46 protein-coding genes are annotated in these 57,671 nt (G+C 27.1%); 4 read left to right on the forward strand and 42 right to left on the reverse strand.

Translation table 11 applies throughout. The features are described 5' to 3' along the window. Positions 1-219: 219 nt before the first annotated feature. From galU to I2A75_RS13720, 15 genes are all read right to left on the reverse strand, one after another. Positions 220-1,110: a UTP--glucose-1-phosphate uridylyltransferase GalU gene (gene galU / locus I2A75_RS13650; protein ID WP_195265424.1), complete on the reverse strand. Its 891-nt coding sequence runs from the start codon at positions 1,108-1,110 to the stop codon at positions 220-222. A gap of 36 nt (positions 1,111-1,146) precedes the next feature. Next, entirely contained in the window at positions 1,147-2,583 is a 1,437-nt protein-coding gene (locus tag I2A75_RS13655; protein ID WP_195265426.1) for an oligosaccharide flippase family protein, read from the reverse strand. Between the two features lie 6 nt (positions 2,584-2,589). After that, a complete protein-coding gene (gene glf / locus I2A75_RS13660) occupies positions 2,590-3,690 on the reverse strand; it encodes a UDP-galactopyranose mutase (protein WP_195265520.1) in 1,101 nt (366 codons plus the stop codon). 42 nt (positions 3,691-3,732) lie between these two features. Continuing rightward, positions 3,733-4,584, reverse strand: coding sequence for an ATP-grasp fold amidoligase family protein (locus tag I2A75_RS13665; RefSeq protein WP_195265428.1), 852 nt, complete (start codon positions 4,582-4,584; stop codon positions 3,733-3,735). Further along, positions 4,574-5,608, reverse strand: coding sequence for a glycosyltransferase (locus I2A75_RS13670; protein WP_195265429.1), 1,035 nt, complete (start codon positions 5,606-5,608; stop codon positions 4,574-4,576). Before I2A75_RS13670 ends, I2A75_RS13665 begins: the two co-directional genes overlap by 11 nt. Before the next feature lie 293 nt (positions 5,609-5,901). Next, the gene (locus I2A75_RS13675; protein ID WP_195265431.1) at positions 5,902-6,783 is read right to left on the reverse strand and encodes a glycosyltransferase family 2 protein; all 882 of its coding nucleotides are present in this window, start codon (positions 6,781-6,783) and stop codon (positions 5,902-5,904) included. Then, positions 6,784-7,920, reverse strand: coding sequence for a glycosyltransferase (locus I2A75_RS13680; protein WP_195265433.1), 1,137 nt, complete (start codon positions 7,918-7,920; stop codon positions 6,784-6,786). Then, on the reverse strand, positions 7,917-8,756 hold the full coding sequence (locus tag I2A75_RS13685; protein WP_195265435.1) for an O-antigen ligase family protein: 840 nt from the start codon (positions 8,754-8,756) through the stop codon (positions 7,917-7,919). Before I2A75_RS13685 ends, I2A75_RS13680 begins: the two co-directional genes overlap by 4 nt. Positions 8,757-9,277: 521 nt before the next feature. After that, the gene (locus I2A75_RS13690; protein ID WP_243242177.1) at positions 9,278-10,072 is read right to left on the reverse strand and encodes a glycosyltransferase; all 795 of its coding nucleotides are present in this window, start codon (positions 10,070-10,072) and stop codon (positions 9,278-9,280) included. 19 nt (positions 10,073-10,091) lie between these two features. Then, on the reverse strand, positions 10,092-11,441 hold the full coding sequence (locus I2A75_RS13695; RefSeq protein ID WP_195265437.1) for a UDP-glucose/GDP-mannose dehydrogenase family protein: 1,350 nt from the start codon (positions 11,439-11,441) through the stop codon (positions 10,092-10,094). A 29-nt stretch (positions 11,442-11,470) separates the two neighbouring features. Next, a complete protein-coding gene (locus I2A75_RS13700; protein ID WP_195265439.1) occupies positions 11,471-12,130 on the reverse strand; it encodes a sugar transferase in 660 nt (219 codons plus the stop codon). Between the two features lie 38 nt (positions 12,131-12,168). Beyond that, positions 12,169-12,942 (reverse strand): CpsB/CapC family capsule biosynthesis tyrosine phosphatase, encoded by a 774-nt coding sequence (locus I2A75_RS13705; RefSeq protein WP_195265441.1) that lies wholly within the window; start codon positions 12,940-12,942, stop codon positions 12,169-12,171. Positions 12,943-13,008: 66 nt separating this feature from the next. After that, on the reverse strand, positions 13,009-13,662 hold the full coding sequence (locus I2A75_RS13710; protein WP_195265443.1) for a CpsD/CapB family tyrosine-protein kinase: 654 nt from the start codon (positions 13,660-13,662) through the stop codon (positions 13,009-13,011). A gap of 9 nt (positions 13,663-13,671) precedes the next feature. Continuing rightward, positions 13,672-14,349, reverse strand: coding sequence for a Wzz/FepE/Etk N-terminal domain-containing protein (locus I2A75_RS13715; RefSeq protein ID WP_195265445.1), 678 nt, complete (start codon positions 14,347-14,349; stop codon positions 13,672-13,674). A gap of 688 nt (positions 14,350-15,037) precedes the next feature. Further along, the gene (locus I2A75_RS13720) at positions 15,038-15,760 is read right to left on the reverse strand and encodes a CpsB/CapC family capsule biosynthesis tyrosine phosphatase (protein ID WP_195265447.1); all 723 of its coding nucleotides are present in this window, start codon (positions 15,758-15,760) and stop codon (positions 15,038-15,040) included. Positions 15,761-16,096: 336 nt separating this feature from the next. Here I2A75_RS13720 and I2A75_RS13725 point away from each other — a divergent pair, with 336 nt between their 5' ends. Beyond that, the gene (locus tag I2A75_RS13725) at positions 16,097-16,669 is read left to right on the forward strand and encodes a sigma-70 family RNA polymerase sigma factor (RefSeq protein ID WP_243242179.1); all 573 of its coding nucleotides are present in this window, start codon (positions 16,097-16,099) and stop codon (positions 16,667-16,669) included. Between the two features lie 406 nt (positions 16,670-17,075). Here the strand turns inward: I2A75_RS13725 and I2A75_RS13730 are convergent, their stop codons facing one another. Continuing rightward, the gene (locus tag I2A75_RS13730; RefSeq protein WP_195265451.1) at positions 17,076-17,642 is read right to left on the reverse strand and encodes a sigma-70 family RNA polymerase sigma factor; all 567 of its coding nucleotides are present in this window, start codon (positions 17,640-17,642) and stop codon (positions 17,076-17,078) included. 188 nt (positions 17,643-17,830) lie between these two features. Between I2A75_RS13730 and I2A75_RS13735 the strand changes: the two genes are divergently transcribed. Next, a complete protein-coding gene (locus I2A75_RS13735) occupies positions 17,831-18,673 on the forward strand; it encodes a Cof-type HAD-IIB family hydrolase (protein ID WP_195265453.1) in 843 nt (280 codons plus the stop codon). A 57-nt stretch (positions 18,674-18,730) separates the two neighbouring features. Here I2A75_RS13735 and I2A75_RS13740 read toward each other — a convergent pair whose 3' ends face one another. After that, entirely contained in the window at positions 18,731-20,047 is a 1,317-nt protein-coding gene (locus I2A75_RS13740) for a nucleotide sugar dehydrogenase (RefSeq protein ID WP_195265455.1), read from the reverse strand. Between the two features lie 321 nt (positions 20,048-20,368). Further along, positions 20,369-21,547 carry a DegT/DnrJ/EryC1/StrS family aminotransferase gene (locus I2A75_RS13745; protein WP_195265457.1) on the reverse strand — a complete coding sequence of 393 codons (1,179 nt, stop codon included), beginning with the start codon at positions 21,545-21,547 and terminating at the stop codon, positions 20,369-20,371. 162 nt (positions 21,548-21,709) lie between these two features. Between I2A75_RS13745 and I2A75_RS13750 the strand changes: the two genes are divergently transcribed. Then, complete coding sequence (locus I2A75_RS13750) at positions 21,710-22,927, forward strand: O-antigen ligase family protein (RefSeq protein ID WP_195265459.1); 1,218 nt, start codon at positions 21,710-21,712, stop codon at positions 22,925-22,927. A gap of 381 nt (positions 22,928-23,308) precedes the next feature. Here the strand turns inward: I2A75_RS13750 and I2A75_RS13755 are convergent, their stop codons facing one another. From I2A75_RS13755 to I2A75_RS13790, 8 genes are all read right to left on the reverse strand, one after another. Next, complete coding sequence (locus I2A75_RS13755) at positions 23,309-24,490, reverse strand: DegT/DnrJ/EryC1/StrS aminotransferase family protein (protein ID WP_195265524.1); 1,182 nt, start codon at positions 24,488-24,490, stop codon at positions 23,309-23,311. Positions 24,491-25,020: 530 nt separating this feature from the next. After that, positions 25,021-27,984 carry a cell wall-binding repeat-containing protein gene (locus tag I2A75_RS13760; RefSeq protein ID WP_195265461.1) on the reverse strand — a complete coding sequence of 988 codons (2,964 nt, stop codon included), beginning with the start codon at positions 27,982-27,984 and terminating at the stop codon, positions 25,021-25,023. 236 nt (positions 27,985-28,220) lie between these two features. Next, positions 28,221-29,816, reverse strand: coding sequence for a peptide chain release factor 3 (locus tag I2A75_RS13765; protein WP_195265463.1), 1,596 nt, complete (start codon positions 29,814-29,816; stop codon positions 28,221-28,223). A 1,446-nt stretch (positions 29,817-31,262) separates the two neighbouring features. Then, positions 31,263-32,849 (reverse strand): MFS transporter, encoded by a 1,587-nt coding sequence (locus I2A75_RS13770; RefSeq protein ID WP_195265465.1) that lies wholly within the window; start codon positions 32,847-32,849, stop codon positions 31,263-31,265. After that, positions 32,839-33,639, reverse strand: coding sequence for an ABC transporter ATP-binding protein (locus tag I2A75_RS13775; protein ID WP_195265467.1), 801 nt, complete (start codon positions 33,637-33,639; stop codon positions 32,839-32,841). The genes I2A75_RS13770 and I2A75_RS13775 overlap by 11 nt, the downstream gene beginning before the upstream one ends. Positions 33,640-33,641: 2 nt before the next feature. Then, positions 33,642-34,649 carry an iron ABC transporter permease gene (locus tag I2A75_RS13780; protein ID WP_195265469.1) on the reverse strand — a complete coding sequence of 336 codons (1,008 nt, stop codon included), beginning with the start codon at positions 34,647-34,649 and terminating at the stop codon, positions 33,642-33,644. Then, the gene (locus I2A75_RS13785; protein WP_195265471.1) at positions 34,649-35,641 is read right to left on the reverse strand and encodes an iron ABC transporter permease; all 993 of its coding nucleotides are present in this window, start codon (positions 35,639-35,641) and stop codon (positions 34,649-34,651) included. Before I2A75_RS13785 ends, I2A75_RS13780 begins: the two co-directional genes overlap by 1 nt. Continuing rightward, positions 35,628-36,575 (reverse strand): iron-hydroxamate ABC transporter substrate-binding protein, encoded by a 948-nt coding sequence (locus I2A75_RS13790; RefSeq protein WP_195265473.1) that lies wholly within the window; start codon positions 36,573-36,575, stop codon positions 35,628-35,630. The genes I2A75_RS13785 and I2A75_RS13790 overlap by 14 nt, the downstream gene beginning before the upstream one ends. A 548-nt stretch (positions 36,576-37,123) precedes the next feature. Here I2A75_RS13790 and I2A75_RS13795 point away from each other — a divergent pair. Beyond that, positions 37,124-38,134, forward strand: a complete 1,011-nt coding sequence (locus tag I2A75_RS13795) for an AraC family transcriptional regulator (protein WP_195265475.1) — start codon at positions 37,124-37,126, stop codon at positions 38,132-38,134. Here I2A75_RS13795 and I2A75_RS13800 read toward each other — a convergent pair. From I2A75_RS13800 to I2A75_RS13875, 16 genes are all read right to left on the reverse strand, one after another. Further along, positions 38,109-38,381 carry a hypothetical protein gene (locus tag I2A75_RS13800; protein ID WP_195265476.1) on the reverse strand — a complete coding sequence of 91 codons (273 nt, stop codon included), beginning with the start codon at positions 38,379-38,381 and terminating at the stop codon, positions 38,109-38,111. The genes I2A75_RS13795 and I2A75_RS13800 overlap by 26 nt on opposite strands. 44 nt (positions 38,382-38,425) lie before the next feature. Then, entirely contained in the window at positions 38,426-38,884 is a 459-nt protein-coding gene (locus tag I2A75_RS13805; RefSeq protein ID WP_195265478.1) for a hypothetical protein, read from the reverse strand. Continuing rightward, positions 38,865-39,287, reverse strand: a complete 423-nt coding sequence (locus tag I2A75_RS13810) for a nucleotidyltransferase domain-containing protein (protein ID WP_195265480.1) — start codon at positions 39,285-39,287, stop codon at positions 38,865-38,867. The genes I2A75_RS13805 and I2A75_RS13810 overlap by 20 nt, the downstream gene beginning before the upstream one ends. A gap of 704 nt (positions 39,288-39,991) precedes the next feature. After that, positions 39,992-40,633, reverse strand: coding sequence for a histidine phosphatase family protein (locus I2A75_RS13815; RefSeq protein ID WP_195265482.1), 642 nt, complete (start codon positions 40,631-40,633; stop codon positions 39,992-39,994). 842 nt (positions 40,634-41,475) lie between these two features. Continuing rightward, the gene (locus I2A75_RS13820) at positions 41,476-42,057 is read right to left on the reverse strand and encodes an ATP-binding protein (protein ID WP_195265484.1); all 582 of its coding nucleotides are present in this window, start codon (positions 42,055-42,057) and stop codon (positions 41,476-41,478) included. Between the two features lie 351 nt (positions 42,058-42,408). Further along, a complete protein-coding gene (locus tag I2A75_RS13825; protein WP_195265486.1) occupies positions 42,409-43,992 on the reverse strand; it encodes a glycine betaine ABC transporter substrate-binding protein in 1,584 nt (527 codons plus the stop codon). Beyond that, on the reverse strand, positions 43,992-45,119 hold the full coding sequence (locus I2A75_RS13830) for an ABC transporter ATP-binding protein (protein WP_195265488.1): 1,128 nt from the start codon (positions 45,117-45,119) through the stop codon (positions 43,992-43,994). Before I2A75_RS13830 ends, I2A75_RS13825 begins: the two co-directional genes overlap by 1 nt. A 374-nt stretch (positions 45,120-45,493) precedes the next feature. Further along, positions 45,494-46,405, reverse strand: coding sequence for a Gfo/Idh/MocA family oxidoreductase (locus tag I2A75_RS13835; RefSeq protein ID WP_195265490.1), 912 nt, complete (start codon positions 46,403-46,405; stop codon positions 45,494-45,496). 170 nt (positions 46,406-46,575) lie between these two features. Beyond that, the gene (locus tag I2A75_RS13840) at positions 46,576-47,376 is read right to left on the reverse strand and encodes an HAD family hydrolase (protein ID WP_195265492.1); all 801 of its coding nucleotides are present in this window, start codon (positions 47,374-47,376) and stop codon (positions 46,576-46,578) included. Positions 47,377-47,940: 564 nt separating this feature from the next. Then, positions 47,941-48,852 (reverse strand): EAL domain-containing protein, encoded by a 912-nt coding sequence (locus I2A75_RS13845; RefSeq protein ID WP_195265494.1) that lies wholly within the window; start codon positions 48,850-48,852, stop codon positions 47,941-47,943. 229 nt (positions 48,853-49,081) lie between these two features. Then, positions 49,082-50,758, reverse strand: a complete 1,677-nt coding sequence (locus I2A75_RS13850) for an ABC transporter substrate-binding protein (protein WP_195265496.1) — start codon at positions 50,756-50,758, stop codon at positions 49,082-49,084. Between the two features lie 260 nt (positions 50,759-51,018). Then, complete coding sequence (locus I2A75_RS13855; protein WP_195265498.1) at positions 51,019-51,909, reverse strand: carbohydrate ABC transporter permease; 891 nt, start codon at positions 51,907-51,909, stop codon at positions 51,019-51,021. Between the two features lie 28 nt (positions 51,910-51,937). Next, entirely contained in the window at positions 51,938-52,912 is a 975-nt protein-coding gene (locus I2A75_RS13860; RefSeq protein ID WP_195265500.1) for an ABC transporter permease subunit, read from the reverse strand. Positions 52,913-53,370: 458 nt separating this feature from the next. Continuing rightward, positions 53,371-54,057 (reverse strand): DUF624 domain-containing protein, encoded by a 687-nt coding sequence (locus I2A75_RS13865; protein ID WP_195265502.1) that lies wholly within the window; start codon positions 54,055-54,057, stop codon positions 53,371-53,373. Between the two features lie 18 nt (positions 54,058-54,075). Further along, complete coding sequence (locus tag I2A75_RS13870) at positions 54,076-55,599, reverse strand: response regulator (protein WP_195265504.1); 1,524 nt, start codon at positions 55,597-55,599, stop codon at positions 54,076-54,078. 98 nt (positions 55,600-55,697) lie between these two features. Continuing rightward, positions 55,698-57,521, reverse strand: a complete 1,824-nt coding sequence (locus tag I2A75_RS13875) for a histidine kinase (RefSeq protein ID WP_207733833.1) — start codon at positions 57,519-57,521, stop codon at positions 55,698-55,700. Between the last annotated feature and the right edge of the window lie 150 nt (positions 57,522-57,671).

A 57,671-nucleotide genomic window follows, 5' to 3' on the forward strand; every position in this document is an offset into this window, starting at 1 on the left:
TTATATTTAAAAACTGACTTTACTCTTGCAGTTACAATAGCTTACGCTAAAACGGAAGTTACTTTTTCATTCAACGAAATTTTTATATAACTTTATTTCAACTTATTTCTATGATTACAATAAAAAAGTTCAAGGACGTCGCGAAACGCGACGTCCTTGAACTTTTAAGCAGCTTTCTTTTATAAGCACAGTACTATTTCACCTAAAACTCAGAAATTTTTATAAAGCTAATGCTCTTAGATATTCCATAACCCCATCTCTTAAATCATCATTTCTTAATGCATATTCAATATTTGCTTCTAAAAAGCCTTGCTTATCTCCAACATCATATCTTCTACCTTCAAAGTTATAAGCATATATGGCTTCTTCTTCTAAAAGCTTTAGTAATGCATCAGTTAATTGAATTTCTCCACCTTTACCTGGCTCAGTTTCTTCTAATATTTCAAATATTCTAGGAGTTATAATGTATCTACCTAATATAGCAATATTTGATGGCGCTTTATCTATACTCGGTTTTTCTACTAATTCCTTAACCTTATAAATTCTATCTTCTATGTTAATTCCACCCATTATTCCATACTTTGATACATTTTCCTTGCTAACTTCTTGTACACCTAATACAGATGTTTTGTACTCGTTATAACAATTAATAAGTTGACCTAAACAAGGATTATCATCATTATAAACTATATCATCACCTAGTAAGACAGCAAAAGGCTCATTGCCAACAAAAGTTTTAGCACAGTGAATAGCATGTCCTAATCCTTTAGGCTCCTTTTGTCTTATAAAGTGTATATTTACCATATCAGAAATTTCTCTAACCATCTCAAGCATTTCTTGCTTTCCATTGCTTTCAAGCTCTAATTCAAGCTCTACAGATTTATCAAAATGATCCTCTATACACTTTTTATTTCTTCCAGTTATAATTAAAATTTCTTCTATCCCAGATTGAACACATTCCTCTATTATGTACTGAATAGTTGGCTTATCAACTATAGGTAACATTTCCTTTGGTTGTGCTTTAGTTGCAGGTAAAAATCTTGTTCCTAGACCTGCTGCTGGGATTACTGCTTTTTTGATTTTAGTTCCTAAACTAAAACTTCTGTTCATTATTATTCCCCTCTCATCATAATATAAAAAAATTATCTAGCCCTTTATCATTTTCCTTAAGTAAAATATTATATTCTGTCTATAAAGAACTTTAAAAAGCATAAATACAAATAATAAATAAAATAGCCCTCCAACGGAAACTTGTATTATTGTTGTTAATATTTTAGCTCCCATACTTATTCCAATAAATCTAACTACTATAAACATTATTATTCCAGCTGGGAAAAATATAAGTACTGATTTAATTAACTTAGGTATATCTAAGAACTTTTTAAGAAAATAAAATTGAGTAGCTGTAACAGTTATTTCTGCAATAACTGTAGTTATACAAGCACCTAAACTTCCCAGCTTTTTTAGTAAAACTAAATTTAATAGCAAATTAACTATTGCTCCTATGGTTACTGACATTGTAAACTGCTTTATTTTGTTTAATGGTACCAATAATTGCGTTCCTAAAACATTTGACCAACTAATAGCTAAAATAATTATTGAACTAACTATTACCAAGCTATCTATTCCAACAAATTCTTTACCAAAAAACCATGGTGATAATTCTTTTGCTATTCCTAATAATCCAAAGGTTAATGGGATTGATATTGCACTCATAAAAAAGAATGAGTTTGAAATATAGTACTTAACTTTTTTCATATCTCCTGATGCAACAGTGTTTGCAATCTTTGGCATCATGACAGTACCAATAGCAGTTGCAATTGTAAGAGCCATTTTCACTAACTTTTGTGAGTTTTCATAATATCCTACTTGCACGGTATCTGTAAAAACACCAAGTAATGTTCTACTAAGTAAAACATATACTTGTATAGCTATTTGTGGAATAAATAAAGCTATTGATGCTTTTAAATGTCTTAATAAGCCTTTTACCTTAATATTCTTAAATCCTATTGTCTTGGGAATATATAGCCAGAATGTTAAATTTCCAAACAAATTAGATAAAGCTAATATCAATGTATAAATTACTAAGTCATTACTATCTTTAACAAATATAAAAATACTAGCAAGTGATACTAACTTTACTATAGTATTTCTTATAACTGTTTTTTTGAATTGCTCAAGTCCTATAAAAAGCCATGAAATATCTACTAGGGAAGCTAATACATTTATACCTTGAACTAAATACAGTGTTCTATATAAATTCTCATTAAAAGTAAAAGAAAAGATTATAAATATTATACTAGATAATATCATTGTAGACACTTGTACTAGGTATATAGAATAAAAAGTACTTCTTAATTTTTCTTTATTATCTCTAACGTAAGCTATTTGCCTATTTCCATATAAAGTTATTCCAACCATACCAAATAAAACAAAATATTGAGTATTAGCAAAAGTAAAGGAGTAGTCTCCTACCCCCTTAGCTCCTAAAACATTTGATACATATGGTACTGTAATTAGAGGCAAAATCAAAACAAGTATTTGATATGATAAATTATATAAAAAATTCTTTACAACTTGCATTGACTTCTACCTTCCAAATTCTTCTTTAACTATCTTTAAAGCTCTTTCAACTACATTATGCATATCATAATATTTATATTCTGCTAACCTTCCACCAAAGATAATATTTTTTTCATTATTAGCTAAGTTTTTATACTTTTCATAAATCTTATTATTCTTATCATCATTTATTGGATAATATGGGTCGTCCCCGTTCTTCCAACTTGCAGGGTACTCTTTTGTAATTACTGTCTTTTCTTGTTTTCCATATTCGAAGTGCTTATGTTCAATGATTCTTGTATATGGCACTTCATATTCAGTATAATTAACTACTGCATTTCCTTGATAATTTTCTTCATCTAATAATTCACTTTCAAACCTTAAACTTCTATAATTAAGCTCACCAAACTTATAATCATAGAATTCATCTATCATTCCTGTAAATACTATTTTTTCTGCAATATTTTCAAAATACTTTCTATCACTAAAGAAATCAGTATTTAACTTTATATCTATTCCATCAAGCATCTTTTCTATAATTTTATTATATCCACCAATTGGAATACCTTGATATTTATCATTAAAATAATTATTATCAAATGTTAATCTAACAGGTAATCTTTTTATTATGAAAGATGGTAATTCAGTAGCTCTCATTCCCCATTGCTTTTCAGTATATCCTTTTATTAATTTTTCATATATATCTTTTCCTACTAATTTTATAGCCTGTTCTTCCAAATTCTTAGGCTCATTTATATTAGCTTCTTTAACCTGCTCTTGAATTTTTGCTAATGCCTCTTTCGGTGTTTTTACCTTCCATAATTGATAAAATGTATTCATATTAAATGGTAGATTATATAATTCTCCCTTATAATTAGCAACCGGAGAATTTGTATATCTATTAAATTCTACAAAGCTATTCACATAATCCCAAACCTCTTTGTTGCTTGTATGGAATATATGCGCTCCATATTTATGAACATTTATACCTTCTACATTTTCACAATAAATGTTCCCACCTATATGGTTTCTTTTATCTATAATTAAACATCTTTTTCCTCTTTTCTTTGCTTCATAAGCGAAAATTGAACCAAATAGTCCCGATCCTACTATTAAATAATCATATATTTGCATAACTTTTCCCCTTATATACTATAAAAAAATTTTTCACTAATACTTTCTAATATCTATTAAATTTCCAACTACAGTATTAATTTCTTTTGGTTCATACAATTCTACACCAGCACCTGGAGTGAATGTTAGTTCTCCAAAATAAACCTTCTCCCCTACTGAATATAAATCAACTCTCACAAACTGAAAGTCTTGACATAACTTAGATGCTACTTCTATCATTTTCTCTAAATTTTTAGGTTTATCTATCTTGTATTCAATATTATCATGAACGCATTTCCACGGTAATTTACTCCAACTTAAATCATAAAAATTTCTTTTATGTCCTCTAAATCTATCAATATCTAGCTGAATAAATTGCGGCTTTCCTTCTGAACAGAAAAACTTATAATCCATCAAATTTCCTGAAACATCTTCTAAATATTCTTCACACATTATTATAGGTTCAATGTTCTTATATTGAACTTCTCTAAGTTTATAATAAAAATTTTCTTTCATCCATTTAGATATCATTTTTTTATACTCATTAATATTTGATTTATTTTTATCTTTACAAATTATATTTTGCCCTGAGCTATGATTGGCTTTTAAAACAAATTTATTTGGTAACTTTTCAAAATCAATTTCATCAGACGATTTAAAACAATCAATTAGCGGTATCAAGTATTCATTTCCAATTTTTCTTTCAACATAACATCTGACTTTATATTTATCAACAAATTCACTATATTTGTTTAAATCACAATTAATCTTTATATATTGAATCTTTTCATAAAATGTTTTCGGTGATTTTAAATTAGGCTTTAATTTTGTTTTAATGTATCCAGTTAGTAATATATATAGTTTATCGCTCATAATATACGCAAATAATTTAGATATTTTATAGTTCATTTAAATTACTCTCCTTCAATAATTCCATTTCAAAATCTTTTATAACTTCTTCTATTAAAAATTTTTTTGCATTATCATATGAATTTTTTTTAAAAACATTAATAATATCTTTATTTTTAATCATTAATTCCATCTTTAGACATAATGAATCATAATCTTTATATCTATGAATAAATCCTACAACATTATCTTCAACATATTGATGAGCATATTTCCATTCAGATACTAATATAGCAAGCCCTGATATATATGCATCTATAAGTGCACCTGGTAATCCTTCTCCAGTATGATAAGTCGGTAAAATAAAAACATCATATTTTGACAATACTTTATATTCATCAGAATTATTTGGCTCGATAATTCCCTTATAATTAACCCCTTCAACAAAGAATCCCTTTAAATGTTCTAAATAATCACTATCAACTTGTCCATAAATATCAAAACTAATATTTTCATATCTTAATTTTAAATCTGCAAAAGCGTTTATTGCCTCTTCTATACCTTTTTCTTTTATAACTCTAGAAAAAAATACAAATTTAACTGTTTTGTCTATATTCCTTAACATCGGTCTATAGTTTACTTTTCTAAAATTATTTTGTTGCTCTACATTATGGAATCCCATTTCTTTCATCTCATTTACCATATCTATGGGTTCAATATATATTTTCCTTATTTTTTTATATATTTTACTATCGAATTCACCTTTTTTTATCATTGTTGATAGCATGCCTCCAGCAACAAAATAATAAATAGGCTTTTTACACTTTATATAATACAAAAACTTCAAAAATATATAAGCCCCATTTGAAGATGAACTTATTATAATCCCATTACTACGTCTATAGTTTATTAGTATTTTAGATATAATTTGCAAAAAGTTAGTTCTCCAAGAATCCACATCCACAGTATTCAAATCAATATACTTTTTTTCCTTTAACCATTCTTCTAAAACTCTACTCTTTATTGTTACACCATCTAATCTATTTCTTCTTTTTGATAAACTACCAATATAAAGTATTCTCATTTCAACCTCTTCTTAATATAATTATATTTATCAAATATTTTTCATTAATATAATAGTGCTATTATCAATCATCTTTCTTTATTAAACATCTAAACTATTACTATGTTTTTTATTATAATTTTAAATACTACAACATTCACTCAAATTACAATATTATTTATATTACGATATTTAAATAATTTTTACTTTATATAACTAAACACTAGTTATAATAATCTATTGCTAATTCCATTTGAAATAAATTTACAATTTAAAATTTCTTTACATTTAATATATTTCTCTACATAAATATGTTAAAAACTTAAATAATCAACATTAGGATTAAACCTAACCCCTTTATAGAATCCACTTAATAGTATTCTTATCCTAATAACTTTTTTATTTTCAGACCTTAGTAATATTTTTATAATTGATTTAATTATATATCTATAATAAATCATCATATTTTTATTTTTTTTCAAAATATAGTATTTATTTCTAAACTCCAATTTACATCTCTCTAATCTCATCCCTTCTTCGTACACTATGTCTGGTCCCTTATTCTCCCCCATCTTATGTGTTACTGTACTATTTACTGACATATAACAATTAAAATTCTTAGATACTCTCAGTGTATACTCCAAATCATCTCCCCAAATAAAAAACTCCTTAATAGGTAATCCACATTTTTCTATAGCTTCATTATTTAATAATAAAGAAACAAAAGATGCTGAATCTACTTTTATCAATCCTTTGCTAATTTTATCTGACCATTGCTTATTTAAAGTTGGAATATTCATTACACACGGAGTATTATCTTTATATAAAACATGACTACAAACAAATCCATACTTTTCCCCTTCTACACTTTTCAACATATTTACTAATGTATCTTTTCTAACTATTGTGTCATCATCCATTATCCAATAATTGTCAAAGTTCATTTTGTAAGCAAATTTTATTCCCTCGTAAAATCCTCCTGCTCCACCTATATTATTTTCTAACATTATAGGAACTATTAGTTCATTGTACTCTTTTTGTATTTTTAACAGATATTCATTAGTTCCATCAGTACTAGCATTATTTACAACTATTATTTTTGAAAGTTTATAGTCTTGATTTATTAACGCCTCTATGCTTTCTCTCAATAACTCTAATCTATTAAAAGTAACTATAATAGCACAAATTTTTTTCATTTATTCCACCTTCTTTATATTGATTAAAGACATATATATTTCTATATGCTTTTTAACTGATCTATTAATATCAAACTTATTTATATCATTCTTTGAACTTTCATAAAACATATATCTCTTTTTTTTATCTATTATTAGGCTCATCACCGCATTTGCTAACTTTTCTTCATCTTTTGGAGGTATAACTATTCCATTTATATTATTTTTAATAATTTCTGTATTACTTCCAACATCAGTGCATACTATGGAAATTCCTGATACTAACGCCTCTATCAATGATATTGAAAGTCCTTCATATATTGAACTCATTATATATACATCATTTTTTAATAATTGCTTCGATATATCACTTACAACGCCATTAAAACATACTTCTTCTAAATTATTTTCATTTGCATATTCTATTAATTCTTTCTTTTTTTCACCATCACCAAATATATTCAAATTTGGCACTTTCAAATTATTAATTTGACATTCATCTTTTAAAATTTTAAATGCCTTTAATAAAGTCAAATGGTCTTTCTGCTGAGTTAATCTTCCCACAGAAATAAGATTATTTATAGTTTTTAAATCACGCTTACAAATAAATTTTTTAATATTTATTCCGTTTACTATTTCTATAACATTATTTTTTTTAATACCAACCTCATTTGTTAAAATTGTTGTTACTTTTTTTGATATTGAGATAATTTTTTTAACTTTTAAACTAAGAAAATACTTATGCAATCTAGGATATACAATTTTAGTATTATGTATAGTTTCTACAATATTGACATTATTAAAGAGTAAGCTTGAAACTACATGCATAGTTACTGTCTCCAAATGACAATGAATAATATTGGGATTAAAATCGAAATAAAGTTGCCTTATTCTCTTTATCATTCTAACTTTATTCATTAGTCCTTTTCTTTTATTAATAAATTTAACTTCAATATTATTCTTATTCATTTCACTTATATATTCATTTTCAAATTTGATTGCCTTTTCATTTCCTTTTGAAAGAACTTCTGCTTTATAAACAACCCATATTTGTAATGAAATATCTGGAAATACTTCTCTAATTCCAGTTAATAAATTTTTTACTAGCATTTCTGCTCCACCTGCTGAGCAGCAATGTATAACATGTACAATTCTCATTTTTTCCCTTCCCTATCTATCTCTAACTTTGAATATCTTACGTCCAATACTAAAAACAGGCAAAAATAGAAATAATTACTTCCTATACCATGTAAAACAACACCTGTGGAAAGTAATGCAATTAATGGCAAAAAAATTATTGATTCATTTTCCTTCCTCATTTTCATTATTATATTTATAAGTCCTAAAATCATTATTGATGATAAAATTACTCCAAATAAAACTATATGCTCTAAATACAGACTATGAGCTTGCGTTCCCGAAATACCAACAGATAATTCCCATCTAGAATTATATTTCTCGAATCCTATTCCAAATAAAATGTATTTTAAAGAACTAGCTATTATATCAATAAAATGTTGATATACTCCTCCTCTTCCAGTAGATATATCCTCAACTGAAAATCTAATCAGATAATTTTGTACCATACTATTTTGCAATATTTTATTAATATTACTCACCAATAAAATTATTAATAATATAGTGATTACTAACATAACATATATAACCTTTATTTTTTTTCTCTTAACTACATACTCATACAATATGTAAAATATTGTAACAAACATTACTATTCCCACTCCAAGAATAAACATTTTTGAGTATGTTTCGAAACAAAACATAGTTATTATTATAATAATTAAAAGATTTATAATTGCGTATTTTTTTTCTTTCTTTTGAAACATTAATACTATTAATAAAGATATTAATAGTAACCCTACTTGAGCATAGCTATTTGTCTCTCCCATTAATCCAACAAATCTCAATGTAATTTTCCCAGAATTCCATACAAACCCTGTTCCCCAAGCAAAAAATTTCATTATCTCTTTATTCATTGCATATTGACCCAGAAAGGAAGATATTATAAATGATATGGAATATAGGTAAATTAATTTATTTATATTAAGCTTTTTTATATCATAATTCAAAACAAATACAGTAAACATTAAAAACCATGATATATAGGCTAATAAATCGTTACCAAAAACATTGTAACTTGTTAAAATGAAAGTTATTAAAAGATAAATATATCTATATTTAATTTTATTAAAACTCGCTCTATTATTTATGTATAATAGATATTTAATAATATAAATTAACAGAAAAATATTAAAATAACTAGTTGTACCTATTTTTAAAGTTAATATATTGAAAAATGGAAGACATACAAAGATTAAGCCCAATACAACTTCTATACTTGAAAAAATTATAATTAATAGTATTATTGAAAAAGAAAAAATTATGAACATATCGTTTGATACTACATGTGAAATAAAAATATTTATTAACATAATAATGGTTATTATATATTTATATTGCTCTTTAAATCTAATACTTTTACCTAACATATTTACTCCTAGTATTTTATCTTTAAATTTAATATCTTATTAAAATATATACGTTTCTTGCAAGCATTCCATGCATATCCTATAAAAACATAAATTGTTTTTACTATATTTAATCTTTCAATTTCTCTATATACATACCATGTTCCTTTAACTGCTTTAATTTTATTTGATGAAAGAGAATTTTGAGCTCTCCTATACTTTGCCAAAGTTTCTTGAACAGATATAGCTACAATGCCTTTTTTTAAAATACTAAGCCAACATGCGAAGTCTTGTCGTCTTCTTATTAGAGGCATATTTACTTGTTCTATATACTTTCTATCTATCATTACAGTAACTGTTTGAATTATAGTATTTCTTAGATATTCTTCATATGATAAGCTTTTAGGCATTCTAATTATTTTATTTAAGCTCTCCCCTTGATTATCTATTAGTTCATAATCACTAAATGAAAATTCTATATTATTATTTATCATAAAATTTAATTGATATTCTAGCTTATTCTTATACCATAAGTCATCTGAATCTAAAAAAGCTAAAAATCTTCCTTTTGATAATAAAATAGCTTCATTTCTTGCTTCTGCCGCTCCCTTATTTTCCTCAAACCTGATATACTTTATATTAGAATGTATTGACAAATACTCTTTTACTACCTCTTCCGTATTATCAGTTGAATTGTCATCTACTATAATAAGTTCCCAATTCTCATAAGTTTGTGATATAACAGATTTTATGCTTTCTGAAATATAATTATCACTATTATATGTTGGCATTACTATTGATACTAAAGATTCATCATATTGCAATATTATACCCCTTTCCTATTTAAGAAATTGTAAATGCTACTTCTTCAATTTCTTTTTCTTTTATATTTAAAATTTCTTTTCTTCCTATTGAATAATATTCAACTTGATTTTTTTCAAAATTATATAAACTATAACAGTTCCTACCATCAAAAATTATAGGAGTATTCATCATATTTTCATAACATTCTATATTAATTTCTTTTATTTCCTTCCATTCTGTGAATATAAATGCCATATCTGCATCTTTTATTGCTTCATAAGGATTGTCTGTATATTTTATTTGTGTTGGATATATTCTTTTAAAATTATCTATTCCAACTGGATCATATGCTATTACATCTGCTCCTTCATCTAAAAGCCTTCTTACATTTGGTATTGATGGAGCTTCTCTTAAATCATCTGTTCCTGGCTTAAAGGTTAAACCTAATACTGCTACCTTTTTACCCTTTAATGATCCAAAGCGTTCTTTTGCTTTTCTAAAAAGCTTAAATTTTTGATTCTCATTAACCTCGATTGCAGCTTTTACTGTTTTTATTTCATATCCGTTATCATTTGCTAGCCAATGCAATGCTTTAGTATCCTTAGGAAAACATGATCCACCATATCCAATTCCAGCATTTAAGAACTTATCTCCAATTCTCTTATCATAGCTCATTCCTTTTGCTACATCTTCTATATTTGCGCCAACTATTTCGCAAACATTTGCCATTTCATTCATAAAGCTTATTTTTAATGCTAAAAAATCATTTGAAGCATATTTTATCATTTCTGCGCTTCGTCTATTTGTGCAAACTATCGGTTGGTTAAATGGATTATATATTTCTCTTAATATATTTTCTGAGTTTTTTGATTCAACACCTATTACAATTCTACTTGCATTTAAAGTATCTACTACTGCTGTTCCTTGTGCCAAAAATTCAGGATTAGAAGCAACTTCTATGTTTACATCAGTAGCTAGATTTTCCTTTAGGAATTCCTCAACCTTATCATTTGTTCCAATTGGTACTGTTGATTTAACTACTACTAAGCAATCTTTTTTTATATTTTGTGCAATTTGTTTGCACACATTAAATACATAATCTAAATTTGCTGATCCATCTTCTCGTTCTGGAGTGCCAACACCTATAAAAACTACATCAGCATCTTTATAAGCACTTTTATAATCTGTTGTAAAATTTAACCTGTCTTCATCAAAATTTCTTTTTAATAATTCATCTAATCCTGGCTCATATATAGGTGATATACCTTTTTTCATTATTTCAACTTTATTTTCATCAATATCTACGCAAGTTACGCTATGCCCAACTTCTGAAAGACATGCTCCTGTTACTAAACCTACATACCCTGTTCCTGCAACTACAATTTTCATTTTCTCTACTCCCCTCAACCCTTAAATTTTTAACATGCATTCTTATCTCCAAACAACACTGCTACTGTCTTAAAAATTAATTTTATATCCAGACAAAAATTCATATCATTTACATATTTTAAATCAAGCTTCATCCACTCTTCAAAATCTATATTGTTTCTTCCTGAAACTTGCCAGTAGCATGTAAGTCCTGGTTTTACTTCTAGTCTTTTTAACATCCAAGGTTCAAACTTTTCTACTTCTTTTGGAAGGCTTGGCCTTGGTCCAACTAACGTCATATCACCCTTTAAAATATTTAATAATTGTGGAAGTTCATCTATACTTGTTTTCCTTATAAACTTACCTACTTTAGTAACTCTAGGATCATTTTTCATTTTAAACATTGGACCTGACATTTCATTTTGCTTAGCTAACTTTTCTTTTAACTCTTCAGCATTTTGCACCATGGATCTAAACTTGTACATTTTAAATTCTTCTCCATTTAGCCCAATTCTGCTTTGAGCAAATATTGCTGGTCCCTTTGATTCTAATTTTATTAAAATAGCCACAATTATTAAGATAGGGCTTAGAATTACTAATCCTAAAAATGAAGCTAAAACATCCAAAGCCCTTTTAGATATTTCATATAAAGTATTTTCTTTTCGTTCAATCTGAATAATTTCTTGCTCTTCAACTTGAAGTCTTTCCATTATTAAATCCCATCCTCTTAAAATTATTTACATCTAACTTAAACTTTATTAAATATACCAAACAACCCTTTTTTCTCTTTTATTAAGCTTCCATCAAATTTAATTTCTTTATTATTTAAAAGATTTTCTCCAGAATCTAGTAAATAATTTGCGTATTTTTTATCAAAATCTTCCAAGTAATCTATGATCTTTTGCATATTAGCATTTCTTTTTGTATCTCTATGTGCATCTGAACCAATAAAACTATATATATTGTTTTTCAAATATATATCTGTAGTTTTCTTAACATCTTTTCCAAAGTCTCCTGTTAAACTATCCTTATTTACCTGAAAAAGAAATCCTTCCTTTATAAATTCATTTATCAAAGAAGGATTTTTTATAAACTTTTGATATCTTTCTGGATGAGCTATAACTGGTACTATTCCTTTTAGTTGTAACTCATAAATATTTTCAATAGCTTCTTTAATAGAAAAATCCCTCATGTTAAATTCAATTAGCATATATCTTGAATTATTTATAGTTCCTATATGCTTATTAATGTAATTTTCATATATTTTGTCTGTATAATAAACCTCTTGCCCTTGATAAATATCAAGATTTATTTCTTCTCTTATAGCTAGTTTCATTATATCTTCTGTTCTTTTCTTTACTTCATCTAAGGTAGCCTCAAAATATCCTGGCATATAGTGAGGAGTAAGAACTAACTTAGTAGTTCCTCCCTCAACAGCTTGCCTTAACATATTCAAAGTCATGTCCTTAGATTTAGATCCATCATCAATTTCCCAAATTAAATGAGAATGTAAATCTACCATAAAAAAACCCCCGAAATTCAATTGATAATTGACAGTCAACTATCCATTCTCCATTGTCCATTATTCTTACTTTTCTGCGTAATAGTAATAATATTTATTTCTGCTATTGTCTATTCCATTTAGCACTGTTCCAATAATATTTGCATTTACTTTCTTTAAAAGATTAATTGCATTTTCTACTGAGTCTTTTTTTGTTTTTTCTGCTTTTACTACTAGTATTGTTCCATCTGCCTTTGTTGAAAGTACTTGAGAATCTGTAACGGCTTGTACAGGTGGAGTATCTAAAATTATATAATCAAAGTTTTCTTTAAGAGTTTCTATTAATGTTGTCATTGCCTTTGATGAAAGCATTTCAGATGGATTTGGAGGTATTTTCCCTGAAGTTAGTATTACTAAGTTTTTGTTATATCTATGAAGTGCTGAAACTAATTCCTCTTTCCCTATTATTACATCTGACAAGCCAACTAAATTTGAAACTTTAAATTTCTTATGTAGTGAAGGCTTTCTTAAATCGCAATCCATTAATATTACTTTTTTCTCCCCCTGAGCTAAGCATAAAGCAAGATTTCCTGCTGTAGTTGATTTTCCTTCGCCTGGCTCTGAACTTGTTACCATTATTACTTTATACTCTTTATCAAAAGATGAATATTGTATATTAGTTCTTAATGTTCTATAACTTTCAGCTGCAATTGACTTTGGCTCTTTTTCTACTATAAACATAATATCCTCCTAAAGTTCCTTTACTGTAGGTATTGCACCAAGTACTGGTATATCTAATTCTCTCTCTAATTGATCCTTAGTTTTAAAAGTATTGTCTAAAAACTCTAATAAGAATGCTAACCCTACACTTACCATTAATCCAAGTAAAAATGCAATTGCAATATTCATTTTTTTATTTGGACTTACTGGATTTTCTGGCAATTGAACTTCTTCTATTACTTTTATATTTCCATTTGGAACTAATTCTTTTGATGTCTTGATAAATTCATCAGATATTTCTTCAATTACGACCATTGCTTCTTTTGGATCATTACTTTTGTATTTTATTTGCAAAATTTGAGTATCTGCAACTGAAACTATAGTTAAATTACTCAAAACAGTATCTGCTCCTAAATCATAACTTGTCTTATCCAACGCTCTAGAAACTAAATCTCTTGTTTTTATAGTTTCAGAATATGTCTTCATAAGTTTCTGATACATTAATACATCATTTTGGTTATAACCTTGTGTATCACCTTCATCTTTTCCTATAAAAACCTTTGTACTTGCTTCATATTGTGGCTTAATTACAAAAAAGCTTAATATAGCTGATATAACTGTTGCTATTAATGTAATTGAAACTATCATTAACCATCGTTTTTTTAAGGCTTCAAACAATTCATCTAATCTTATTACTTGTTCTTCCAATTTAATTCCTCCTACTTAAAAATTACATTTCTAGATTATTATACCACTAAAAGATTATATGATTTACATATTTTTAGATGAACTTGAATAAAATTCGTACTTTTATTAAACTTTTTTATGTAATGCTTTCTATGCATAACTTTTTTTAATTATATAGTTTATTTTGAATAATTAATCATAATACTAAAATCTATATTTTGTTAAATTATTTTAAAATATGTTAAATTATCTTAACAGTATAAGATTATATCATACTTGTATATTTATGTTTATTTTTTTTGTCAACATATTTAGCTAAATTTCATCCCTTCTACTTTATACTACATTCTTTAATGTTGGCTTAAGATTTTTTTCACCTTTTTATTTAGTTATTTTAAATTTCACCTAAGAAATATATATTTTATTTGTATAATATTTTTTAATATTTTTAATAGTATATTATTTTTCTTGGAACTTATTTTAAATCAAATAATTTAGCTGATATTTGATTCTATCAACATAAACCCAATTGTCGTTATATGTTTAATTTCAATTTTAATGCAATTTAAACAGAAATTAAATTTATCATTTTTTGTCGTTTAATAACCTTATATTTAACAAATTACAATTTAGCATAAATATTCGTATATAATTATATTTATGCAAAATTTTATTGCTTAAAATAAGATACTCAGCACCTTCTGAATATCTATCTAAAAATCCCTACTTTTTTCTTTTTAGGACTTTTTAAAATTCTTTTTGCCCTTACACTTTCTGGATTAAGTATAAACAAGCCTTTTTTACTTATATCTTCTATTTGTTTATCTATATAGGTTTCTTCAATATTTTCTTCAAAACCAATAAAATTATATATATCTTTTTTTAATAAGGCTTTTGCTGTCTTTTGAATCTTCTTTCCATACACCCCTTTTATGCTTCCAGGATCTAATTGAAATAAGCACTCTTCCTTTATTAATTTATCTATTTTTTTATTGTCATTTATAACTTCTTCTATTTTTTCTGGGCTTACTATTATAGGTGTCAAGTTACGTATTTTGTATTCAAAAACTATTTCTAGTAATTCATCTATACCATTTGATTCCTGAACATCTAATAAAACGAATTTTGTTTCATTTATACTTCCTAATAATCCATCTATATGTTTTTTTACATTTTCATAATTATCTCTTAGTAAATTTCCTGGATATAATATTAAATCTATATTTTTTACTTTCAAATATGAATTAAGTTCTTCCACTATTGTATTAACTTCTTTTATTGTAGTCGTGCTATCTTTATCATAATATGCGGGAGCTAAAACTAGTTTTTTTATATTGCATTTTGCTGCTTCCTCTATTTTTCTAAGTAAAACTGTTGACTTAAACTCTCCTTGTATAACTAATTCCTTAAAAATTAAGTTTGCAAATACCATTTTATCCCTCATTCCATTTATTATAGTTTTAATTATAAATTCAAAAATTCATTTAAACCACACATTTTCTTCTACAGTTTTAGACAGTGTATAAGTAAATTTATTTATTATATGTAATATTATTACTTTAAATGTTAAATTAAGGATCTTGATTAGCATATTATATTTATATCTTAATAACATTTAATTGTTCTTATAATGAAATTAACTTGAATAAAATAATTCTTCTTATTTCTTGTATTTTTTTGACTAAAACTTTTTTATAAATTTTTCTCAAAATTACTTTTTTACAGATACTTACTTAGTAAAATAACTTTTAAAATGGAGGGGAAAATCATGAAAGATTTATTAGAAAAAGCCAAAAATAATGATTCTGACTCAAAAGAAGAAATTATAAAGATGTACTATCCATTAATAATAAAGGAAGCTAAAATAATTTATTTAAAAGATAAGTCCTTTGAAGATCTTATTCAAATAGGTATTATTAACTTACTTCATGCAATAGATGTTTTTGATTTATTAAAAGGTGCTGATAAATTTCCTTCTTATGCTCTTTGGTCAATAAAGAATGGTTATAAATATCTTTGCAGAAGTCAAATTAAATATAATACTGAATTTAGTTTAAATAAAGTTAACGATGATGGGTATGAATTTGGAGATAATATAGTAGATGGAAATATAAATATTGAGGATTATGTTATTAACAATACTATAGATGAAAATCTTTATTTAGCTTTAGAGAAGCTTGATAAAGAAGAAAGAGAGCTTATTGACTTTTTGTATATATCTAATAATAAGCCTAATCTTACTAGATATTGTGCATTAAAAGAAAGGGATTATTACTATTGTTGTTCCTTGAAAAAAAGGGCTTTAAAAAAGCTTAAAAATATGATGCTTGATTTTTATTAGTAATTATCTTAGAACATATTTATTATTATATTAAGTAAAAAGGACTATTGATTTTTTCTTTCAATAGTCCTTTTTATATTTTATTGTATAAGAAATTGTGAATGCTTATGTTATTCTTAAATGAATTGAGATAATAATTTAATTTATGAGTATTAACTTTTTTATTATAAATAATATTATAATTTATACTGTATTTTAAAATTTTGTCCATAACTTTACTGTACTCTCCTGTTGCTTTTTATCTTTTTAATTCTACTTCATTACATTAATGTTGATAGTTATTAATTAAATATTAATGTTATTTTTAAATTTTTATTTTATAACATTTCTGCTATTTTATTTCTTAATTTGTCTATTATTTTATTCTTCATATTATATTATTCTTTGTATTATTTTCTTCTTTATATTATTTTATTCTTAGTATATTTGAATCATTTCTTAGCTTCTCCATTATTTTATCCTTCATATATCTAAGCTTATGATATTCAATATTTGTTCTTTTAGAATACTCTTTTAAAGTTATACCTTGTACATAAATACTATTAAGTAAAGCTTTTTCATCCTCATTAAGCATCTCTATAGATTTAAATAAAATGCTACTTAATTCCTTCTTGATACATTCTTCAGAGACATCTGTATTTTGATCTATAATTTCTTCTACGTTTATTGAACTTGCAATTTCTTTATTTAACTTATTTTCGTAGTACTTATTAGTTGCTTTTTCTATTTCTTTGTACATCTTATTTTTTATGCATTTTTGTACGTAAGCAGGAAAGGAATCACTTAAATCAGTATTAAATTTTTCTAAGGATTCAATAATTGTAAGCCTCGCTATTTGCTTAATATCCTCTTGACTATACCCGTAAATATAATAGCTAATTGAAGTTTTGTAAACTAGTGGTTCAAAGTTTTTTAATATTTCTTCCATTGACTTTTTATCCCCTTGTTTAGCCCTCACTATTAATTGATTCATAAATTCATCTCCTCTAATAATTTATAATTAAATTATATCAAACGCACGTTCGTCAAGCTACAATTACTTATCGCAATTTCTGACAGTGAAATTTTATTTCAAGAAAATTTTCATTTTTTAGCATTATAGTTTATACTAAATATAAAGAGTTGTTTTTGACTTAATTTTTTTCTTGGAGGGATATACATATGAAGCAAAATATTAAATTGATTTGCATAGACATGGATGGTACTTTATTAAATAGCAAACATGAAATTAGTGAAAGAAATAAAGAAGCTTTAAGAAAAGCAAATAGCTTAGGAGTTAATATTGCTATTACTACTGGAAGACTTTTTTGCTCAGCAAGATATTATGCTGATTTAATTGGAATCGATTCACCTGTTATAGGCTCTAATGGAGCATATATTAAGCATAAATATGATGACATAGCTATTTTAGAAAATCCTATTCCTAAGGATGTAGCTATTGAAATTTATAAGATTGTTAAAAAGCATGGATTAACTATTAACTTTAATAGCTGGGATACTCTTATAAGAGAAGATGAAGTTCCTGCAACTCATGCTTATACTATAATGAACAAATATTTACCAGACGATAAAAAAGTTAAATTTATAGTTAACAGTGATGTTATTAAAACAATAAATAACTTTGATGGAAAAATTCTTAAGGGTATTGTTATTGAAGAAGCTGAAAATAAGGATAACCTATGGGCAGCTAAAGATGAGCTTAAAGAAACCTTTGGTGATAAGCTTCATGTTGTTAGTTCTGGAACAGATAACTTTGAAGTTATGGTTGGAACTACATCTAAAGGAAATGCAGTTGCACATTTAGCTGATACTCTTAATATAAATCCACAAGAAGTTATGTGTATAGGTGATTCTGAAAATGATATTTCAATGCTTAAGTTTGCTGGAATTAGTGTTGCTATGGGCAATGGTCTTCAAATTGTAAAAGATATTGCTGATTTTGTAACTGACACTAATAATAATGATGGTGTTGCTAAGGCTATTGAGATGTTTGTTTTAAAATAATTTTTTAATAAAAAAGCTATGAGATCTTGTCTCATAGCTTTTTATAAAAATTTTAAATTATAATTTATAAATCTTTTCTCTATTATTAACAACGTTCTTAGTTGCATTTCTTGTATCATAAACAACTTTAGCTCTATCAACTATTTGTTCATAGTCATAAACTGTATGACCTGTTGTTATAACTACCATATCAGATTCATCGATAACTTCTTTCCAATCTACTGAATGATAAGTTTTTCCTTTGTATTTAGCAGTATCACAGAAAGGATCGTTAACTATGACTTCTGCACCATTCTTTTCTAATAGTTCTATAACTTTAAATGATGGTGATTCTCTATAGTCATCAATATCGTTCTTATATGCTAATCCCATAACTAATACTTTTGATCCATTTAAAGCCTTTTTATGTTTGTTTAATATCTTCATGATATTTTCTAAAACGAAATCTGGCATAGAATCGTTGATGATTCCTGATGTTTCAATAAGCTTAGTATGATAATCATATTCCTTAGCTTTCCATTCTAAGTAGAAAGGATCTAGTGGGATACAGTGTCCACCAAGTCCTGGACCTGGGTAAAATGGCATAAATCCATATGGCTTAGTTTTAGCAGCATCTATAACTTCCCATACATCTATTCCCATTCTGTTACAAAGAATAGCCATTTCATTTGCTAAACCTATGTTTATATTTCTAAATGTATTTTCTAATATCTTTTCCATTTCAGCTACTGCTGGTGAAGAAACTTTATGAATTTCTCCTTCTAACACATTTTCATATAAAGCAGCTGCTATTTCTGTACACTCTTCTGTGCATCCACCAACTACTTTTGGAGTATTTTTAGTATTGTAGCTCTTATTACCTGGATCTACTCTTTCTGGAGAGAATGCTAAGAAGAAATCTTCTCCACACTTTAATCCACTTTCTTCTAATATTGGTTTAAGTACTTCTTCTGTTGTTCCTGGATAAGTAGTACTTTCTAATATTACTATCATACCTTTATGTAAATACTTTGCAACATCTTTTGTTGAATTTACAACATATGATAAATCTGGTTGCTTATATAAATCAAGTGGAGTTGGTACGCAAATACAAACTGTATCTACATCTTTTATAAAACTAAAATCTGTAGTAGCTTTTAAAAGACCTTTTTCTGTTAATTCTTTTAATTCAGCATCTACAACATCTCCAATGTAGTTTTGACCATTATTAACCATTTCTACTTTTTGATCTTGAACATCAAATCCAATTGTTTGATATCCTGCATTTGCTTTTTCAACTGCTAAAGGTAATCCAACATAACCTAGACCTACTACACCAACTTTTGCAGTTTTATTATTTATTTTTTGTAATAATTCATCTTTTAAAACTGACATTACTTTTCCTCCTAATCAATTAAAAACTTGATAATTGATAATATAAAATTGTTATTTTTTTATTTTTTTAGATTATATATGTCTCAATTAATATCTTACAAGTTAACACTAGTAAATTATTAAATAATTAACACATGCTTGTTAAGTAAAATAGTAAAAGTAAAAATATTATATAAGTTAGTTTACTTCTAAATTGGGTCAAATATCATTAACTACAATTCTAAATATAATTAAATATTTGCAATTAAACTAATTTTCCTATATTAGTTTAGCATTTATTATAGTTTAATCAAATGTTAAATATTTATTTCAACTTATATATTATTTAACTTTGCTTATTATATACTCAACTTGCTCTTTTGTTAACTCTGGATATACAGGTATAGCAAAAGTTCTATGTGATAAGTATTCAGATACAGGCATATCCCCTTCTTTGTATCCTAAATCTTTATAAACTTTTTGAAGGTGTAATGGTACTGGGTAATATACACCTGTTGCAATTCCAGCTTCTTTAAGTTTAGTTAAAACTTCTTCTCTATTTTCAGATTGTAATATATACATGTGATATACATGTTCATTGTAGTCTTTTGCTACTGGAGTTACTAAATCACTATTCTGTAAAGCTTCATCATAAAGCTCAACTATTTCTCTTCTCTTTGCATTCCAACTATCTATTTCTTTTAACTTTACACTTAAAATAGCAGCTTGAATTGCATCTAATCTTGTATTGAATCCTATTAAATAGTTATAGTATTTAAGTGGATTATAAACTGTATCGTTTGCTCCTTCAGCAGTTTTAACTTCTTCTTCTATATTATTTAAAAGGTTATATGCCTTTTGGCCATTTTCTCCACTTCCGTGAGTTCTTAATGCCCTTGCAATAGTAGCAATTTTATCATCGTTTGTTACTATCATTCCACCATCGCCAGCACACCCTAAGTTCTTTGTTGGGAAGAATGAGAAGCACGCAACATCACCTAATGTTCCTATCTTTCTTCCTTTATATTTTCCACCTACAGCTTGGCAAGCATCTTCTATTACATATAAATTATGCTTTTTAGCTATTTCATTGATTTCATCCATATCTGCTGATTGACCAAATATATGTACAGGCATTATGGCTTTTGTTTTTGAAGTTATTTTTTCTTCTATTTTTGTTACATCTATATTAAAAGTTTCCTTATTTACATCTACAAATACAGGTGTCGCTCCTACTGCTGAAATAGCTTCTGCTGTTGCAAAAAAAGTAAATGGAGTTGTTATTACTTCATCTCCTTTGCCTATTTCCATTGATTTAAGAGCTAGTACTAGCGCATCTGTTCCATTTCCTACTGATATTGCATGTTTTACTCCTATGAAGTCTGCAAATTCTTTTTCAAAATCTGTTACTGTTTTTCCCATTATGTAATTAGCTGAAGATAATACTCCTAAAGCAGCCTTATCTAATTTTTCACCTAATGAATCATATTGAGCTTTTAAATCTATTAAAGGTATATTCATTGTTATACGCTCCTTTATATTTTTCTTTAAATATAAAACTAATATTAATATTTTACCACATTTATTTATAGATACAAACTTTTTTAATTGAAATTCTTAGACTATTGTGTAAGTAAATGTTAAAATTATACTATAAAATATTAATTTTAGGAGTGTGCATTGATGATTGATATAATTACTAATAAATTCTATTTGAAATTATGTTATATATTTATAGGTATATCATTTGCAACTGTTATATCAGATTTACCGTATTTCAACATTTTTAATAAAATAGTACTACTTATAGGATTAGCATTTACAGCTTTAAATCTATTAGAAATTACATTCTTTAAAAGAAGGAAAATTTATTATTTTGAAATATGTCTTTATATCTTTTTACTATTAACCTTATTTTTAAATTTTACTCAATATAAATTAAATGAAAACTTAAAGGTTTGGTTAGTTAATTTTATGATAATGACAGTTATCTTTTCAATTGATACTTATAAAAATAAGAAAAAACTTTTAAAGGAATTAAATATAATATCTTATTTTTATGTTGGATTGACATTTGTTACTTCCTTGGTTTCATTAATAATGATTTTTATGAATAAAGTAATAACTGTAGATTTAGGAATTAAGGATGATGCCCCTTTAATTTTAACTTATAAAGGGCTTTTCAAAAATGAAAATTCTTTTGGAATAGCTGCTGTTCTTTCTCTTTTTATAGCTTTGTATTTACTTCATTGCTCTAAAAATAAATATATAAGAACTTTTTTATATTCTAATATATTGATTCAAGCTATTTCTATATTTGTTGGAGGAGCTAGAAGTGCTTATTTCCCATTTATAGCTTTAGTATTTTTATTTTTAATCTTTAAATTCAAAAATATTTATTTAAGAATTTCCTTTGTGGTAATACCCATTATTATCTCAATAGTATCTTTCTTTACTCTTCCAGATAATATACTTCATAAAATATTAACTAGTAGAGAATATTTATGGCAAACTGCTCTTAGGCTGTTAAAAGTAGTACCCTTAACAGGTGTTGGATATGTAAATAAAGCTGGAAGGTTAAAGGACTTAAGAGTTACCTATCTACAAGGATTAGATGCTGGAGGATTACATAATATATTTTTTGAAATAGCTTGTGTTAATGGAATACCTGCAACAATTATATTTATACTTTTTATTATATTCTTATTTGTTTTCTTCATAAGAAAGTTAGACAAATTGCCACCTAAATTCAAACTTAAATATGGATATGTTTTTGCTTTATGTTTAGGAATAGTCTTAATTAACCTTATGGAAAGTAGCTTAGTTTATATAATTAGTTTTATATCTATAATATTTTGGATTTATTCTGGTTATCTCGTAGCTATCTTAGAAAAAGAATAGATTATTTCTTTATTAATTTATTCCTTACTTAATATTAAGTTTTAAAGATTTAGATTTTATTAAGCATTAATTTGTTTTTTATAAAATCTAAGTCTTTTTAATATTAACTAATAATATTAACTAATAATATTAACTAATAATATTAAGAATAAAAGCTAAGTATTTATAAACTGTCAATTTTACTTCTATCAGTTATAAAAACTTAGCTTTTATTTTAGTATTTAATATTACTTTTATATTCTATACTTTTAAAACTTTTATGATTTTAATCTCTATCAATAAGCTTTCAATAATTTATCAATAACTCTACAATAATATTATTATAAATTTGTATTATTTATTTGTAATATTATTTTAAATTTACATTCTTTATCTATAATATTACATATTCATTATATTTTTAACTTCTTTGACTAACTCTATTGCAATATATTCTACATCACTTAATTCTAATGTACTATAAACAGGTAGTGAAATTTCATTTGCATATTGAGCATATGCATTTGGATAATCTTCTATTTTATAGCCTAGATTTTTATAAAGCGTGAACATTGGTAATGGCTTAAAGTGAACATTCGTTGAAATTCCCTTTTCTGCTAATCTTTGAATAAGTATATTTCTCTTTTCTTCATTAAATCCTTTTATTCTTAATGGATATAGGTGATATGAACTTTCTGTACCTTCACCATATTCTGTAACTGGAATTATTGAAAAATCTTCTTTTTCTAAGATTCTTGTATAAGTATTAAAAATTTCTTTTCTATACTTTAGCATATCTTCATATCTTGTTAATTGAACTCTACCTATAGCTGCATTTATATCCGTCATATTGCATTTAAAACCATCTGTAATTATATCGTATTCCCAAGCTCCAGCTTTCATTTTAGATAATGCATCTTTTGATTGTCCATGTAATGAAGTAAACTTAAAGTCTTGGAATAAGTTTTCTCTTCCTTTAAAGTTATTATCGTTATATGTTATTGCTCCACCTTCAGCAGTTGTAAAGTTTTTAACTGCATGGAAAGAGAATGTATGAAAATCACATTGCGCTCCAACTCTTTGACCTTTATATTTTGCTCCAAAGGCATGAGCTGAATCTACAATTATAATTATATCTTCTCTATTTTTTTCTTTTAAAACTTCTTTTATTCTATCGTAATCACAAGGTACTCCTGCAAAATCAACAGGCATTATAACCTTTGTTTTTTCTGTTATTAAATCTCCTAGTTTATCATAGTCAATAAAGAAAGAATCCTTTGCTACATCACAAAATATAGGTTTTATACCTCTATGAACTGCTACACTTGCTGTTGCTGTATATGTGTAAGGAGTTGTTATTATCTCGTCTCCTTCCTTTATATCAAAAACCTTTAATATAAGCTCCATTGCTGCTGTTGCACTATTTAATGCTACAGCTTTATTTGATTCACAATACTGTGCTAATTCTTCTTCAAACTTAGCAAGAGTTGGTCCTGATGTTATCCATCCTGATCTTAAAACTTCTACTACTGCATTAATTTCTGCTTCAGTTATATCTGGAGGAGAAAACGGTATTTTTTTCACATTATCCATTCTTTTCAATCCTTTCATTCTATATCCTATACATTGGATACTTTTATCAACTATTCTTAAGTATATCAGCTTTATTTACAATTATATATTTATATATATTAAAGTTCAAGTTTGTTAAATTTTATTATACTTAAACTATGCTAATATAAACTATAATAAATATAATATTTAATTTCCTTATTACCTTTGTTAATTATTTCAAAATATATAATTGAAAATAATTAACAAAGGGCGCGGTCTCAGAAAGCTATTTGATATAAAATTTATTAAATTTCAAGTAGTTTTATTGCCTAAAAAAAGTTAATTTCTTATTTTTATAAAGGGTCTCACGAAACGCGAGCACCTTCTAAAGCATTGATTTTTACTAACTTAAACTCATTTTTAAAGTCAAATAGAAATTTTCAGCTAATATTTATATATACTCAAAAAGGGAAGCTCTAATTAGAACTTCCCTTCTTATCAGCTAATATCAAAATTAATTTTGATACAGCCCCTTTTAATTCCTATGTCTAATATATATTTTATTGAGCTACAGCAAGCAATCTTCTAAGGTTCTCTACAGCAGCCTTAGAAACTATTCCTCCAACTTGTACAATTGTATTAGTTGTTTTCCTGTCTAATACTGATTTTTGAGTACTAGTTAATTGAGCTTCAGCTATTACTACTGGTGATTCATTAAGTGCTGCAACTGGACCTGCTGTTAATGCATCAGCTAATTCTAATCCTTCTGTAACATAAACTTTGTTTACTACATCTCCATAGAATCTTTCTATAACTTTAGCATTTGTTTCATATCTATTTGCTCCACCTAATCTATTATTAGAAATATCTTGTTTAGTCATTGAATTTACTTGACTTAATACATTATCAGTTAATACGCCAGTTCCACCAATTAAATATGCATTATTTAACTCTTCTGATCTTAACCAGCTATTTACGCTGCTTGGAATACTATTTGGTTCTACTAATATTATAGGCATCTTATCTCTACCAGATACTGGTGCTATTGACATTGAATCTGCTTCTCCATATCCATTTGCTATAACTACATTTTCTACATCATAAAGATTTTGATCGATGTATTTAGCAACTTGAAGAGCTGTTTCGTATCTATTTATTCCACCTAATCTTGTAAATTTACTAATACCTAAATTACGTAATTGGTTTTCAACGGCTGGAGTTACTACTCCTGTTCCACCAACTATTATTACATTTTTTGCTCCAAGTCTTTTTATTTCATTTTGAGTTGCTGATGGAATTGAACTACTTTCAACTAACAATAAAGGACCTTTGTAATATGAAGCAATTGGAGTAGCTGCTAATCCATCTGGTATAGCATAACCATTTGAAATAACAATTGTTTCTGCTGAATTAAATGAACTTTTACTTAACTCTACAGCTGTTGCATATCTGTTTATTCCAGATTTAACTTCAACAGGTGGTAAGTATTCATTTGTCATACTCACATTACTTGCTAATATATATCCTCTATCATTCCAGTTATAGTTTCCATGATACTTATTATCAGGACCACCTACTCCTACTGGAGTATTTCTTTCTGGATATACTTCATAATAACTTTGTCCATTTATAGTAACTTGTTGCAAATTTGAAATTACAAATGGAGTATTTATATATGCACCATATTGATTAGTATCGTTAGTTACATTATATAATAAGGCTCCACTTCTATTTATAACTGAATTATTTGAAGTTGCAACACCAATTTGCTTAGAATTTGTATCTTTTAGATTACTATTTCCACCTGAAAGATATTTATCTATTTCATAAGCAAAGCTTGTTGCTTTTTCTCCCCAGAACGGATCTGAAGCATATTTAACATTTGTTCCTCTATTTTTATTTCCTAGGAAGCCTCCAAAATATCTCCAATCTGCAGGATCTGCATACCCTCTTGAAATGTAGTTTTTTGTAAAGTCTACTACTGAATCTTTTGGAGTTGCAAAGTTATCTGCTGATTCTCCTGGAGCTGAATCATATGCTTTTAAACCAAAAAGATTATTTTTAGTTTGAGCAATTGTTGACATTCCATAAGCTGATTCATTAATAGAAACTCCTAATGCTAATAATGCATTTACTCCATAACTGCTTTCAGCATCTTTAAATGCTTGTCCTAATCCTCTAAGCTTTGAACCAGGTTGTGTATTATTATTTATATATCTATCTAGATCCTCTGCAGAATAAACAGTTTGACTTCTAAATGGTAAATTTAAATAATAAATATAGTATGGACTTCCACTATTAACAGAATTAGATCTTACTCCAGATCTATAGTCCTTAATTAAAATATCTAATTTGTTTGCTATATCAGTTTCACTATTATGATTGTATTGATAAAAATACTTTCCATCATAACTTAAGTATCTAACACCTTCTTTTAAAAAGAATGGCGCTTTACCTAATATTTTTTCATAACCAGTAACTCCAGTTAAATCATAGCTAATAAAATGAACTAATTCTCCATTTTTCACGGTATAATAGCTTGGATTTTTTGCTTGACTTAAAGGCACTACTCTCATATCATATGTACCTGATGCTGTATTGTTATTTATCCAACCTTCATATCCATTTATCATCACCTTTGCTGATGTACCACTCATATCTAAAACTGGTGCATCATCCATATATCCTGGATTAACATAAGTAAATGCATTTTGCAAACTAGAATCTGTATGCATATTTACTGTTCCAGAAATCACGCTATTATTGCTATACTTTATTACTCTTGCCATTTGATTTGTTGAGTAAACAACTTGTCCAGAATAATTTATTACTGCTGGATCTTGATTTTCTTTTGTAGATGGATCAAGACTTTTAGCTGCACTAACTGCTTCATCAAGTTCATCATAGGCTTCAACAAATTCATAGCTTCCATCAGAGTTAGCAATAGTCAACTCATAATTTTTATCTGTCATTGGTTCTAAAACTTCTAAATTTTCTAAAGCTTCTTGTTTTAATTTAAATTCTTCTCTCTCTAAGCTTACTGAAGAAATTACAGAATAACTTCTTAAACGAGTATTTATTTCTTTTACTTTTGTGTACTTAGTACCTTTTAAAGTATTAGTAGATTCTTCTTTTTTAACTTCTTCTTTAATAGAAGTTTCATTATTTGAAGTCGCAGAATCTTCTTTACTTTCCTCTACTTCCGTAGTACTTTCAGTCTTACTTTGCTCAGTTGAATTTTTTTCTTCTGAAGTATTATTTTGAGCTTCATTATTTTGAGTTGAATCTTTTTCATTATTTAAAAGCTCTTCTCCATTGTTTGTTTCCTTCTTTTGCTCTTCTTCTTCCCCATTATCTTGAGAAGATTGTACACTACTTGTTATTGAATTTGTTGATTCATCAGCACTTTTTTCTTCAACAACTGAACCTGGATTGTTTGTTATTGCTTTTGCACTTATATTAGGAACTATAAATGCTACTATCAATAATTGCGCCACTAATTTCTTAATTTTTTTAAATGACACCTTCCCACCTCCCTTTCAATTTATAGCTTACCAAATTATGTAACTAATTTCAACCTTTTATCCTATAAATACACATTTTCAATCATTTTACTTCAGTTATAGTTACAACATTATTAGAGTATTTTCTTTTACACTTATTATAAATAAATGAAATTCTAGATTTAAATTTGTAAATTATTTAATGAAAAGTGAAAAGATGACTAATCTATTTAGCCATCTTTTTTTTTATTTATCTATTATTCATCACTCTTACCAACGCCAGATAATACTAATCCTTTATTGTGGTCTAATGCCCAGCTAATACCCCAGTCATTTTGGAATATAAGGATATTTCTATCTTTAAAGTCTTTAACCTTCTTAGTATCTGAAGTTAAGTTTAGTTTTTCCATATCAACATCTTTGTTTTCTATCCATCTTACATATCTAAATGGAAGTCTATCCATCTTGATATCAACGTTGTATTCATTTTTTAATCTGTATTCTAGAACTTCAAATTGAAGCACACCAACAACTCCAACTATTATTTCTTCCATTCCTATAAATAGTTCTCTAAATACTTGTATTGCTCCTTCTTGAGCTATTTGAGTAACACCTTTTACGAATTGTTTTCTCTTCATTGTATCTACTGGTCTTACTCTTGCAAAGTGTTCTGGAGCAAATGTTGGAATCCCTTCAAATTTAAATTTCTTTGATGGTGCACATAAAGTATCTCCTATTGAGAATATACCTGGGTCAAATACCCCAATTATATCTCCAGCATATGCTTCTTCAACTATTTCTCTATCTTGAGCCATAAATTGTTGTGGTTGAGCAAGCTTAATCTTCTTGCCACCTTGCATATGATAAACATCTTCACCTTTTTCAAATTTACCAGAACAAATTCTCATAAATGCAATTCTATCTCTATGAGCCTTATTCATATTTGCTTGAATCTTAAATACAAAAGCAGAGAAGTTATTATCAAATGGATCTATTTCTCCTATGCTTGAGTTTCTTGGAAGTGGTGATGTTGTCATTTCTAAGAAATGCTCTAAGAATGGCTCAACACCAAAGTTTGTTAAAGCTGATCCAAAGAATACAGGTGTTAATTCTCCTGATTTAACTTTTTCTAAATCAAGCTCATCTCCAGCTATATCTAAAAGTTCTATATCTTCCATTAACTTATCGTGTAGAGCTTCTCCTAATATTTCTCTAAATTTAGGATCGTCTACTGAACCTTCAACTGCATCTACAGCACTTTGACCGTGATTTCCTGCTGAGAATGCTATGATTCTATTGTTATCTCTTTCATAAACTCCTTTAAAATCCTTACCAGAACCTATTGGCCAGTTCATTGGGTATGTCTTTATTCCAAGCTCATTTTCTATTTCTTCTAATAATTCAAATGGATCTTTAGCTTCTCTATCCATCTTATTAACGAATGTAAAAATAGGCATTTCTCTAAGAGATGCAACATGGAATAACTTCCTTGTTTGATCTTCTATACCTTTTGCTCCATCTACTACCATTACAGCGCTATCTGCTGCCATAAGAGTTCTATATGTATCTTCTGAGAAGTCTTGGTGACCTGGTGTATCTAATATGTTTATACAGTGATCTTTATAGTTAAATTGCATTACTGAGGAAGTAACTGAAATCCCTCTTTGCTTTTCTATTTCCATCCAGTCTGATACTGCATGAGTAGAAGCTTTTCTTGCCTTAACTGAACCTGCAAGCCTTATTGCTCCTCCATATAACAAGAACTTTTCTGTTAAAGTTGTTTTACCTGCATCTGGGTGAGATATAATAGCAAAGGTTCTTCTTTTTTCTATTTCATTTATATAATCTGCCAAATTAGCTTCCTCCTTAAAATTAAATTAAGTTTTATCTCTATTTCTCTAGTAATTCATTATACCCTAAAGTTTAATAATTTAAAATGAAAATTTTATATATAAATTGCAAAGCAATTTATAAGTTAAATGTTAAAGGTAAAAGAATTAAAAAGTGAAGGAAGTTTTGCTAGTCAAAACTTAAATTATATAAGTTCAAGGCACTTTCTATGCAAAACAAAAAGATAAATTTAAGACACTTTCTACTCCCAAAATCCCTTAAGGATTTTTTCATTAACTTTTTTCTAACACTTGGCTAACTTTTCACTTTTTACATCTTCGCTATTCCCTCTTCACTATTCACTAATAAATGCTATCATGTTCTGTTTTAAAAACGTGTTGGTATTATTATTCGTAACAAAATAGTGAAAAATGAAATAATGAAAAAGAAAAGGAAAGTTAAAAATTAAAAATGAAATGTTGCGAGATTAAGTATGTTTTGCTATAGGTTTGCGAGATTAAGGATGTTTTGCTATGGAAAACTTAAGCTATAAGCGCAAAGCATTTTCCATTCAAAAATTTCTTAAAAAATTTTTTTACTACCGCTTCACTATCTTTTCACTTTTTCCCATTTCACTCTTCACCAATAACAGCTATCTTGTTGTGTTTTAAAAACGTGTTGGTATTTATCCATGATGTAGTTGTCTATAGTAATCTGTTTTAAAAACGTGTTGGTAGATTTCTATTGTAACCTGTTTAAAATCTTATTGCTGAAATTTATTTATATATTTTTTCTACATATAATAGCTAATTCCTTTAATATCTAATTCCTTAAAATATAAATATCGCTACAAACAATTTCATATATTTATCCTATTTAATAAATTTTATCATATATGTTTTCCAAACAGTCTCTGCTAATCTGATTACATCTAATATAATATAATGAAATATAATACAATATAATTTTATTTAATATTTGTCTGAGCTTATGAATCCCAATAAAACTTTTTTCCATTAATATAGACATAATCTTATTTAATATTTATCTCTTTAAATTATGTCACCCACATTTTTTTAAAACAGACCCTGATAGTATTTTTTTAACACTATCATCTTCTCTTGTATTTTTCTTTAGAAGTTATACCAACAACACGTTTTTAAAACAGATGCCAATAGTCTTTTTTCATACAATATACTTTTATTTCTTGTTTCTTTTTATAAACCATGCCACCAACATTCTTTTACAACAGAACATAATAGTATTATTTCACATAATATTATCTTCTCTTGTGTTTCTCTTTATAATTATGCCAACAACACGTTTTTAAAACAGACTATGATTCTTCTTTTACATATAACATAAGTTTAAATTTGCATATAATTAATTTTACTATTATTATCTTACTACTATTTATTTTTCTTATTAATTTTTACTAGTACTTGCTTATTATAGTTTTACTAGTTTTACTACTTTACCTCTCTTACGTTCCACTTAACAAACATAATAAGAGCAATATTTGCTATGGCTGTTATAAGTAAGATTACTCCTATTGGCATTCCTGTATCTATTATTTGTCCATATAATAGTTGCCCTGGTGCTACGCTTATTGTTGCTATTGCTGTTGAAAAGGCTGAAACTCTTCCTAGCATTTCTAGTGGAACTTCTTTTTGTATAAATGTTAGTGTTAGCACATTTGATAATGAAAGTGACATCATTATCGCAAGTCCACCAATTGCAAATAAAAACGCTATTGTATAGTTATTTGCTTTTATTCCACCTAAAGTTGACATTAATATAACACCTGCAACCATTGGGAAATATGTATAGTGTACCTTTTTTATTTTAAACATATTTGGTTTTACACTTATCCAGAAGCCTCCAAGTATCATTCCTAAAACGCATATTCCTTCTACTATTCCATATATCTCTGAAGGTAAGCCTAAGAAAATATTTATAAAATATGGTGCTAATATTGTTAATACTGGAACTAAGAATATATTGCATAATGCATATGAAGCTATAATTCCAAGAACAACTTTTTTATCTTTTGATAGATATTTAAAAGTTTTACCCATATCTATAAATGAATTTTTTATAAACTCCATTGATAGTATTTTAGATTTATCTGAATTTCCTTTTATATTTTCAAATTTTATTTTTGCTTCTTTATTTTCTTTTATGACTTCAGAAACTGTTACCACTTCTTTGTTTCCTTTTATGATATCTTTTGCATTTTCAGATATAACTGCAACTTCTTCATTTTCTTCGGATCTCAGGGATGCTGCTACTCTTTCCTCTAATTCTGAAGTTCTTGAATCTAACATAGTCGTCGCTAATTCTGTAGTTACTATATTTTTCTCTAAAGTAACTACATCATTTAATCCTACTTTTGATTCTACTTCTGTAGGTACTGCATTTTTTTCTAAAGTAACTACATTATTTGATTCTACTTTTGATTGTAGTTTTGATTCTACTTCTTCACTTACTACTACATCTGGGATATCTAAGAATAATTCCATTATTGCAGATACAAAAAAGCTTATTGCATTTATTATAACTATTGCTTTTATTCCAACTATTCCATATAAAACACCAGCAAGTATTGGTCCTGCAAAATTTACTATTGAGCCAACTTGGTTTATTACTCCATTAGCACTTGTTAACTTATCTTCTTCAACTATTTGAGGAATTGATGCTGTAACTGCTGGTCCATATAATGTAAAGCAAATTGATAGCATAAACATTACTACAGCGACTATTACTTCATGGTCTCTACCATTAAGTAGTATTATTGCATATCCTCCAATTAAAGCTGAACAGAAGAAATCTAAGTAAACCATTATCTTTTTCTTATTTACACGATCTGATAACGTTCCTGCAATAGGTGCAAAAAGAATATATGGTATTGTTGATATTGCTAATATATTTGCAAAGGTAGCTGTGCTACCTGTAAATTCTAGTAGATATAGAGACATACTGAATCTTTGAATAGCATTACCAAATAAAGATATAATTTGTCCTATAACTATTATTATAAAGTTTTTATTTTTCATGGTCACCCCTCAGAAGTTCGTATTCCATACATATTGGGTATTCACCATTTTCGCTAACTTGAAGATGTGCTTCTACCCCATATATTTCTTTTAATGATTCTTTTGTTATTACGTCTATTGGTCTTCCTTCACAAATTACTTTTCCTTTTTTAAGACCAATTATATTATCTGCAAATCTACAAGCATTGTTTAGCTCATGAAGAACTATTACTACTGTAATTTGCTTTTCTTTATTTAATTTTTCTAATACTTCTAATACCTCAAGTTGATATGACATATCTAAATATGTAGTTGGCTCATCTAGCATGATAATTTCTGTTTCTTGTGCCAAAGTCATGGCTATCCAAGCTCTTTGTCTTTGTCCTCCAGATAAGTTTTCGACTTCTCTATCTGCAAACTCAGAAAGTCCTGTTTCTTCTATTGCCCAGTCGATAACTTCTTTATCATGTGAATTCAATCCACCTATCATTTTTTGATGTGGAAATCTTCCATATGCTACAAGTTCTCTTACTGTAAGACCACTTGGGCACACTGGTCCTTGAGGAAGAAATGCTACTTCTCTTGCTATTTCTTTTTCTTTTACCTTCTTTATATTTTTATTATTTATAAAGATATCTCCGTTCTTTGGCTTATTTATTCTTGCTATAGTTTTTAGAAGTGTGGATTTTCCGCATCCATTTGCTCCAATTATAATACTGATTTTTCCTTTTGGTATACATAAGTTCATATTCTCAATTATTACATTGCTTTCATATGCAACACTTAAGTTCTTTACACTAATAGCTTCCATAATTATTTCTCCTTCATCATTAAATAAATAAAATATGGTACTCCAAATATTGATACTGTAATCCCAACTGGAATTTCAATTGGAGAAAATAGATTTCTTGAAACTGCATCTGCAAGAAGAATTATTATTGTACTTATTATTGCTGATATTGCAATAAAATTCTTATGATATGGTCCAACTAGCTTTCTTGCAATATGAGGTGAAACAAGTCCTAAGAATCCTATGTTTCCTGCAAATGCTGTTGCAGTTCCTGCTAATATAACTACATAAGTTAAAAATTTCTTTCTTTCCTTTTCTATGTTTAATCCAAGTGATATTGATAGTTCATCTGAAAGATTTAAAACATCTAACTTTTTATAATTTAATAAAACTATTATAAATAACAATGTTATTATTGGAATTATCACTTTTGCATAACTCCAGCTTGAACCCCATAAACTCCCTGATGTCCAAACTAATACTCTGTTATAATCTCCAGCTCCACCTCTAAATGTAACAAAAGTTATAAACGCATTAAGTGCTACATTCATTCCTATACCAATTAAAAGAAGTCTATTTGGCTTTATTCCATTTTTGCTAGATAGCATATATAGTAAAATTGCTGATATTGCAGCTCCAACTATAGCCATAAATGGAAGTACAAATATAGAAAGTGATCCAAGTTCACTATAGTAATTTGCTGTTTTAAATGAAATAAATATTACTGCGGCAACTGCAGCTCCTGCATTTATTCCTATTATTCCAGTATCAGCTAAATCATTTTTAGTTATTGTTTGAAGTATGCATCCTGCTGTTGATAATCCTATGGCAACAAATATTCCAACAAGCATTCTTGGAAGTCTTAAAGTTAAAACTGCTGTATTTTGAAGTTTTGTTCCATTACCAAGAAGTGTATTTATTACTTCTAACGGAGTTACCTTATATGTACCCCAGCACAATGTAATTAAAAAGGAGATAAGTAATAATGCTATTAAAATTACTAAAACTAGTTTAAATCTTTTTTTCTTCATTATCCTCTCTCCTTTCTAACTAATGATATGAAAAACGGTATTCCTATAAGTGCTGTAAATACTCCAATTGGAGTTTCATAAGGATCTAAAAGCATTCTTGCTGCTATATCTGCGTATGTTAAAAGTACTGCACCAATCAAAAATGAGCATGGTATGTTTTTTCTATAATCCTCTCCTAGTATTTTTCTAACTATTTGAGGAACTATAAGCCCAACAAAGGCTATATTTTTACCTACTGCAACTGCTGCTGCACACATTGGTATCATAACCATTAGTGTTGCAAATCTTATTTTTTCTGGATTTTCACCAAGTCCAATTGCAACATCATCGCCTAAGTTTAAAATATTTATCTTCGGTGATAATAAAATTGCTATAATAAGTCCTATAATTCCAACAAAAAATACTAATTTAAAATCTGCCCATCCTGCATTTCTAAATCCTCCAGATACCCAAAACCCTATCATTTGTGATTGATTTGATAAAAGTCCAACTATTGTTGTTAATGAAATGAAGAATGTACTTAAGGCTGTTCCAGCTAAAAGTATCTTTGCAATTGAATTATTATTTGCTTTTTTTGATATAAAAGCTAAAACTATAAGTCCTGTTATAAGTGCTCCTATAAAAGCTGCAATCATAACATTTTTTGTATTTATTGTTATTCCTAGTGCATAGAAAATTGCTATTACTAAAGTTGCTCCTTGGCTCACACCTAATATTGATGGCTCTGCTATAGGATTTCTAGTAACCCCTTGTATCATTGCACCTGTTACCCCTAATATTCCCCCTGTAAATAATACTGATAATGCTCTTGGGATTCTTACATCTCTAACTAACATAAGTTCTAATGTTTCACTATAATTAAAGATACTATCCCAAATGTCTGAAAAGGAAATATGGACGGATCCTAACCTTACAGCTAGAACCAGTCCTATTACTAAGAGTAACATACTAATTATTGTAAAAATTACTGTATGTCTCTTATTTTGTTTCATTTAACATTTCACCTATTTCATCTACTAATAATTCTCTACCTATTGAGCTATAACCTTGGTTAAAGTATGGTGATGAATCTAACACTACTACTTTACCCGCTTTAACTGCTGGTAGGTTGTTCCAAATAGCATTGCTTTCTAATTGAGCTAAATCTTCTTTTGTTGCTATTAAGAATATATAATCTGATTTTATTGCTGCTAAACCTTCGTATGTAACAACTGGTAAACTTATATCACTTTGTGCTGGCATGCCTTCTGGTTTCTTAAGTCCCATATCTTCATATAATACGCTACCAAATCCTGCACCATCAAATATGAAGAACTGTCCACCACTTGCTAAGAATGAAAGGTATGATGTATCTTCACCATATTCTGATTTAACCTTATCTCCTGCTTCTTTAGCTTTTGCTTCATAATCTGCAAGCCACTTATCAGCTTCTGCTTCTTTATTAAATACCTTTGCAAATGCCTTAACGTCATCTTTCCAATTTAATGCTTCTAATTGAATCATAACTGTTGGAGCAATTTCACTTAATTGATCATACATTTTTTCTTGAACTGTTGATATAACTATTAAATCTGGGTTTAAGTTCATTATAGCTTCAACATCCATTGTATCTTGCATGCTATATCCTAATATTTCTGCACCCTTTAATGTTTCTTCTAAATATGAAGGGAACTTAGTATAATCATAAGCATCACTATTTGCTGTTCCTATTACCTTATATCCTAAAATTGATAAAATATCACTGTTTCCACTTAAATCTACTATTCTTTGAGGTTCTGCTGGAATTTCTACTTCTCCTCTAACATCTGTTACAGTTACTTTTTTGTCATCTGACTTATTTTCAGTTGTAGTACCATTTCCGCATCCTACAAGCATAAATGCAGTAACACAAGAAACTACTAATGCTTTTAATAAATTCTTCTTCATAACTTACCTCCATATTTTCTAAGATTAATTAAATCATTATCTTATAATAACTTAATTAATCTTATTATTAATTTCTTTTTTAATCTTATTATTGTTTTTTTAATTCTTTTTAGTTAGCTTTTTAATTATTTTTTCATTAGTCTTCTTAAATTATTTTTTTATTAATATTTTTAGTTTGCTTATAATTAGACTTTTTACTTTCTTTGATTAATTAATCTTATTTATTATCTTTATTACATTGCCAATTGTATATGAGATTCATTCTCAATTCAATATCTGCAACCGATTTAATAATTTTATCATCCAATAGAATAATTTTTATATAAAAATAAGCAGTTTTTCTGCTATAATATTTATAAAGATTATTGTAATTCAGTTTACAATCTAGATTGAAATATATAATAAACAATTATTATACTTATTTAAGCAAATAAAAATAGCACAGACTGAAGGGCTGAAAAGTTTATTAATATTATTACCTAAAGAAAAAGTTTTATGAAAAATTTATTTTTAACTGTAGAAAATATAACTAAGGGGGATGAAAACAAATGATATCGAGATCTACTCATGAATTTCAAAAGATAGTACTAAATAATATGATTTTTTCTTCATACCCTATGGGTAATTACACTATATATAAAAATGAAGATAGACCTGAACTTGGATATTTTATTAAATATAGTCGTGAAGGATATTATGATTTTGGAATTGGTGATTATACTATTGCTCAAGATTTTTCTCTTTCTTTTGATCATCAAGATGAGATAATGCGATTTGGGACTGTTTATACAGGAGTAACAAAATTTAAAATAGAAAATAACCCTGTTTCATCATTTACTCCATCTTCTTTTTTTGTTGTAGAGAAGAATTTAAAAGGAACTCAGGTTTGGAAAAAAGGTCAACATTTTCATGGAGCAGAAATAACTATTTACAAAAAATATTTTGATGAAGTTCTTAAACCTAATTTTACTAATATTATTGATTTTAATAATTTTGACTTTAATTATACATATAGATATCTTCCTCTTGAAATTGCAACCATCGTTCAGCAGTTAAGAAACTTAGCTCAAGCTGATGAATTAACTCCAATATATTTAGAAAGCAAGATATTAGAAGCTGTTGCATTAATATCAAAAGAAGTTAACTCTTCACCTGAAAATACTTTTACAAATCAATTGCATTATGGGGATATAATGATTGGTAAAAACAGAAAAGTTGCTTTAACAGCTTCTGATGCTAATGCAATACAAAAAGCTTATGAGATTTTGACAATGGAAGCTTGTAATCCTCCTACTATAAAAAGCTTAAGTAAGATGGTATTTTTAAATGAACAAAAATTAAAAGCAGGATTTTCAGCAAAATATCATATGTCTATTAGCCAATACACTAATTCAATTAGAATGACTATTGCCGAAAATTTATTATCTACAACAGACCTTAGTATTGAAGAGATTTCTAAAATGATAGGTTATAACTATTGCGGAAACTTTGTAAAGATGTTTAAGAAAGTTCATGGGAAAACTCCACTTGCTTTTAGAAAAATGAAAGAAGTTCATTAGAGTAAAAAGTTAAAGGTGAAAGAGGGAAAAAGTTATTGAAATAGCTCAGGAAAGCTGAGTTAAAATTTAAAAATAGCAATAAAATATAATTTATTGCTATTTTAGCATCACCTTTATTTGGAATTGCAATACAACCACAGCGAGGACATGGTGAATCACCTATTATTTCAGTAAAATTACTACTTTCATTCTCTAAAATTTTTTCTAAATTTACTTCTGGTAGAAATTCATATTTTAAATCACTCATTTTTAACCTCTCCTAAATTAGTCAAAAAATCGTTATAATTATTATCATTTTATATTTTTAGCATCAAGTCTAATTTTTTCTTCAGTTAATTGTAGAAATATCTCTAATAACTCCATCTTTGAGATTGCATAATTTAATATATCATTTTCTACTCTTTCTCTCTTATAATAATCATGTGTATATCTATTTCTCAATATTACAGCAGAAACTAAAAATTTTGTTAAGTTTTCATCTATAAACCCATATAAATTAGATCTTTTAATTAATTCTAAACCTGAATATCCATCAACATAATTGCCTGTTATAACTAAATATGCTTCTGACATATCTATTATATACTCAGTAAAATCTTGAAAATATCCAATTATTGATCTTCTTAAGTAAATTGAATTTGATGACTTATATTCTTTTATAGCTCCTTGCATTAATTTAAGTGTATCTTTTGCACTATTAAACTTTAAATTAATACTATCCTTTTTATATTTATAATATGCTGCTACCATTTATATCCTCCAATATTTTATTATCTTCTCTAGTTTTTCTTATAATCCACTCATTTTCTCTTAAGTATTTATTTACATATAATCTAAAATCAATTTCTTTAATTTCATCTATAATCAGTTTATCTTTACTATCTAAGTATTGTCTTGCTAACCTACTATCATAATCACTTATACTTAAAAATGTTAAATGTATATCTTCATAACTAAAGTAATCCTTTAACACTGGTAAAAGCATTTCTTCTAGATCAATTTCATCCATAATATCTTCTCGTGTTGCCATTAGTACAAATATATCTATATCACTATCGCCACTTCTCCAATACTTTGTACCATAACTCCCAAATACAGATAGTGAAATTAAGTTATCTATTTTATTAATCTTTAAATTCTTTAACAATTTCATAGTCTCACCCTTAACCTTAAAATCATCACATATATTATATTTTATTATATATTATTCCAATTATTAAGTTAAGTATATCACTATATTTAAGTTTTTAATCATCTATAATTTTTATCTTATTCTATTTTTAAACATCGTTGTTTCCTATATTTTCATTACATAATACTCTGTTTTAAAAACGTGTTGGTAATTATATTTTCATACTATATGTTTCTGTTTTAAAAGATTGTTGGCAATTAGTATTTTCATAGTATATATTTCTGTTTTAAAAGATTGTTGGTGATTATATTTTCATACTATATCTTTCTGTTTTAAAAGATTGTTGGTAAAATTATTTAGTTATATTTTTCTAAATAGTTCTTCCTGCTATAAATACATTTAAATATAATTAATTATACTTAAAGCCATATGAGACATGTCTCTGAAATTTAACAGTAACCAATTGGATATAATTAATTATACTTAAAGTTATGCTAATACCATTAACAACAATTTCTTAAAACAGACCTCGAGTATTCTGAAAAACAAAATAGTGAAAAGTTAAAGCCTCTCTACTGAATCTTATCTAAATCAGATATACATTAACTTTTCACTATTTCACTATTTCACTATTTCACTATTAATATAAATTATAAATATAATTTAAGAAGATAAATAGACTGTGTAATAAGCATATCTAGTTATCTTAATAATTATTTCACGATTTATTTAAATTCGTTAAATTCTTTCTTTGCATATTCATGATGTTTCATGCAAGCAACTAATGGCATTTCATAACCATCTTCTGTAAAGTTTATTTCTGTAAGGCTTGTCTGCTTTATAAACGGTGGATCCCATAAAGTGTCTATATCTCTTTTTTCTAGCTCACATAAATATGACTTTAAAGTGATAGTATGAGTTACGATTAAAATATTTTTTCCTTTTTCTTTTTCTAATATTTCATTAATTGCTTTGAAAGCTCTTTCTTTAACTTCATAAAAGTTTTCTCCATCTCCTGTTGGAATATATTTTGATGGAACATTCCAAAAGTTATAGTAGTTTTCTTCACTTAGGCTTTTCATTTCTTCTTGATTTAGGCCTTCCCATCCACCTATTCTAATTTCTTTTAAACCATCATTAGCTTTAAGAGGTATGTTTCTATCTCCTTTTACTATTTTAGCCGTATTATAAGCCCTTCCTATTGGACTTGCATAAATAACATCTATATGTGTATCCTTCATTCTATCTCTAAGCCATTCAGCTTGCTTAATTCCAAGCTCTGTTAAAGGAGAATCTCCCCACCCTTGCATTATTCCTTTTTCATTCCATTCTGTTTCTCCATGTCTTGTTAAATATAGTTTAGTCATAAAAACACCTCTCATTAATATTTGCAATATGGTAGATTATATTAGGATAACAAACTAACACAATCTACTAATAATTTCTCATATTTTTATATTTCTCATATTTTTATATTAGCATAAGTATTTTTCCTCAACAATTGTACTATTTCTAAATCAAATGTTTATTGCATACCTGTTTAATGTTTATTGTATAAATATTTATTTTATAAATGTTTATTTAACTTTTTCAATAATAAAAAAGAGCTTATACTGATTATAAATCCAGCATTATTTTTTCATTCTTTATCCTGCACAAATGATCTAAATTTCTAACTCTTCTAGTGTATAGAAAAAGAACTGATATACATAGCTAATAAATTTATGTATTTCTTCTATCTATTAAAAATAGAAGATTATTTTCACCTACATATCTATTCCCAGCACCTAAAGAAGGTTGAATACATAAATTTCATTTTAATAGTCTGATGATTTTAAGAAATAAAAAAAGCCTACCTATTAAGTAGCCTCTGAAAGTCTTATTTTATTTTTTATTAATTTAAAGTCTTATTTCATTTTATTTTTTATTAATTTAAAAAAATCTGAAAATTATCAACAAATAATATTTTTTTATCCACAATTTTCAGTTAATAAATTTTATTTTTATGTTGATACTTTCTAAATATTTCAATTAATATAGCTTAATAATAAATTTTGTAGTATCTAATAGAACTATTAGTAGTATCATTTTGTCTTATGTATATTATTCTTGCTTATATTAATTAAATTTGCTTTTAAATAAAACATCATTAAAAAATGGAATGCCTACGAAAATGACTTTTAAATCAATTTTCGTAGACACTTTTATTTTACTTAGCCATATCTAGATTTATCTCTTGAGACACTCCTACGATATCTAATATTTTTTCTGCTCTTTCTTTTGTTGATCCTGTTATTTCTGTATATCTAACATTTTCTGCTTCTAAGAAACTTAATATAGCCTTGTCCACAGCTTGTGCTACTTCTTCGTCCTGCCATCTTACTCCGTCTTTTGAATAACCAAATTCTCTTGGTACAAAGAATATGTGATCATACTTTGGTAAATCTCTTAAAGCTAACACATAAAGATCTTTTAATATTTCAATTTCTTTTGTTGTTCTTTTTTTATCACCTAGCATAAATCTAGCATATATGTATGGTACAAAGGTAGCATAATCTGTTAATGCATAATCAAAATCATTTAAACTTTCTTCTAAATGAAGTTGTCCTAAATAAATTCCATATTGCTCAGCTATGTTTTCTATCATACCTTTATCTCTTAGGTAATCTGTACTATACTCTGTTGCTACTCCTACATTTAAATCTCTAATCTTCATATCTACATAAAGTTGTTGTATTAATGTAGTTTTTCCACATCTTGGCCCACCTAAAATGGCAATTCTCTTTGGCATTGCAAACCCTCCAAAAAACTTCTATATAAAAAGTAAATATTTTTCAAAATAGATTTTAATTATATCAACAATCGACATAAATTTCAATGTATATTGGAGGGAATATTCATGTTTTGTAATTAGTAATAATTATGAAACATGAATTTTATTCACTTTTTATAAAAAGACAGTAAATATATTTATTCTTTCACAAATATATCTACTGTATTCACTAAATTAACTTATAACATGTTACAATTCAGCTATATGAATTATATCATAATTTATGCATTGTTCATTCTCAATTATCTAATTCTACCTGCTTGTCTGAGTTATCTCCTCAATTATGCATTATCCATTGTCCATTATCAATTACTCTATCAGTCCTTCTGATTTTAAGAATTCACTTGCAACTGTTTTTGCATCTCTCTTATTTACATCTACTTCATAGTTTAATTTTCTCATTTTTTCATCAGTTAGCTTTCCATCTAATTCACTTAGAACTTCTCTTAGCTCTGGGAATTTTTCTAAAGTTTCTTCTTTTATAATAGGAACTGCATAATATGGAGGGAAGAAGCTCTTATCATCTTCTAAAACAGTTAAATTGAACTGCTCTATTAATCCATCTGTTGTAAATGCATCAATAACTTGAGTTTCATTACTGTTTAAAGCTGTATATCTTAAACCACCATCTATAGGATTAACAACTTTAAAGTTTATATTATACGCTTTGTTAAGTCCTAGCAATCCATCTTCTCTGTTAGCAAACTCTATTGTAGGTCCTGCAATTAAATCTCCTGATATCTTTGCTAAATCTGATGTATTTTTTAAATTGTATTTTTCTGCTGTTTCTTTACTTACTGCCATTGCATAAGTATTATTGAACCCCATTGGATTTAATACCTCAATCCCATAATCTTCTTTAAATCTATCTTTCATTACATTATAAACTTCGTCAGTATTTGAATTAGGCTCTTTAATATTTAGTATATTTACATATCCTGTGCCTGTATATTCAACATACATATCTATTCCAGCAGATCTTAATGCACTAAATGCTACTTGAGTTCCCCCCAAATTCAATTTTGTTTCTACATAAATATCTGTTTTATTTTCTATAAACTCTTCTAACATGTTTCCTAATATAATTTGCTCTGTAAAGTTTTTAGACCCTATAGTTATCTTATTATCATTTTTTGATAATATACTTGTTGCTAGTGCCCCACCTAAAATTACTATTACCAATACAGAAGCTATAATTATATTTCTCTTTTTATTCTTATTTGAACCATTTCTTTTAACTTTCATAGTTCCATCTGATTTTTTAATTCCATTTGGCATTGTAGCTGCTTCTATTTTTCCTGTTATCCAGTCTATAACTAAAGCTAATATAGCTGCTGGAATTGCACCAAATAGTATAAGGTTATTATCTACTGTTTGAATACCTGAGAATACTAAATATCCAAGACCACCTGCCCCTACAAAGGCTGCTATTGTCATAAGTCCAACTGCTGTAACTGCTGCCATTCTTATACCTGCCATCATAACGGGCATTGCTAGAGGGATTTTTATAAGCTTAAGAGTTTGTCCGCTAGTCATTCCTAATCCCTTTGCTGCTTCTAGCATATCTGGATTTATATTTGTTATTCCTGTATAAGTATTTTTTATTATAGGTAACATAGAATATAACACTACCATTGTTATAGCTGGTGCTGACCCTATGCCTATAACTGGTATCAAGAATCCTAATATAGCTAAACTTGGTATAGCTTGAGTTAAGTTCGCAAATCCAATTACAAAGTTAGCTATTTTTTTATTCTTAGTTATAAATATACCTAAAGGTACACCAATTACTACCGCTATTAGAACTGCCACTACTGTAAGCTGTACGTGTTCTAATAAAAGAGAGAAGATTTCCGATTTCTTAGTCATTAATTGTTCTATAAAAGTACTCATTAATTATCGCCTCCCATCTCGATGTACTGACTACTTAAAACTGATATTAAACTACTTCTTGTTACTAATCCTAGTAATCTAGAAGTTTCATCACAAACTGGTAAGTATCCTTTCTTTAAATTATTAAATACTTCTAATAATTCTGGTAGGCTAGTATCTCCTGAAACCCACTTAGGTTCTTTATTCATAGCTTCTTCAACTAATTTATTTTTTTCTGATATCTTTTGAATATCTTCTAATGTAACATATCCTAATAAGGTTCCTACTCTATTTATAACAAGTAAGCTATCTACTTTCTTTTCTCTCATTATTTCTCTTGCTTGAAGCAAGTTTCTCTTTGGACCAACTGTTACTGGTTTTGATATCATAACATCTTCTGCTTTAATCATTTCAGGCTTTGTCCAAATTTTATTCTTACCAACAAATTCTTCAACATATTCTCCTGCTGGGTTTTTTAAAATATTTTCTGGAGTATCATATTGAAGTATTTTACCATCTTTTAAAATACATATTTTATCTGCTAAGTTTATAGCTTCATCCATATCATGAGTTACGAAAACTATAGTCTTTTTATATTCTTTTTGAATATTAAATAACTCTTCTTGAAGCTCTGTTCTCGTTATTGGGTCCAATGCACTAAAAGGCTCGTCCATTAATATTATTTCAGCATCAGCTGCAAAAGCTCTTGCAACTCCAACTCTTTGTTGTTGTCCACCACTTAGCTCTACTGGATATCTATCACTATACTTTTCCGGCTCTAATCCAACCATATTTAATAAATCTATTGTCTTTTTATTTATTTCATCTTCACTTTTTCCCATAAGCTTAGGTATTATTTCTATATTTTCCTTTACTGTCATGTGTGGGAATAAACCTGTTTGCTGAATTACATATCCTATACTTCTTCTAAGCTCTATTGGATCCATTTCTTTTATATTTTTGCCATTAACTAATATTTCTCCTGAAGTAGATTCTATTAATCTATTTATCATTTTTAATAAAGTAGTTTTACCACAACCACTTGATCCTATTAAAACAACTAAGTTTCCATCCTCTATATTTAAATTAAAATCTTCTAATATAATGTTATTTTTGTAGCTTTTTTTAATATTTCTAAATTCAATCATAAATTACCTCCTAATTCCAGTAACAACCTTATAGTAACATTAAGTTGTCAGATTGTCAAACTACTTTCAGAATATTTGGTATTTATTGAACTTTTTACTATAAAGCTATTAAGTTAAAATTTAGCTTAATCTGTGTCTAATCTAATTAAGGATATTAAGTAACTTAATATAAATACTTCTCTACATATACTCCTTTTATTGCATAATATAACTATATCTATTTTAAGCTTGTATTCTTTAAGAAAAAAATTTGAAACAAAAAAGATGCTAGAATAAATAGATATTTTTATCATTCTATTTACTCTAGCATTTTTATGTTTTAAATATTAAAATTACTTAATTAAACTATATAATTTAAAATTAATAACTTATCCTTATTTATTATCACAAGTTATATAATTTACTATATTCTCGCAAATTTCATGTGTCTTTATTGAATCACTTATTGATGGATTTGGTATTGATTTATTTTTTACAGATTCTATAAAGTGATTTATTATATCTTCAAATCCCCTTTTGTATAATGTTGGGTCCCAACCGCCAAAACTAGTCTTTGTTCTACCATTATTATTTACTTCTATAATATCAACTAAATCTTCAACAATATATTTATTTCCCTTTACCATGTATTCAATATTCTCTTCTGTAATACCTGCAGTTCTATTCATTATTCCCACTGCAGTTGTATTATTGCTTTTTAATGTTACTACTACATTATGAAGATCATTTCCATCTTTTAGATAATTTATATCGATGTCTTTAACTTCTTCATCCATTAAAAATCTTAATGTATCAACAACATGTATAAAGTCTTCCACAATAAATCTTCTTGTATCGCCTGGTGGATATGCTCTATTTTTTTGCATTATAATTATGTCTGCTTTTCCTTTGGATTTAAGTTCTTTAACCTTTGGGCAAAATCTTCTATTAAATCCAACCATAGCAATAACATTATGTTCTTTTGCTAAGCTTTCTATTTCTTTGCTTTCTTCAATATTGAAGCTAAGTGGCTTGTCTATATATACATTAACGCCTTTTTTTATAAGCTTTCTAGCTATTTCATAATGTCCATCTGCATGTGTTGAAATTATTGCTGCATCTATATCTTCTTTTATTAAATCTTCAATGTTATTATATGCTCTGTCTATATTATACTTATTTGATATTTCATCTAATACAGTTTTATTTCTAGTTGAAATAAAAAGCTCCACACCTTCTTTTACTGTTAAAATAGGTAAATAAGCTTTTTTAGCTATTTCCCCTAAACCAATTATTGCAAGTCTCATAAAATCCCTCCAATTTATATACTATCACTACTTATATATAAAATTTCTTCTATACTAATCTAAAGCTAAATAGTATTTAATTTAATTTTAATAGCTATTTAATTCGCCTTATTTAATTAATTTTATTTAGTTAGTCTTATTTAATTTACTTTATATAATACAAATACTATTTATATTAATTCTAATTTTTTTAATCCCTTTTCTATACCTTCATTTTCAACATCTTCTGTAAAATCAAATGCATGTTCCTCTAACCCTTTATGATATCCGCCCATAGCTATACCATGCTTTACAACTTGGAACATTTCTATATCATTTTCACCATCTCCAAAAGCATAAGCATTTTCTCTATCTATTCCAAGCTTTTCTAATAAATGTTCAACTCCATAGCCCTTTGTATATTTAGATACATATATTTCAAAAGTGTTACCAAATTGGTTTGCCATAAATGCCAGACCTTCGCCTTTAAATTTATCACAAACTAATTTATAAGAATTTTCATCTTGTCCTATAGATATTATTTTACTTGTTTTTACAGTTTCTTTATCCCAATCTTCTGTAAAGTTCTCAATACCTAGATTTGCTCTAGTTACAAGATCTATAACTTTTTCATTATCTATATCTAAAACATAATTTCTTTCTTGTCCTTCTAAAATATACACTATATTATTTTCTTCAAGAAAGTTTAATACATCTTTAAGCTTTTTATTATCAATACATTCATTAAATATTACTTTACTTTCAATTTCTGCATAAGCCCCATTAGAAGCTATATATCCATTTAAACCTAAATCTTCTATTTCATTAGTAATAGAATTTTTAGGCCTTCCTGTTGCCAAAACAGTTAAATAGCCATTTTCTTTTAACTTATTTATAGCTTCCTTTGTATTTTTTGTTGGAGCATATATACCCTTTGTCCAATCTATTAAAGTTCCATCTACATCAAAAAAAACTATTCCTTTGTTATTCATTAACCTTCCCCCTTATAATTCTCTATCACTACATAAATTTATATATGCGCTTTTTATATAAAAATCTGTTTTTTACTTTCTATTTGATATGTAAATCAAGATTCTATCTTTAACTTAAATTTTTATTCACGTCTCTCTTAATTTCATATCAATTTATATCCTAACTTTTAGTCTATGATATCATATAGCAATTTAATTTAAAAGTTTTCTTAAATATGTTCCCTAGAATATTTTTACTGTATTATAGAACAGTTAACCACTTTCCTTAATTTATTTGCCTATCTAATTTTATAATTTATCATATAAGTTGAAATAACTCTTACAAATTTTTATCTTCTAATTAATATTAAACATATAATTAATATTAAACATACATTTGCATTATAATCTAACAAAAATAAGGTTTGCATTCTTGCATAATAAAATAAGAGATGTCTACGACATCCCTCATCATTATAAAAATACACTTTTTTTATTATTCATCCTGTTCTTTTCTACTTAGATTAAATTATTAATAATATATAATATGAACAGAATCTATTCCAAATAGATAACTGACTATAATTAACTATTAGAAATAAATTGATTTTTTTCAAACTCACTAAGTTTAACAGGCTTTCCATATAAATATCCTTGTACAATTGTACATCCTATACTTTTCAAAAACATTGCTTGCTCTCTAAATTCCACACCTTCAGCAATAATTCCTAGGTTTAATTCCTTTGCAAGTTTTATAATATTTTTTAATACTACACTTCCCTTAGATGATATAGTTTTTTTATCTAAAAAAAGTTTATCTAATTTTATTGCATCTAGAGGTAAGCTTTTTAAAATATTTAATGATGAATATCCTGCTCCAAAGTCATCTAAGGATATTTTGATACCTAGATTTCTTATATCATTTAATATATTAATTATATCATTGGAATCCTCTAACATAGCGCTTTCTGTCATTTCAATTTCAATTAGATTTGTATTAATGTTATAAGCCTCTATTAATTTTTTTACCCTTTCCATAAAATAGTCTCCTTGACTTAAAGTAAATCTAGATATGTTAACTGATAATGGAATTACTTTATAATTATTATTTTCCCATCTATTAATAATTTTACATACTTCTTCAAACATATAAATATCTAAATTTACTATAAAACCATTCTTCTCAAATATATGAATAAAGTTATTAGGACTAATAGTTCCATTAGATTTTGTATTCCATCTAACTAAACATTCTGCACCTACTATACATTCATTTTGCAAATCATATTTTTGTTGAAGATACATCTCAAACTCTCTATTTTGTATTGCATTATACATTATGTTTTCTGTATTACTTTTATACTCTTTCTTAGTTCCACTTTTACAATCACATTTAAAAATATAGTTTAATATCAACCTAGCAACTAAAACTAAAGCAATAATCAAAATTAAAAATAAAAAAAGAGTATATTCTCCTGAAAATAGTATTTTATCCATGTCAGCTTTATCTCCATCTTTATTTTAATATACTCTATTATATTCATTTCACTTTAATATAGACACTGTATAGATGCGTTAAAAAATTAAAAGTTTAGTATTGTTAAACTTAATAATATAATTCATATATATTTAATAAAAAAATTGCTAACTCAATTTTTTAGAGCTAGCAATCTTTTCTTATTTTAATTTAAAGATATTATTTATCATGCTAAGATTTTCTTTTCTATTATTTATTCCATAATTCTAATCTATCTTTTATTAATTCAGTTATTCCTTGATTTAATTTATCAATTTCATAGGACTTTAATGTATTTTCTATTTCATCCCAAGCCTTATCAAAGTTTTCTGGTGCTCCAAGGATTGCTTGAGTTGCTGCTTGTTGAACATAATCATCAGCTTTCTTTTGGATTATAGCTATATCACTATCACTTGGAATACTTAATTGCCATACTTGTCCATGATTAGAAATTCCTAATTCTTCTGCCTTAGGGAATAATTCAGGCCAAGCTTCTGCACCATAAGCCTTTAATGTTTCCTTTTCTGCTTCTGTGTAATTTGCCATCTTGTTCTCCAATGTATCTGGTGAATAAGTATCTCCATTTGAATCTAAAGCTCCAATACCTCTTTGTGGGAATGGATATGCGTATAAACCAACCCCAGTTTTCTTAGAGAAATCTGCATCTGTATTTCTTTGCTTTTGGATTTCTGGTAAGAACTCTCTCTTTCCAGCTGCATTTACAGTATAGTGTGTTCCTTCAATCCCCCAGTTTAAAAGTATTTGTGCTTCATCTGATGCTAACCAATCTAAGAATTGAAATGCTCTTTCTGGCTCTTCACAACTTGAAGTAATTGCAATACCCCAACCACCGCTAAATCCATAATCTTTTAAGCTTTGATCCTTGTATTTAGTTTCATCTATTACAACAGGAAGTTTAGCGTAAGTTGCCTCGTCTTTTCCTTCTGCAATTAAACTAGTTGCTGCTGATTGATAATCCCAGTATGCATCTGATAAACCCACTACTCTGCCAGCTGCTATTTTAGCTCTATAAGTATCTTCCTTTTGTGTGAAAGACTCTGGATCTAATAATCCTTCTGCATTCATGTGATTTAACCACTTAAAATATTCTTTTACTTCTGGAAGTAAGAACTTATAATTTGCCTCTCCAGTTTCATCGTTTACAGCAAATTGTCCATCATCTGGAATACCTGCTGCAAGAGATGCAATATTTCCTACTGTAAGTAACCATCTCCAATCACTAGCCATTAGTGATAAACCTATTCTAGATTGTCCATCTTCTGTTGTAGGATTTTTAGCTAGATAATCTTTTATAGCCTTTTCATAATCCTTAATATTTTTTATTTCAGGATATCCAAGTTCTTTTAAAACTTGATGTTGAAGTTGCATTGTACCTGATGGGTCAAATATTTTATTTGTAACTCCATAAGTACCTACTGTATATATTGATTGATCTTCATTGTTATATCTCAATCTATTTAATTGGTCTCCATATAATGCTTTTAAGTTATCTCCACCTTCTTCTATATAGTCATCTAATGCTATAACAGCTCCTGCATCTACAAGTTTTGAAGTATCACTTTTGGCATAAATTAAATCTGGATATTCTCCACCTGCTATCATAAGTGGGACAGCTTGAGTATCACCTGCTACTGGGTGTTCAAATTTTAAAGTAACACCTGTTAATTCTGTTATTTTCTTAGCAACATCATCCGTAAATGCAATATCTTCTGATAAGTCTGCTGAGAAAATTGTAAATGTTATAGGTGACTTATCCATTTCGTCTAACTTCGAACGCTTACCATCCTCTTTCTTACCACATCCAACAAATATTGATGCAGTTACTAACCCTGCTAAAAGTAAAGATAAAATTTTTCTCCTCTTCATTATTTTCCCTCCTAATCTTTTTACCCTCTATGGCTTATAAAAATAGAAATCTTATTATTTAGTTATTTTATTATTTAAACAAGTTCTCTTATAAAAACTGAATTTTTATATTATTTGCCTATTTTATAATCTTTATAAGAACTCTTGTATTTAAACCTTATTAGAATGATGATATTACAATTATCATATTTGAAAAATCATTTTAAAGTTTTCCATAACTGTTCTATAATCTTGCTAATCTATTCTCGAGTTTTTAGTTACTAGCTTTTTACTGCTCCTAATGTCATACCTGATACAAAATACTTTTGTACAAATGGATACACCATTAAAATTGGTACTGTTGCAACCATCGTTATAGCCATCTTTATTGATTCTGGATTTGACCTTGCCGTATTTTGTAGATTTGGATTATGAACATCTACTGTAGCAGCTGCATTGTCCATTATTTTCATAAGTTCATATTGTAGTGTTGTTAAACTATCATTAGTTCTTGCATATATATAAGTATCAAACCAACTGTTCCATTGTCCAACTGCTATAAATAATGCAACTGTTGCTATTACTGGTAAACACAGTGGGAATACTATCTTTCTAAATACAATCCAATCATTAGCTCCATCTATTGCTGCTGATTCATATAAAGCTTCAGGAAGTCCATCCATAAATGATCTTACTACTATAACATTAAATGCTGAAATTAATCCTGGCAAAATATATACTGCAAAATTATTTACTAATCCTAATTGTCTAATTACTAGATATTCTGGAATTAACCCTCCACTAACATACATTGTTACTATAAATAATATAGTTACAAACTTGTTAAACATAAAATCCCTTCTACTTAATGTGTAAGCAACCATAGTAGTAGCTATAACACCTGTTACTGTTCCAATTGTAGTTCTTAAAACCGAGTTTACAAAGGCTCTCGGTAATTTACTACTACCATTGAAAATTTCTTTATAATTTTGTAAAGTAAACTCTCTTGGCCAAATGTGAATTCCACCTTTTACTGTATCAGTTGCATCATTAAATGAAATTGCTAATACATTTAGGAAAGGATATAGGGTAATAACTACAATAAATAACATTAGTAAAATCAATACTATATCAAATACTTCAATTTTGTCTTTTTTCTTTTTTAATTTCATACTAAGTACCTCCTATATAGCTTTACTATTATTTTAGTAAGCTTCCCTCTCCATCATTAAATTTTTGAGAAAGCTTATTAGCTGCAAATATTAGTACAATTCCTACAACTGACTTAAAGATACCTATTGCCGTACCGAATGAATATCTAAACATTCCAATACCATAATCTAATGCATATTTATCAATAACTAAAGCTTTGCTTGCAACTGTCGGATTGCTAAGTAACATTTGCTTTTCAAATCCAATATTTAATATATTTCCTATACTCATTATTAATAAAACTAATATTGTACTTTTTATTAGAGGTAATGTTATATTGAACATTCTTCTGAATCTTCCTGCTCCATCAACTTTTGCCGCATCGTAAAGCTCTGGATCTATTGCTGTCATGGCTGATAAATATATAATTGCATTCCAGCCCATTTCCTTCCAAACATCTGATCCTGTAACTATTCCCCAAAACATATTTGGGCTTTGTAAGAATTTAATTGGCTCTGAAATAATGTTTATTTTCATTAATAATTCATTAACTATTCCTGTTTGAGATAAAATATTTGTTACTAAAGCAGCTGCAACAACCCAAGAGATAAAGTGAGGTAAATAAGAAATAGTTTGTACCGTTTTCTTAAACCTTGTATATCTAAGTTCATTTAAAAGTAAAGCAAATAAAATGGCAGATGTTGTACCAAATATCAATCCTAGAACACTCATTCCTAAAGTATTTTTTAAGGATTCATAAAATAATGGTTCATTAAATAAATCTATAAAGTGCTTGAATCCTACCCATTCCTGTTCAAAAAAAGATAACTTCGGCTTATAATTTTGGAATGCCATAGTCCATCCAAACAAAGGTAAATACTTAAAAATAATTACCCACAATACAAAGGGGAAGGACATTGCTATTAGTACCCACTGCTTCTTAATATTATCCCATGTAATTTTCTTCTTTTTCTTTTTAGGTTTACTTTCAGTTTTTAAGTCTACATTTTTAACCAGCTGCATTATTTATCCCTCCATTTTCTTCAACCTTTACTTCAACTGTTAATATAATAATAGTCTCATTAATAAATTCTTCATACCTATAAAAATGTATATGTTTTCATATAAAAATTAGAGGATTAAAAAGTAAAATTTAATAGGTATTCTTCTCCAGTATCAACACCTATTGATCCCACACATTCTCACATGCGAAAGCCTTACGTTTACAAGGTTTAGCTGCATTAAGCAAAAATAAACTGCACTAAAAATATCATAATCAATTTTGCAATTTACCCATAAAATTTCATATATTTATCATGGATAATTGCACATTTAACCCTAGATATTTTTAATACAGTTTATTATTTTTTTACTGTAAAGACTACGATAAATAAAATATGTAGAATAAGCCTAATACTTCTTTGCACAGCTATCTAGCTTATGGAACATTTTTATTTATCTTAGCTATTATCATTAACAATTTAACTGTTGTATTTTTCCTTCAAATAATTTTCTGCATCTATTAGTATATTTTTTTCTAGAATTAAAATTAAATATGCTAACGCAATTGGTCCAAATAATACTCCTAATAAGGATATTTTTAAAAATTTTATTGTAAATAAAGCTATTATTATTATTGAAAGAACAGTAAGTGTTATATAAAACTTCTTAAATGTTAATGTAATAGCAAGTCTAAATACATCTTTTGTTTTAGCACTTATTCTTGCAATAATAGGAAATACATATAAACTAATTGCAAGTGCAAAAATAGCAATTGCTATAAATATATATGAAAGAATATTCACTCCAGCTTTAAAGAAATGTTCTATATCTAAATAACTCATTAAAAGTATAATACTTATTATGGTACTAGCAAAAATACCTTGTAGGAAGTTTAATTTATAGAAATACAGAAAATCTTTTTTTGAATCTGTTTCATTTCCCTTGATTACCCTGCCTAAAACTGAAAACATTGTGGAAAGCGCAGGTCCTATTAATATTCCCAAAAATGATAGGATATAAATTGAAAGATTGCTACCTGAAAATATGAAATAAGCTATAAAGGGAGATATTGCTATTAAGAAATATATATTTGTCATAAATATATATATAAATCTTTTAGTTAAATAATAAACACTATTACTTTTTAAATTATTGTCATTGCTCATTTAAACCATCTCCTATTTTTACATTTCTTTCTGTTTCTTATAATTTAGTGGGCTTATACCAACATACTTTTTAAATTTACTATGAAAATAATCTATATTCTTATATCCAATACGCTCGCATACTTCATAAACTTTAAGATTTTCTTCTACTAATAACTTTTTACCCTCTTCAATTCTAATTTTATCTAAATAAGTATTAAAAGATTCTCCTGTATAACTTTTAAAGATCTTCCCTAAGTAAGCACTATTGTAATTAAATATCTCTGCTAAATTTTCAAGCTTCAAATCCTTATAATAGTTTTTTTCCACATATTTAACTACTCTCTTAATTGATGAATTATTAGAGCTCGTACTAATTTCCTTTGATATAGAAGATAATCCTTTAGATAAAACTTCTATTACTCCTTTTAAATTTTCTTCTAAATAAATTTTATCTATTATCTTTTCTTCAATTTTTAAACTTTCCTCTTTAAGCTTATAATCCTGTTTTATCTTTTCCTTAAAATCTAAAAGAGTTCTTGTTATTGTAAACTTAATTTCATCTTCTCTAAATCCTTTTGCTCTAATTAACTTCTCTAATATATTTAAATTTTCATTAAGTTTATCCTTCTGACCAATTTCAGTATAAGTAATTATCTTATTAAGGATTTTCTTTTCATCTAAATTTAAATCTATATTTTCTTTTTGAACTTGTAAATTAGATGCTATAGCTGAATTGCTGAATAAAAATTTATTATTTGTTAAATTCTTTGCACTTCTATAAGACTTATAAATATCTTCAATATCATTTACATCTTCACCTAATGCTATAAAATTATTTCCTCCTAAGTTTTTATCTAAACTCAACTTTACATTGGTTAATAATTTATGAGCATAATTTACATTTATATTTCTTATTACTAGGGCTAGTCTATCCCCTAACTTAATAACATCTATATTTTCCTTTTCATCTATGCTATTTATAATCACTTCTTCAATTTTAACTATATTATCAAAATTATATTGATTTAAAGAATTGCTTATAAGTGCAACTTGGAAGCTTGAGGTATTTAAGCTATTTTTTATATCTTCATATTCACTTACATCTTTTTTTGCAATTAACTGTGTTAGTACATATTGTCTTAAGGCTATTTTACTTTTTTCTCCTCTTGCTTCATTTTTTTTCTCTTCTTCTATTTCTTTTTTTAACTTTAATGCTATTTCTAAAAGTTCATCTTCATCTATAGGTTTTAATAAATACTCTTTAACTCCATATTTAATTGCTTTTTGAGCATATTCAAAGTTTGAATACCCACTAATAACTATAAATTTACCTTTAATACCACTTTCCTTAAAGTCTTTTATTATATCTAGTCCAAGTTTCCCTGGCATTTGTATATCAATTAAGATTATATCTGGTTTTAAACCTAAAATCTTGGAATACCCTTCATCTCCATCTGCTGCTTCACCACATATTTCAAAACCATTTTCTCTCCAATTTATAACATGCTTTAATCCCTCTCTTACATAAGGCTCATCATCAATTATTAAAACTTTCAACATTGAAATTCTCCCCCTTTTCTAGTAAAAATTTAAGTCGTAAAATGTATATTATTTCTGTCATCTCAAAGCTAAAATATCTATTTTATTTAGATGAATTTTTATATAAACTCAAATTGCTTTTTACTTGGCAATAATATTATTACTTTAGTTCCAGTATCTACAGTACTTAAAATATATAATCCATACTCTTCCCCATAAAACATCTTTATTCTTTCATTAACATTACTTATGCCTATGCTCTTTTTATTTTCATTATTATAGTTTCTTAATTTTCCATTTATATAGTCTAATTTTTCATTAGTTATTCCAACTCCATTATCTGAAACTTCTACTATTAAATATCCTACTTCATCATATATAGAAATCTCTATTTTCCCAATTTTTGTACTACTTTCTAAACCGTGAACAAAAGCATTTTCTACTATTGGTTGTAATAATAAAGGTAAAATCTCATATTCACTTGTATCTACTTCAATCTTAAATTCATATTCGACTTTTCCCTTAAATCTTAACCCCTGTATCTCTAAGTAGCTTCCTATAATATCAAGTTCTGATTCTAAAGTAACAACTTCATTGGTAACTTCTAAATTTCTTCTCATGATTTTCCCCAGCTTTTTAACTATATTAGCAAGCTCTCTGTCTCCATTACAAAATGCCCTCATCCTTATAGTTTCTAAAGTATTATATAGAAAATGCGGATTTATTTGGCTGGCAAGCATCTTAAATTCTGCATCCTTTTGTTTTACAATTAGGCTTTTTTGCTCAATTTCTTTAACATATACTTCATCTATAAGCTTTTTAATACTCTCAACCATAGTATAAAAATGTTGATAAATATAACCTATTTCATCCTTACCTTCAATTTTTTCTTTTATCTCAAAGTTTCCTTCAACCACCTTAGATATTTCTGCACTTAAAAGACCTACTCTATCCGAAAATAACTTTGAAAAATATAATATAATAATTAATGATATTGTTACTGCTATACTTATTATAGCTATACTCTTATCAATTGCATCTCTTGATTGTTCCATTATTTTATAAACTGGAACACTAACTGCTATTTCAAATATGTTATTAAAAGATTTATCTATCTTGTATTTTTCTGAAATAACATAATTTTGACCTAAATTAACTTCTTCTTTAACATCATTATAATAATCTACTTCATCCTTATTATGAATTAAAACTAATTCACTACCTTCCTCATATTCATCTGAAGCTACCACTGTTCCATCTATCAAAATACTTGTTGGAAATGGTTGCTGAGAAATTATTGTCCTTAGCTTTGAAGTTTGGAGGCTTATTACTAACACTCCAATATGCCCATGTATATCACAATATATATCTCTAATTAATGATAAACTATACTTCTTGGTTATATTATCAAAATTATACTGCCATGTTATTCCCCCTTTATCTTCCCTTGCATTATTATACCAATCACTATTTTTAACTGTATCATCTACTTTAACTATAACTGAGTTATCTAATATTGATTGATTTTCTACATATAATCTTATTGTAGATAGGTCATTATAGTATCTTAAATAATTACTTAAAATCGGATACTCATTATAAGCATTTACATTGCTCCCATAATCCTGGTATTCAGTTTTAACTATATCATGAAGATTCTCATCTTGATAAATCATATCAGATGTTGATGTTGCAAACCTTAAAGTTTCATTTAATCGTTGTTTAATTTGTTTTGATGTATATCTTGCATCCTTTTGTGAATTTTCAACTACCACCTTACTCATTTTTGTAGTAAAATAAACCCCAACAGTTAAAACGGTAACTACAACGATAATAAAATATACAATTAAAAGCTTAGTCCTAATTTTCATATTATTCAAAATATTTCTCAGAATATTTAAGCTACCTTTTAAAAAATTCAAACTACTTTTTAGCTTGTTCATAACTGCTCCTTAATTGTTATAAATTGAGAATATAAAGGCTACGATAATTAGATATATTCTACAAGCTAGATACCTGTGCAGGCATTGAATACTTAGTGAAGTTAAACGCAGTTACACCTGAGCTTAGTATGAAAGTCCATCTACTGAAGC

Origin of the sequence: Clostridium sp. 1001275B_160808_H3 (genome assembly GCF_015550425.1) — a bacterium.
Lineage (GTDB): Bacteria > Bacillota > Clostridia > Clostridiales > Clostridiaceae > Clostridium.

Bases quoted from the DNA above. Each gene is read 5' to 3' on its own strand.
- galU (WP_195265424.1), bottom strand. From the start codon at position 1,110: ATGAACAGAAGTTTTAGTTTAGGAACTAAAATCAAAAAAGCAGTAATC.
- I2A75_RS13655 (WP_195265426.1), bottom strand. From the start codon at position 2,583: ATGCAAGTTGTAAAGAATTTTTTATATAATTTATCATATCAAATACTT.
- I2A75_RS13665 (WP_195265428.1), bottom strand. From the start codon at position 4,584: ATGAACTATAAAATATCTAAATTATTTGCGTATATTATGAGCGATAAA.
- I2A75_RS13670 (WP_195265429.1), bottom strand. From the start codon at position 5,608: ATGAGAATACTTTATATTGGTAGTTTATCAAAAAGAAGAAATAGATTA.
- I2A75_RS13675 (WP_195265431.1), bottom strand. From the start codon at position 6,783: ATGAAAAAAATTTGTGCTATTATAGTTACTTTTAATAGATTAGAGTTA.
- I2A75_RS13680 (WP_195265433.1), bottom strand. From the start codon at position 7,920: ATGAGAATTGTACATGTTATACATTGCTGCTCAGCAGGTGGAGCAGAA.
- I2A75_RS13685 (WP_195265435.1), bottom strand. From the start codon at position 8,756: ATGAATAAAGAGATAATGAAATTTTTTGCTTGGGGAACAGGGTTTGTA.
- I2A75_RS13695 (WP_195265437.1), bottom strand. From the start codon at position 11,441: ATGAAAATTGTAGTTGCAGGAACAGGGTATGTAGGTTTAGTAACAGGA.
- I2A75_RS13700 (WP_195265439.1), bottom strand. From the start codon at position 12,130: ATGGAAAGACTTCAAGTTGAAGAGCAAGAAATTATTCAGATTGAACGA.
- I2A75_RS13705 (WP_195265441.1), bottom strand. From the start codon at position 12,942: ATGGTAGATTTACATTCTCATTTAATTTGGGAAATTGATGATGGATCT.
- I2A75_RS13710 (WP_195265443.1), bottom strand. From the start codon at position 13,662: ATGTTTATAGTAGAAAAAGAGCCAAAGTCAATTGCAGCTGAAAGTTAT.
- I2A75_RS13720 (WP_195265447.1), bottom strand. From the start codon at position 15,760: ATGGTATTTGCAAACTTAATTTTTAAGGAATTAGTTATACAAGGAGAG.
- I2A75_RS13725 (WP_243242179.1), top strand. From the start codon at position 16,097: ATGAAAGATTTATTAGAAAAAGCCAAAAATAATGATTCTGACTCAAAA.
- I2A75_RS13730 (WP_195265451.1), bottom strand. From the start codon at position 17,642: ATGAATCAATTAATAGTGAGGGCTAAACAAGGGGATAAAAAGTCAATG.
- I2A75_RS13735 (WP_195265453.1), top strand. From the start codon at position 17,831: ATGAAGCAAAATATTAAATTGATTTGCATAGACATGGATGGTACTTTA.
- I2A75_RS13740 (WP_195265455.1), bottom strand. From the start codon at position 20,047: ATGTCAGTTTTAAAAGATGAATTATTACAAAAAATAAATAATAAAACT.
- I2A75_RS13745 (WP_195265457.1), bottom strand. From the start codon at position 21,547: ATGAATATACCTTTAATAGATTTAAAAGCTCAATATGATTCATTAGGT.
- I2A75_RS13750 (WP_195265459.1), top strand. From the start codon at position 21,710: ATGATTGATATAATTACTAATAAATTCTATTTGAAATTATGTTATATA.
- I2A75_RS13770 (WP_195265465.1), bottom strand. From the start codon at position 32,849: ATGAAAAATAAAAACTTTATAATAATAGTTATAGGACAAATTATATCT.
- I2A75_RS13775 (WP_195265467.1), bottom strand. From the start codon at position 33,639: ATGGAAGCTATTAGTGTAAAGAACTTAAGTGTTGCATATGAAAGCAAT.
- I2A75_RS13780 (WP_195265469.1), bottom strand. From the start codon at position 34,649: ATGAAGAAAAAAAGATTTAAACTAGTTTTAGTAATTTTAATAGCATTA.
- I2A75_RS13785 (WP_195265471.1), bottom strand. From the start codon at position 35,641: ATGAAACAAAATAAGAGACATACAGTAATTTTTACAATAATTAGTATG.
- I2A75_RS13790 (WP_195265473.1), bottom strand. From the start codon at position 36,575: ATGAAGAAGAATTTATTAAAAGCATTAGTAGTTTCTTGTGTTACTGCA.
- I2A75_RS13795 (WP_195265475.1), top strand. From the start codon at position 37,124: ATGATATCGAGATCTACTCATGAATTTCAAAAGATAGTACTAAATAAT.
- I2A75_RS13800 (WP_195265476.1), bottom strand. From the start codon at position 38,381: ATGAGTGATTTAAAATATGAATTTCTACCAGAAGTAAATTTAGAAAAA.
- I2A75_RS13805 (WP_195265478.1), bottom strand. From the start codon at position 38,884: ATGGTAGCAGCATATTATAAATATAAAAAGGATAGTATTAATTTAAAG.
- I2A75_RS13810 (WP_195265480.1), bottom strand. From the start codon at position 39,287: ATGAAATTGTTAAAGAATTTAAAGATTAATAAAATAGATAACTTAATT.
- I2A75_RS13815 (WP_195265482.1), bottom strand. From the start codon at position 40,633: ATGACTAAACTATATTTAACAAGACATGGAGAAACAGAATGGAATGAA.
- I2A75_RS13820 (WP_195265484.1), bottom strand. From the start codon at position 42,057: ATGCCAAAGAGAATTGCCATTTTAGGTGGGCCAAGATGTGGAAAAACT.
- I2A75_RS13825 (WP_195265486.1), bottom strand. From the start codon at position 43,992: ATGAGTACTTTTATAGAACAATTAATGACTAAGAAATCGGAAATCTTC.
- I2A75_RS13830 (WP_195265488.1), bottom strand. From the start codon at position 45,119: ATGATTGAATTTAGAAATATTAAAAAAAGCTACAAAAATAACATTATA.
- I2A75_RS13835 (WP_195265490.1), bottom strand. From the start codon at position 46,405: ATGAGACTTGCAATAATTGGTTTAGGGGAAATAGCTAAAAAAGCTTAT.
- I2A75_RS13840 (WP_195265492.1), bottom strand. From the start codon at position 47,376: ATGAATAACAAAGGAATAGTTTTTTTTGATGTAGATGGAACTTTAATA.
- I2A75_RS13845 (WP_195265494.1), bottom strand. From the start codon at position 48,852: ATGGATAAAATACTATTTTCAGGAGAATATACTCTTTTTTTATTTTTA.
- I2A75_RS13850 (WP_195265496.1), bottom strand. From the start codon at position 50,758: ATGAAGAGGAGAAAAATTTTATCTTTACTTTTAGCAGGGTTAGTAACT.
- I2A75_RS13855 (WP_195265498.1), bottom strand. From the start codon at position 51,909: ATGAAATTAAAAAAGAAAAAAGACAAAATTGAAGTATTTGATATAGTA.
- I2A75_RS13860 (WP_195265500.1), bottom strand. From the start codon at position 52,912: ATGCAGCTGGTTAAAAATGTAGACTTAAAAACTGAAAGTAAACCTAAA.
- I2A75_RS13865 (WP_195265502.1), bottom strand. From the start codon at position 54,057: ATGAGCAATGACAATAATTTAAAAAGTAATAGTGTTTATTATTTAACT.
- I2A75_RS13870 (WP_195265504.1), bottom strand. From the start codon at position 55,599: ATGTTGAAAGTTTTAATAATTGATGATGAGCCTTATGTAAGAGAGGGA.
- I2A75_RS13875 (WP_207733833.1), bottom strand. From the start codon at position 57,521: ATGAACAAGCTAAAAAGTAGTTTGAATTTTTTAAAAGGTAGCTTAAAT.